The following is a 57,671-nucleotide window of genomic DNA, read 5'->3' as shown; positions in this document are numbered from 1 at the left end:
GGCTCGCTGTTGAGCATCGGCAGTGCCGTGTTGCCGTCATCAGCTTCCTTGACGTTGGTGAACCCCAGGTCACGCAACAGGTTCTTGATGATCCGCCGCATCGTCGAAAAGTCGTCAACGATGAGGATTTTCATGTCTTTGTTCAATTAGACCTCCAAGCAGTCTTAAACGCGCTCGGCGCCGAGCGCGCGCTCAATCAATTCGGCACTACAAAAAAAACGACTGCACTGAACCCGGGTTCAACGTGCCCGCCACTCCCCAAGGCGGCTGCGCAAACGCGCGGCGCACTGGCTGTGCAACTGGCTGACACGCGATTCGCTGACCCCCAGCACCTCACCGATTTCCTTGAGGTTCAGCTCTTCGTCGTAGTACAGCGCCAGGACCAGGCGTTCACGCTCCGGCAGGTTGGCGATCGCATCGGCCAGCGCAGCCTGGAAGCGCTCGTCTTCCAGGTCACGCGCCGGCTCCAGCTGGCCGCTGGCTCCGTCCTCGTGCAGCCCTTCATGTTCGCCGTCCTGCAATAGGTCGTCGAAACTGAACAGGCGGCTGCCCAAGGTGTCATTCAAAATCCCGTAGTAATCATCGAGACTCAATTGGAGTTCGGCAGCAACCTCGTGATCTTTAGCGTCGCGGCCAGTCTTTGCTTCGACACAGCGGATCGCGTCACTGACCATGCGCGTGTTGCGGTGCACCGAACGTGGCGCCCAATCGCCCTTGCGCACCTCGTCGAGCATGGCGCCGCGAATACGAATACCGGCGTAGGTTTCGAAACTGGCACCCTTGCTCGCATCGTATTTGTTGGCCACTTCCAGCAAGCCGATCATCCCGGCCTGGATCAGATCCTCGACCTGGACGTTGGCCGGCAGACGCGCCAACAGGTGGTAGGCGATACGCTTGACCAGTGGCGCGTAGCGTTCGATCAGCTCGTACTGCGCGTCCTTGGCGGCCTTGCTGTACATCTTGAAACCGCTCGCGTTCATAGCACCGGCCCTGCACTGGTGGGCTGCACCAGGCGCTCGACAAAGAATTCCAGGTGCCCACGCGGGTTGGCAGGCAGCGGCCAGCTGTCGACCTTCTGCGCGATGGCCTTGAACGCCAGCGCACACTTGGACCGAGGGAAGGCCTCATAGACCGCCCGCTGCTTCTGCACGGCCTTGCGCACGCATTCGTCGTAAGGCACGGCACCGACGTATTGTAGGGCGACGTCGAGGAAGCGGTCCGTGACCTTGGTCAACTTGGCGAAAAGGTTGCGGCCTTCCTGTGGGCTCTGGGCCATGTTGGCCAGCACACGGAACCGGTTCATCCCGTAATCGCGGTTAAGCAGCTTGATCAGCGCGTAGGCGTCGGTGATCGAGGTCGGCTCGTCGCACACCACCAGCAACACTTCCTGGGCGGCGCGGACGAAACTGACCACCGAGTCACCGATACCCGCAGCCGTGTCGATCACCAGCACATCGAGGTTGTCGCCGATGTCGCTGAAGGCCTGGATCAGGCCGGCGTGTTGCGCGGGCGCCAGGTGCACCATGCTCTGCGTGCCGGAGGCCGCCGGGACGATGCGCACACCACCCGGGCCTTGCAACAGCACATCGCGCAGCTCGCAGCGGCCTTCGATCACGTCGGCGAGGGTGCGCTTGGGCGTGAGCCCCAGCAGAACGTCGACATTGGCCAGGCCCAGGTCGGCGTCCAGCAACATCACCCGGCGGCCGAGCTCGGCCAGCGCCAGGGACAGGTTCACTGAAACGTTAGTCTTGCCGACGCCACCTTTGCCACCGGTCACGGCGATCACCTGTACGGGATGCATGCTACCCATGTCTGTTCTTTACCTTGTCTCGCTTGGACCCAGGCCACATGAGGGGCTGAACATTCAAGGCCACGGTCCGGCCGGGCAACCCCATGATGTAGGTACTTTGCACAGTATTCACCCTCAACCCGCGCGCTTGCCAGGGCTGTGGTACAGATCAGCGAACATGTCGGCCATGGCCTCGTCGCTGGGCTCTTCCTGCAATTGCACACTGACGGCGCGGCTTACCAACTGGTGCTTGCGCGGTAGCTGCAGGTCGTCGGGAATGCGCGGCCCATCGGTCAGATAGGCCACCGGCAATTCATGACTGATGGCCAGGCTCAGCACTTCGCCGAGGCAGGCCGTTTCGTCGAGCTTGGTCAGGATGCACCCGGCCAGGCCGCAGCGCTTGTAGCTGTGGTAGGCGGCGGTGAGCACCTGCTTCTGGCTGGTGGTCGCCAGCACCAGGTAATTCTTCGCGGCGATGCCGCGCCCGGCCAGAGTCTCGAGCTGCATGCGCAGCGCCGGATCACTGGCCTGCAGGCCGGCAGTGTCGATCAGCACCACACGCTTGCGCAGCAGCGGCTCCAGGGCCTGGGCCAGCGACTCGCCCGGATCGACGTAGGTGACCGGCACATTGAGGATGCGACCCAGCGTCTTGAGCTGTTCCTGGGCGCCAATGCGGAAGCTGTCCATGCTCACCAGCGCCAGGTTGTTCGCGCCGTACTTGAGCACGTAGCGCGCGGCGAGCTTGGCCAGCGTGGTGGTCTTGCCCATGCCGGCGGGGCCGACCATGGCGATCACCCCGCCCTCTTCGATCGGTTCGATCTCGGGCACATCGATCATCCGCGCCAAGTGCGCCAGGACCATGCGCCAGGCATGACGTGGTTCTTCGATGCCGGCGGTGAGGTCGAGCAGCTCGCGGGCCAGGCCACCGGAAAGGCCAAGGCGCTGCAGCCGGCGCCAGAGGTTGGCCTGCTGCGGCTTGCTGCCTTGCAGCTGGCTCCAGGCGAGCGAACCGAGCTGGACTTCAAGCAGCTCGCGCAAGCCGGTCAGCTCGAAACGCATGGCATCGAACAGGCGTGGATCAACCGGTGCCGACGCCGGCGCGGTAACCACCGCGGGTTCATCGACATGCTGCTCGATCAGCGGCTCCGAGGCGGTCAGCGGCTGCCCGGCGAACAATTGCCGGTTGCCGCCTTCGACGGCATCGCCACGCCCGGTCAGTTCGGCCTGGGCGGTAACGATGCGCGACTGGGTCTTGCGCAGCTCGTCTTCGAGCTCTGCGTTGGGCACGCGCGGGGCCAGGGCGGACAGCTTGTAGTCCAGCGCAGCCGTCAGCTCGACACCGCCAGCAATGCGCCGGTTGCCAATGATGGCGGCATCGGAGCCGAGCTCATCACGGACCAGCTTCATGGCCTGACGCATATCGGCGGCAAAAAAACGCTTAACTTGCATAACCCACTACCTCAGCCGTTGGGGCCCACGGTGGCAACGATGGTGACTTGCTTGTTGTCAGGTATTTCCTGATACGCCAAAACATGCAAATTCGGTACAGCCAGGCGACCGAAGCGCGACAGCATGGCGCGGATCGGGCCGGCTACCAGAAGGATGGCCGGCTGGCCCTGCATTTCCTGGCGCTGGGCTGCCTCGATCAACGAACGCTGAAGCTTTTCGGCCATGCTCGGCTCAAGAAGAACACCATCTTCCTGACCCTGCCCGGCCCTTTGCAGACTATTGAGCAAGATCTGTTCCAACCTTGGCTCAAGGGTAATCACAGGCAGCTCGGACTCAACGCCGACAATGCTTTGCACGATGGCGCGACACAATCCGACGCGCACCACCGCCACCAGCGCGGCGGTATCTTGACTCTTGGCCGCGTTGTTGGCGATGGCTTCGGCAATGCTGCGGATGTCACGCACCGGCACCTGCTCGGCGAGCAGCGCCTGCAGGACTTTGAGCAGGCCCGACAAGGAAATGACGCCCGGCACCACCTCCTCGGCCAGTTTCGGCGAGACCTTGGCCAGCACTTGCAGCAGCTGCTGCACTTCCTCGTGGCCGATCAGCTCGTGGCAGTGTTTCTGCAGGATCTGGTTGAGGTGGGTGGCGACCACGGTGCTGGCGTCCACCACCGTGTAGCCCAGCGATTGCGCCTGGGCGCGCTGACCGACATCGATCCACACTGCCTCCAGGCCAAATGCCGGATCTCGCGAGGCGATGCCGTTGAGGGCGCCGAACACCTGGCCCGGGTTGATCGCAAGCTCCCGGTCCGGGTAGATCTCGGCCTCAGCCAGGATCACACCCATCAGCGTCAGGCGGTAGGCGCTGGGCTGCAGGTCGAGGTTGTCGCGAATGTGCACGGTGGGCATGAGGAAGCCCAGATCCTGGGAAAGCTTCTTGCGCACGCCCTTGATCCGCGCCAGCAACTGGCCGCCCTGGTTGCGATCAACCAGCGGAATCAGGCGGTAGCCGACTTCCAGACCGATCATGTCGATGGGGGTGACGTCGTCCCAGCCCAGCTCCTTGGTTTCCATGGCGCGTTGCGGCGATGGCAGCAGGTCCTGCTGGCGCTGGGCCTCCTGCTGGGCCACGACCTTGGCCTTTTGCTGTTTTTTCCAGAGCAGGTAGGCGCCACCACAGGCCACTCCACCCAGGCCCAGGAAGGCCATGTGCGGCATGCCCGGCACCAACCCCATGACAATCATCAGCCCGCCAGAAACCGCCAGCGCCTTGGGCGAATCGAACATCTGACGATTGATCAGCTTGCCCATGTCCTCGGAGCCCGAGGCGCGGGTGACCATGATTGCAGCCGCAGTGGACAACAGCAGTGATGGCAATTGCGCCACCAAACCGTCACCGATGGTCAGCAAGGCATAGACCTTGCCGGCATCGCCGAAGCTCATGCCGTGCTGCAACATGCCGATAAGCATGCCACCGATGAGGTTGATGAAGAGGATGAGCAGGCCGGCAATGGCGTCACCGCGCACGAACTTGCTGGCACCGTCCATGGAACCGTAGAACTCGGCTTCCTGAGCAACTTCGCTACGCCGCGCCTTGGCCTGGGCCTGGTCGATGAGGCCGGCGTTGAGGTCGGCGTCGATGGCCATCTGCTTGCCGGGCATGGCGTCGAGGGTGAACCGTGCGCTCACTTCGGAGATACGCCCAGCACCCTTGGTCACCACCACGAAGTTGATGATCATGAGGATGGCGAACACCACGGCACCGACGACATAGTTGCCGCCGATCACCACTTCACCGAAGGCCTGGATCACCTTGCCCGCGGCGCCATGGCCTTCCTGACCGTGCAGCATGACCACGCGGGTGGACGCGACGTTCAGCGCCAGACGCAGCAGGGTCGCCACCAGCAGGATCGTCGGGAAGGCGGCGAAGTCCAGGGGACGCAGCGCATAGACGCAGACGAGGAGCACCACGATCGACAGGGCGATGTTGAAGGTGAAGAACACGTCGAGCAGGAACGGCGGTATCGGCAACATCATCATTGCCAACATCACCAGCAGCAGCAGCGGCACGCCGAGATTGCCCCGGCCGAGACCGGCCAGGTTGTTGCGGGCGTTGCTGATTAACTGAGTGCGATCCACCGCGATTCCTCTTCAAGCAAAACTTTGACGCCTGCGTGGCGCCTGGCGCTGCCTTTGCAAGAAGCCTTCCAACTTTTCTGGGGGTGGGGATTTTGAGGGGCTCGGGCTCGGGCTCGGGCTCGGGCTCGGGCTCGGGCTCGGGCTCGGGCTTAAGAGTGTGTGTTTTGATTCTTGTATGCGCATTCATCCGCCACGTCGACGCACAGTCACCTTTTCGCCTTTACGGCGACCTCCTTTTCTCTTGGGAAAAGGAGGCAAAACCGTTCGGCTCCGTTCATCCGGCCCCTACGCTTCGCTCCGGGGTCCCCTCGCTCCGTTCTTGCTCCCGTGGGTACCGCGCTGTACGGCCCATCCTGGGCCGCAGCGCTCGACGGCCATCCATGGCCGTCGCCCCACTACGCAAGAACTCCGCTCGGCCTCCTGAAGTCGCAATTGGTGGCGCCTGATCTATCGTGCGCTTAGAAGCAAGAGCAAGAGCAAGAGCAAGAGCAAGAGCAAGAGCAAGAGCTGAAAATGCGAATTTGGTTATTTGACAGCTAGTTATATATTGGCTGTTCCGACGTATCGCGGAGCAAGCCCGCTCCCACGTTGATTTCACGTCAAGCAGTATTCGTCTCTGTGGGAGCGGGCTTGCCCCGTGAAACAATCGAGAGATTAATTACGTTCCAACTAGCGACAGCTGCGCCAGCCCAGGCGCCGCTCGTACCTTCGCGACTTCAGGAGGCCGAACGCAGGTCTTGCGGAGGGAGGTGACGGGCATGGATGCCCGTCAAGCGCTGCGCCCCAGGATGGGGCGTTCAGCGCGGTCCTCCCGGGAGCAAGGCCGGAGCGAGGGAACCCCGGAGCGAAGCGTAGGGGCCGTATGAATGGAGCGAGCGGCTTTGCCTACTTTGGCCAAGACCAAAGTAGGCCGCCGTAAGGGCGGAAAGGTGAATAAGCGTCGCCATCGCAAATGAATGCGCACACAACCCCCAATACAACCGAAAACTCCGAACTACAAACTACAAACTACAAACTACAAACTCAGCTATCACGCTGCAAATCATCGGGAATCGGCAAATCCTTGTTCAAAGGCTCAGGCGCCTTGCCCTTGCCCGCCCGGTACTGCCGAACCTGGAACACAAACGCCAATACCTGCGCCACCGCCAGGTACAACCCCGCCGGGATCTCCTGCTCAAGCTCGGTGGAGTAGTAGATAGCCCGCGCCAGGGCCGCCGACTCGAGTATCTGCACATTGTGCTCGGCCCCGATCTCACGAATCTTCAGCGCGACAAAATCGGTGCCCTTGGCCACCAGCAACGGCGCCATACCCCCCTTCTCAGGGTCGTATTGCAACGCCACCGCATAGTGAGTCGGGTTGGTGATGATCACATCCGCCTCAGGCACTGCCGCCATCATCCGCCGCTGCGACGCCTCACGCTGCAACTGCCGGATACGCTGCTTGACCTCAGGCTTGCCCTCACTGTCCTTGTACTCGTCCTTCACTTCCTGCTTGGTCATCTTCATTTTCTTGTGCGTCTGCCAAAGCTGGAACGGCACATCCGCCGCCGCAATCAACAGCAGCCCCGCCGCCATCCACAACGCACTCCACCCCACCACCTGCACCGAGTGGATGATCGCCTGCTCGAGCGGCTCATTGGCAATCGCCAGCAACGCCTGACGGTCCGCCGACAGCACGACCAGGGCAACGATCAGGATCATGAAGAACTTGGCCATGGCCTTGACCAGTTCGGTCAACGCATTCAGTGAGAACATGCGCTTGATCCCCGACAACGGGTTCATGCGGCTGAACTTCGGCTGCAGCAAGCTGCCCGAGAACAAGAACCCTCCCAGCGCAATGGGCGCCACGAATGAAATCACGAACAGCAGCAGCAGTACCGGCTGCACAGCCCAGATGGCCATCTTGCCCGAGGCCAACAGGAATGCCGCCATGTTGCGCTCGTCGACCAGCACCTCCCGCGTAAGGCTGAAGTTCATGCGCATCAAGGCCATCAACGTCTCGGCCAGGTAGCCACCGAACGCCATCAGCGCACCCGCGCCTGCCAAGGTTACCGCGACGGTGTTCAGCTCCTTGGAACGGGCAATCTCCCCCTTTTCGCGCGAGTCTTTCTTGCGCTTGTCGGTGGGTTCCTCTGTCTTGTCCTGACCGCTCTCGCTCTCTGCCATGCTCAGCGCGCCCGTGCCAGCTCACGCAGCCACTGCAGCGCTTCGCTGGCCAGTGCCTGGTAATGGGAAAGAATATCGGCCAGGCCGATCCAGAAAATGATCAGGCCCAACACCAGTGTCAGCGGGAAGCCGATGGAGAAGATGTTCAACTGTGGGGCTGCGCGGGTCATGACCCCGAACGCAACGTTGACCACCAGCAGCGATGCAATTGCCGGCAAGATCAACAGCAACCCCGCCCCCAGCACCCAGCTAAGGCGCCCCGCCATCTCCCAGAAATGGTTGACCACAAGAGCGTTGCCCACCGGCAGCGTGGTAAAGCTCTCGGTGAGGATCTCGAACGCCACCAGGTGGCCATTCATCAGCAGGAACAACACGCTCACCAGCATCGTCATGAACTGGCTGACCACCGCCACGTTGACACCGTTGGTCGGGTCCATCATGGAGGCGAACGCCATACCCATCTGGATCGCAATGATCTGCCCCGCGATCACGAAGGCCTGAAACAGCAACTGCAGGGAGAACCCGAACAACGCCCCAACGATCACCTGTTCGCCGCACAACAGCACGCCGTGCAGGCTCAAGGGGTCTATCGGCGGCAACGGCGGAAGCGCCGGCACTATCACCACGGTAATGGCCAAGGCCGCATACAGCCGCACCCGGGCCGGCAGCATCTTGGTGCCAAAGATCGGCATGGTCATCAGCAGCGCCGTCACCCGAAACAACGGCAGGATGAAGGTAGCCACCCAGGTACCGATCTGAGTATCGGTCAGCTCCAGCATGGCCGCGTCAACCGATCAACTGCGGGATGCTGGTGTACAGGCCAATGAAGTACTCCATGAACTTCTGCACAAGCCAAGGGCCGGCGATGATCAGCGTGACCAGCATCACCAACAGGCGCGGCAGGAAGCTCAGGGTCTGTTCGTTGATCTGCGTGGCCGCCTGGAACATCGCCACCACCAGGCCGACCAGCAGGCTCGGCACCACCAGGATAGCCACCATCATGGAGGTCATCCACAAGGCTTCACGGAACAGGTCGACAGCGACTTCAGGTGTCATGCAAGGCTCTCCTTGATGGCGTCAGACACCGCCAAAACTACCCGCCAGGGTGCCCATGATCAGCGCCCATCCATCGACCAGCACGAACAGCATGATCTTGAACGGCAACGAAATGATCAGCGGCGACAGCATCATCATGCCCATGGCCATCAGCACACTGGCGACCACCATGTCGATGATCAGGAACGGGATGAAGATCATGAAGCCGATCTGGAACGCCGTCTTGAGCTCGGAGGTCACGAACGCCGGCACCAGGATCGTCAGCGGCACCTGATCCGGGCCTGCGATATCGGTGCGCTTGGACAGGCGCATGAACAGGTCCAGGTCGCTCTGCCGGGTTTGTGCCAGCATGAAGTCCTTCAACGGGCCCTGGGCCTTGTCGATGGCCTGCTGGGCCGTCATCTGCTCGGCCAGATAAGGTTGGATGGCATCCTTGTTCACCCGCTCGAACACCGGCGCCATGATGAACATGGTCAAGAACAGCGCCATGCCGGTGAGGATCTGGTTCGAGGGAGTCTGTTGCAGGCCCAGAGCCTGACGCAGGATCGAGAAGACGATGATGATGCGGGTAAAGCTGGTCATCAGGATGACGAACGCCGGGATGAAGCTCAGCGCCGTCATGATCAGCAGAATCTGCAGGCTGACCGAATACTCCTGCTGCCCGTCCGCGCCATTGGACAGGGTGATGGCCGGGATGGACAACGGGTCGGCAGCCAGGGCCAGCGGTGCAGCCAGCAGCAGCGCCAGCGTCAACAGTAAGCGCAGTGCGCCGGTCATCACTTCTTGTCCTTCTGATCCTTGCCCATCAGCTCAAGCAGCCGCTGGGCGAATTCCGGCGTGGCCTGGCGCGCATCGGCGGGCACGTCGACAGGCTCGGCCAGCACATGCAACGCCTCGATGCTGCCAGGGGTATGGCCAATGAGAATCTGCTCCTTGCCCACCTGGATCAGCAGCAGCCGGTCGCGCGGGCCAATGGCACGGGTGCCGACGATCTCGATGACCGGAGCGCCCCGCTGCACCGAACCCTGCATGCGCCGCAGCAACCAGCCCAGGAAAAAGATCAGGCCGACGACCACCAGCAGGCCGAATACGGTTTGCGCCAGCTGCGCGCCGAAGCCGCCAGGGGCAGGCGCCGCAGCCGGCACGGTTACCGGCTCGGCAGCGGCGATCACCACCTCACTAGCCAGCAACGTGCCAAGGGCCAGCATGGCCCGCACCATGCGCTTCACTCAGCGCAACTTCTTGATACGTTCGCTGGGGCTGATCACGTCGGTCAGGCGAATGCCGAACTTCTCGTTGACCACCACGACCTCGCCATGGGCGATCAGCGTGCCGTTGACCAGCACATCCAGCGGCTCGCCGGCGAGGCGATCAAGCTCGATCACCGAACCCTGGTTGAGTTGCAGCAGGTTGCGGATGTTGATTTCGGTGCTGCCCACTTCCATCGAGATGCTCACCGGAATATCCAGGATCACATCGAGGTTGGGACCTTCGAGGCTGACATTCTCGTTGGGCTTGGGGGAGCTTGCGAACTCTTCCATCGGCAGGCGGCCGGCGCCGGAGTCTGCAGCCAGCAGCGCATCGATGTCGGACTGGCCGGCATCGCCGGTCTCTTCCAGGGCCGCAGCCCACTCATCGGCCAGGGCCTGTTCCTCTGGAGAGTTGATCTCGTTTTCGTTAGCCATGATTTCCTCGACAGGCATTCAATACGTTTAAGCGACCGGCACGCCGTCAGCGGCGCTCGATCGGGTCGATGATCTGCAGCGACAGGGTGCCCTTGTGCGATCCCAGCCGCGCCTTGAACGACGGCACGCCATTGGCGCGCAATACCAGGTGCTCCGGCAGTTCGACCGGGATCACATCGCCTGGCTGCATGTGCAGGATGTCGCGCAGCTTGAGCTGACGGCGGGCAACAGTGGCCGACAGCGGCACATTGACGTCCAGCACATCCTCGCGCAGCGCCTTTACCCAGCGCTCATCCTGGTCGTCCAGGTCGGACTGGAAGCCGGCATCGAGCATTTCACGCACCGGCTCGATCATCGAGTACGGCATGGTCACGTGCAGGTCGCCGCCACCGCCATCGAGTTCGATGTGGAAGGTCGAAACCACCACGGCCTCGCTGGGGCCGACGATGTTGGCCATGGCCGGGTTGACCTCGGAGTTGATGTACTCGAAGTTGACCGGCATGATCGCCTGCCAGGCTTCCTTGAGGTCGACGAAGCACTGGTCCAGGACCATGCGCACCACGCGCAGCTCGGTCGGGGTGAATTCACGCCCCTCGATCTTGGCGTGGCGGCCGTCGCCACCGAAGAAGTTGTCCACCAGCTTGAACACCAGCTTGGCGTCGAGGATGAACAGCGCGGTGCCGCGCAACGGCTTGATCTTGACCAGGTTCAGGCTGGTCGGCACGTACAGCGAGTGCACGTACTCGCCGAACTTCATCACCTGCACGCCGCCCACCGCCACGTCGGCGGAGCGACGCAGCAGGTTGAACATGCTGATGCGGGTGTAGCGGGCGAAACGCTCGTTGATCATTTCCAGGGTCGGCATGCGCCCCCGGACGATACGGTCCTGACTGGTCAGGTCGTAGCTCTTGATGCTGCCGGGCTCGCCGGTGCTCTCGGTTTGTACCAGCCCATCGTCCACCCCATGCAGCAGGGCGTCGATCTCATCCTGGGACAGCAGGTCCTGCACGGCCATCTATGTGCTCCTACTGCAATACGAAATTGGTGAACAGCAGCTGGTCGACGACCGGCCTGCCGACTTCCTTCTGCGCCACTTCCTGGACCACCGCGGTGGCCTTCTGGCGCAGCATTTCCTGGCCGACCGGGCTCGCGGCGAGGGTGTCGAAACCCTGCCCGGAGAACATCATCACCAGGTTGTTGCGGATCACCGGCATGTGTACTTTCAGCGCCTCCAGATCAGCCTGGCTGCGGCCCTGCATGGTGATGCTCACCTGCATGTAGCGCTGACGGCCATTCTGGTTGAAGTTGACGACAAAGGCCGGTGCCAGGGGCTCGTAGATCGCCGCTGGCTTGATGTTGCTCTGGGCTGCTTCAGGCGCCGGAGCCGACTCGCTCTTGTGCATGAAGAACCAGGTCGCACCCACCGACAGGCCGACTGCGAGAAGCAGTGCCAGCACCAACAGCAGGATCAGCTTGAGTTTGCCTTTAGTGGCGGGGTCTTTCACTGCGTCGCTCTTCGCCATGCCAATAATCCGTCGTCCATCGGGGTTTCAAAGAAGGATGACGTGGCTGAGCAAGTGTTATGCCAGATTTGCCTTTGCAAGCTTCTGGGGTGGCAACCTCTTTACGAGATGCGGCATCTGCAAAATTACGCCTGGCGTCGCTGCGCATAGGCAACGCCAGGCATGCCCGAAAAATCAAGCGTAGTAATCGACCACACTGTCGCCTACCACCACCTGCTGCTCGACAGGGCGCGCGACTTCAGCGGGATCGGCATCGTCCCCCTCCGCTGCGTTGCCACGCCGCGCCGCCACCCCGGACAGGCCCGACCCACCCTGCTGCGCCTCGTGCTGTTGCTGCTGGCCACGGGACTGATCAGCCACGCTGACGTCGGGCTGGGCCAAGCCCTGCTGGGCGAACAGCTCTCGCAGGCGATGCACCTGGCTGTCGAGGGCGTCGCGCACACCGGCATGGCCGCTGACGAAGTGGATCTGGGTCGACTGGTCTGTCGCCACGTTGACGCGAATATCCAGGCGTCCCAACTCCCGCGGCTCAAGCTGGATGTCCGCAGACTTGAGGTTCTGGCTGGAGAGGTACATGACCCGGTTGACCAACCCCTCGGTCCAGCCGCCCTGGTTCATCGCCAACGGTTGCTGCAGCGGGCCAGGCGTGGCGGGCACGGCGTTGGCGGTCTTGGGCGTCACCGCCTGGGTGAGGCTGGCTAGGCGGTTGGCGAAATCGTCTACGCGGGTATCACTGCTGGCACCCTTGATATCCTTGAGGCCGTCATCGAGCAGGCCGGCAAAGGCCTTGTCACCGCGCTCACCCTGCCCCGGCTCCGACTCCCCTTTCTCGGCCAATGTCGCCAAGGTATTGACGGCTGCAGTAGCAGGGTTGGCAGTTTGCTGACCGTTGTTATCGACAACGGCATGGGCCGACGTCTTGCCCTTGGACTGCGCATCCTGTTCAAGCGCCAGGCGCAAGGCCGGCATATCGGCAAGTGCATCGGCCTCGGGGTCGAACGCCGTGGTTTGCTCAGCCTCTTGCGCTACCTGTACCGGCGCTGGCGCAGGCTGCAGCGGCGCTCGAACCGCCGCCTGCAACACCGGGGCCACCGCTTCCGCCTGGGCCTGGAGCAGTTGCGCCCCGGCCTGGGCATCGGTCACCTGGCCGGCAACCAGGCTGGCATCGAGCGGGGGTACTGCACTGCCATCGGCGGCCTCATCAGTGTCGTCGACGGGCTGCGAAGATGCAGTCGATGGCAAGCTCTTGCCGTCATCGGCAACGGCCGGCGCCTTATCCGCGGCCTGCTTGCCGCCCGCGGCTGGGTCTGGCTGCGCCTTGTTCTTCGCCGGCGGCACCTGGCTGGCGGGCTTTTCATCCCTTGCCGGGGCACTCTTGACCGGGGTGCTGTCACGCTCTTGTCGGGCCATCACCTGATCAAAGCCGGCGCCTTGCTTCGCGGCCTGCAGCGGCTTTTCCGCCGCACTGGCAGCTTGGCGTTGCGCCTGATTGGCGAGGCCGGCTTGCAACAATGGATTGGGTGCGACAGGCATTGAACAATCTCCGCTCCAGAACCTGGAAAAATACGTCTGGGGCTGGAAAAGCAAAACTCGCGCCAGGTTAAGCTATTGCGCGGAAACTCGTTGCCGTTCACTGCGATAGTAACGCTGGACGACCAGGTATTCCTGATCGATGCGATTGATCAGGTCTTCGATCCCATACAAGGGCTGCTGGCGCACACGCTCTTCAAGCTGCTGGCACAATGCGGCCAGGCCAACGGCCCCCATATTGCTGCTACTGCCCTTGAAGCTGTGCGCTGCCATGCCCAGCTCATCGGCATCCCTGGCCTTGTGCAACTGGTTCAGGCGTCGCTCGGAGTCTTCCAGAAAGGTCTCCAGCAACTGCAGGTAGCCATCTTCCATGACCTCCCGCAAGTCACTCAACACCTGTTGATTGATGTGCACGTCCACTTGCTCACTCCCTGATCAAGCCTCGCTAAGCCAGACCCCGCGGGCATCCCGCAGGCTCACCATTCAAAATCCACCTGGGCAAGGCGACCACCCTCCAACCAGCGGGCCTGACCTGCCAGGCGCTGTACCAGGCCCATGCCTCGGCCACTGAAAGCCTGCTGCTCAGGCGTCCTGGCAAGCTCACGCGCCACGTCGAAGCCTGCGCCACTGTCTCGCACCTCGATCATCAGACGCCCGCCAGCACCCCGCGGTTCAACCTGCAGTCCGATGCTCACGAACCCGCCCACCTCGTGCATCAAGCGCTCGGCACGCTGTCGATAATACTGCGCAAAGCCCTGGGCGTCGCGCTTGAGCCGGGAGTCCATCGCCAGCACACCGTGCTCCAGCGCATTGGAATACAACTCGCTCAGGACACTGTGCAGGCGCCCGCTGCTAGGCCTGAGCCCGTGAATTTCCTGCAACAGTTGCACCAGATAAGGCACCGGGTTGAAGCGGCGCAGGCTCTGCCCCCGCAGCTCGAACCGCAACGACCAGTCCAGAGGGCTGGAACGGCCACTGTCGGAGTACACCACTGGTTGCGGCGCCAGCTCCTCAGGGGCAGACATGCGGATATCGCACAAGCTGATGTCATCACGCGACTGCCCGCCGAAAACTGCCAAAGCCTGCATTACCTCATCGAACAACAGATCGGGGTTGCGGTTGTCAGCCAGCACATCGCGCAAGCGATCGACCCCGAACAATCGTTCTTGGGCATCCCCCGTGTCCACCACACCATCGGACAGCAGGAACAACCGCTCGCCGACCGCCAGTGGCAACACCTGGGTGGCATCGTCGAACTGCTCCGGCGCCAGCACCCCCAACGGCAGATGATGGGAACACAGCATGCCCAGCACCTCACCTTCGGCAGACAGACGATAGCCATCCGGCATCCCGCCATTCCAGACCTCGACCGTACCGCGCTGAAAACTCAGGCTGAGCAACAGCGCGCAGCAGAACATGTCTACCGGCAGAATACGCTTGAGCTTGGCGTTCATTTCCCGCAGCGTCTCGGCCAGGCCATAGCCCTTGGCGGTCATGCCATAGAACACCTCCGCCAGCGGCATGGCCCCCACTGCAGCCGGCAAACCGTGCCCGGTGAAATCCCCCAGCAGCACATGCATGTCGCCAGACGGGGTGAATGCTGCCAGCAGCAGATCGCCATTGAACAGTGCATAGGGCGATTGCAGATACCGGATATTCGCCGCCTTCAGGCAGCCGGAATGGGCGACCTTGTCGAACACCGCCTTGGCCACACGCTGCTCGTTGAGCAAGTGGTGATGGTGACGGGTGATCTGGTCACGCTGCTCGAGCACCGTGGCGTGCAACCGGCGCAAACGGTCCATGGCACGGATTTTCGCCGCAAGAATGACGGCGCTGTAGGGTTTGGCCATGAAGTCGTCGCCCCCGGCCTCGAGGCAGCGTACCAGACCCTCCTCTTCGTTGAGTGAGGTCAGGAAGATGATCGGCACAAGGGCCTCGCCGGCCAACGCCTTGATTCGCCGCGCAGCTTCAAAACCGTCCATCACCGGCATCAAGGCATCGAGCAACACCAGTTGCGGCCGTCGCTCGATGAACATCGCCACGGCCTGTTCACCGTTCTCGGCAGTGAACACCTCATGCCCCTGGCGCCGGACAATCTGCGCCAGCAAGAGGCGATCTGCGGCGCCGTCTTCGGCCACCAGCACGGTCAACGCTTGCTCGGCGGGCATAACGGTACTCAACTGATGTCGAACAGTTTTTCGAAATTGGAGATGGCGAGGATCTTGCGCACGTCCGGGCTGGCATGGACCACGCGGATATCCGACTCCTCACCGCCGACATGGTCGCGCAGCAACAGCAGCATGCCCAGCGCCGAGCTGTCGAGATAAGTGGCCTCCTTCAGGTCGACCACCACGGAGTCCGGGCGCGGGCATTGCCGCTCGTATGCCTCCCGGAATTCCTGATGCTTGCCGAAATCGAAACGACCCTTGACCTTGATCGTCAGCTTTTTTCCGTCCTGTGAAAAATCAGATTCGACTGCCATGCGAGCGATTCCTTCGATGATGGCGAATGCGACTTCTGAAGGTTTAGCAGGCACCACGGGCCGGTGCAAGGCGCTGACGCCGGGCGGGCAAGCCCTTTCCTACAGATGCCCCTGCCGCGGCAAGCGCTGGGACAACTCGTCGAGCAGGCGCTGCTCGCGCTTGTCTTCAGCCCTGCGTGCCTCGTCGAGGTAGCGCTGCACCAGCTTGCGCAACCCCTCCACCCGTGCGTACGTCTGCTGCCAGGCGTTGCGTGCGTTGTTGAGGTTGTTCTGGTGCCAGGCCATGCTCTGGCGCTGCTGGGTCATGGCCGTTTCCAACTGACCAAGGAAACGCTGGTAATTGACCAGCCAGTTGCCGTCGACCCCCTTGGAGCCACGGCTGATCCACTGCTGCTGGTAGGCCTCACGGAAACTTTCAAGCTCGGCCTGCTTGGCCTGCGCATCGGTCAACATTCGCTGAAAGTGCCCTACTCGCTGAGCGGCCTTGCGCTCGGCCTCCTCGGCCATGGTCACCACGGGAGCCAGGCGTGCGGCACGGCTGGGCTGGGCCATGGCCTATCAGTTCCCCGGCGGCGCAAAGATTGCGCCCAACTGCTCGCGGCCCTGGGCCATGCCAACGTTTTCATCCAGGCCCTGGCGCAGGAAGTCCACCAGCTTGGGCTGCAAGGCAATGGCCAGGTCGGTTTCCGGGTCACCGCCAGCCACATAGGCACCGACGCTGATCAGGTCGCGGCTTTGCGAAAGGCGCGACCACAACTGCTTGAATTTCTGCGCCTGGCGCAAGTGATCAGGGTCTACCACCTGAGGCATCACCCGGCTGATCGAGGCTTCGATATCAATGGCCGGGTAGTGCCCCTCTTCGGCCAGGCGCCGGGACAACACAAAGTGCCCGTCGAGCACGCCCCGCGCCGAGTCTGCGATCGGGTCCTGCTGATCGTCGCCCTCGGAGAGCACGGTATAGAACGCGGTGATCGAGCCACCGCCCGGCTCGCCATTACCGGCACGCTCCACCAGCTTGGGCAACTTGGCGAACACCGACGGCGGATACCCACGCGTGGCCGGCGGCTCGCCGATTGCCAGGGCGATCTCACGCTGGGCCTGGGCGAAACGGGTCAACGAGTCCATCAACAGCAGGACGTTCTTGCCCTTGTCACGGAAATATTCGGCGATTCGCGTGCAGTACATGGCTGCCCGCAGGCGCATCAGCGGGGCATCATCCGCAGGCGAGGCCACCACCACCGAACGTTTGAGCCCCTCTTCACCAAGAATGTGCTCGATGAACTCCTTAACCTCGCGGCCCCGCTCACCGATCAGCCCCACCACGATGATTTCGGCCTCGGTAAAACGCGTCATCATGCCCAGCAGCACCGACTTGCCCACACCAGTACCGGCGAACAGCCCCAGACGCTGGCCGCGACCCACGGTAAGCAGGCCATTGATGCTGCGAATGCCCACGTCCAATGGCTGGCTGATCGGGTCACGGTTCAGGGGGTTGATGACCGGGCCATCCATCGGCACCCAATCCTCGGCCTTCATGCCGCCCTTGCCATCCAGCGCACGGCCGGCGCCATCGAGCACCCGCCCGAGCATGCTCATGCCCATCGGCAAGCGGCCGCTGTCATCCAGCGGCACCACGCGGGCACCGGGCGCCAGCCCGACAATGCTGCCGACCGGCATCAGGAACACCTTGCCACCGGCAAAACCCATGACTTCGGCCTCGACCTGCACAGGGTGATAGCTGTCGTCGTTGATCACCAGGCAGCGGCTACCCACTGCTGCCCGCAGGCCTTCGGCCTCAAGCGTGAGGCCGACCATACGCAGCAGGCGGCCCTCGACGATTGGCTGCTCAGGCAGCCTCACCGCATCGGCGTAGCCTTCAAGGCGCTTGCCGAAACTGGTGCGTTCAAGGCGCATCGGCTTCACCTGCGGGCTCATCGAGTTCGACCTGAATATCCGGCGCCGCGGGGTGCAATGCCTGGTCATGGGATTGGTCGAACAGCTGCGCCACGGCCTTCTCGATACGGGTTTCCATGGTCGCGTCGATGCGGCTGTGGGCGGTTTCGATCCGGCAACCGCCAGGCAGCAGGGCTTCGTCCTCAAGTAGCTTCCAATCTTCCTCATGGCGCTCGCGCAGGGTCTTGGCCAGCTCGAAGTCCTGGGGATTGAGATGGATACGGATGTTGTCAGCGCCCATCGGCAGCAGCTTCAGTGCCTCACGAAGCACATGGGTGATCTGGCTGGAATCTGCGCGCAACTCGCGGCCGATGACCTGGCGGGTCATGTTCGCCACCAGCAGCACCAGCGCCTTTTCGATCTGCGTGTCCTGCTCGGCGATCGGCTCCAGCAGGTGGTTCATGACCTGTTCCAGGTTCGCAAGTTTGGCGGCCAGCGCCACTTCGGCCTCCTGACGAACCTTGAGCTGGGTACTGTGGAAGCCTTCCCGCTCGCCGGTGGCGAAACCTTCGTTGTAGGCCTCCTGGCGAATGGCCTCAAGCTCTTCGAGGGTAAGGGGCTGGACTTCCTCCAGCGGCACCTCTTCGACTTCTTCCTCGACGACGGTCGGCTCAGGCTCAGGCTGGGGTTCAGGCTCCGGATCGAAGCTAGGCAACGACCAGACATCCACGCCCTCAAGGTCGCGGGCACGGATCAGATCGCTGGGGTGTTCGGTGGTGGACATGCTCAAAAACCTCTTTAGCTGCAAGCATCAAGCTTCAAGCAGCAAGAAACGGCAGCCCTTGCTTGACCCGCTGTTTCTTGTCGCTTGCAGCTTGAAACCTGCCGCTTAAATCATTTCCTCGGCGCCCTTGCCGCCAAGCACGATCTCGCCGGCCTCGGCCATGCGGCGGGCGATGGTGAGGATTTCCTTCTGCGCCGTTTCCACGTCGCTGACCCGTACCGGCCCCTTGGCCTCCAGGTCGTCGCGCAGCAGCTCGGACGCACGCTTGGACATGTTCTTGAAGATCTTGTCCTTGACCCGCTCGTCGGCGCCCTTGAGCGACACCACCAGCACGTCCGACGACACTTCGCGCAGCAGCGCCTGGATGCCACGGTCGTCGACGTCGGCCAGGTTGTTGAAGACGAACATCAAGTCTTCGATCTGCTCCGACAGGTCGCTGTCGATCTCGCGGATCGAGTCCATCAGCGCGCCTTCCACCGAACTGTCGAGGAAGTTCATGATATCGGCGGCGCGCTTGATGCCACCCAGGGTGGTGCGCGCGGCATTGGAGTTGCCAGAGAACTGCTTCTCGAGGATCTGGTTGAGTTCCTTGAGCGCCGCTGGCTGTACGGTGTTGAGCGACGACACGCGCAGGACGATGTCCAGGCGCACCTTGTGGTCGAAGTTGCTCAGCACCTCGCCGGCCTGGTCGGGGTCGAGGTAGGCGACCACGATGGCCTGGATCTGCGGGTGCTCGTAGCGGATGACATCGGCCACGGCACGCGGCTCCATCCACTTGAGGCTGTCCAGGCCGCTGGTGTTGCCACCGAGCAGGATGCGGTCGATCAGGCCGTTGGCCTTGTCCTCGCCGAGGGCCTGGTTGAGCATCTTGCGGATGTAGCCGTCGGAACCGACGCCCAGGCTGGTCTGGTCGCCGACGATTTCGACGAACTCGCTCATTACCTGCTCGACCTGCTCGCGATGGACGTTGCCCATCTGCGCCATGGCCACACCCACCCGCTGCACTTCCTTGGGCCCCATGTGGCGCAGGACTTGCGCGGCATCGGTCTCGCCGAGCGAGAGCAGAAGGATGGCCGCCTTGTCGACGCGGCTCAGCTTGGCGGTAATGGCTCGATTGTCACTCATCGGCGTTGATCCACTCTTTCACGACCTGGGCCACGCGGCCCGGGTCTTCGGCCACCAGGCCCTTGATTGCGTTGAGCTGTGCCTCGTAACCCTCGCTCGGGCTCGGCAACAGAATGCTTGTCGGGCCACCCAGGCTGACGCGGTCGTTGGCCAGTTCGCCATCCAGACCGATCATGCCGCCCAGCTCCATGTCGCTGTCCGTGGCCGCCTGCTTGCCGCCACCTGTAATGTTGTTGAGCACTGGACGCAGCACGCCGAACACCAGCACCAGGATGAACAGCACACCCAGCACTTGCTTGACGATGTCCCAGAACCAGGGCTGCGAGTAGAACGGAATATCGACCAGCTCGTCGCCACGGTCGGCGGCGAACGGCACGTTGATCACGGTAACGCTGTCGCCACGGCTGGCATCGAAACCTACCGCATCCTGTACCAGGCGGGTGAAGCGCGCCAGGTCCTCGGCGCCCCACGGGGTACGGGTGGCTTCGCCAGTGGCGGGGTCCAGCTTGACCTGGTCGTCCACCACCACGGCTACCGACAGGCGGGTCAGGCGACCTTGCTGCTGGCGGGTGTGGCTGATGGAACGGTCCAGTTCGAAGTTCTTGGTACTTTGCTGGCGCTTGTCGCTCGGGTATGGTGCCAGCATCGGCTGGCCAGTCGCCGGGTCCATGATCTGTTGGCCATTGGCGTCCACCAGCGGCTGGCCCGGCTGAATCGCGCCGGCAGGTGTCGCGCCAGCGGTAGCGTTTTCAGGGGCAGAGGCACCGGCCGGCGGCTGGTTACTCAACGCCCCCGGCACACCCTGCGGCCCTTGGCTGCTGGCACGCTGCTCATTGACCGATTGCTCGCTGCGCAGCGCCGGTTGGTCGGGGTTGAACTGTTCGGAGGTGGACTCGACAGCACTGAAGTCGACGTCAGTAGACACCTCTGCCTTGTAGCGGTCGTTACCCAGCACTGGCTGCAGAATATTGTGCACACGCTGAGTGAGCATGCTTTCCATGCGACGGCTGTAGTCGAATTGCTTGCCCGCCATGCTCAGGGCCGTGTCTTGCAACTGGTCGGAGAGCAGGTTGCCCTTCTGGTCGACTACGGTCACCTGGGACTTGTCCAGCTCCGGCACACTGGTCGCCACCAGATTGACAATCGCCATCACCTGGCCGGCTTCCAGGGCGCGCCCCGGATACAGCTCGACCAGTACCGAAGCACTGGGCTTGCGCTCATCGCGCACGAACACCGAACTTTTCGGGATCGCCAGGTGCACACGGGCTGCCTTGACGTTGTTCAGGCTCGATACCGTACGCGCCAGCTCGCCTTCAAGGCTGCGACGGTAACGGGTAGCTTCCATGAACTGGCTGGTACCCAGCCCTTGCTCTTTATCGAGCAATTCGAAGCCGACATTGCCATCGCTCGGCGCCACGCCGGCCGCAGCGAGTTTCAGACGCGCACGGGAGAGATCGTCGGCCTTGACCAGCAGCGCGCCGGAGTTCGGCTCCACGCGATACGGGATGTCGGAGGTGGTCAGGGTATCGATCACCTGCTTGGTGTCCATGCCCGCCAGGCTGCCATAGAGCGGGCGGTAGTCCGGCTGCTGCGACCAGAGCACCACGGCGAAGCCGATGGCCACGCTTGCCGCCAGCCCGACCAGCAGGCCGACCTGACGCAGCATGGGCATCTGCGAAATGTTTTCCAGGAACGACATGCCGAACAGCGGCGGCTTGGCTGCTGGAGGGCCACTCTTGGCGGGGGCGTTATCGACGACTGCTTCGGCCATGACTCACTCTCGCCCTTATACCGGCATCTGCATGATGTCCTGGTACGCTTGCACCAGCTTGTTACGAACCTGGGTAAGTGCCTGGAACGACACGGAAGCCTTTTGCGAGGCGATCATCACGTCAGTCAGGTCAACACCACTCTTGCCAATTTCGAAAGCGCTGGACAATTGGCTGGATGCCTGCTGAACCTCATTCACCTTGCCAATGGCCTGGCCGAGCATATCGGCAAAGCTGCTCTGCCCAGGCGCGAGCTCAGGCGCGGCGCCAACCTTGGGCAGGGACATGGCATCGGCCTGCATGGCGCGCATGTCCAACATCAGACGATTGAATTCAACACCTTGGGTCATGGACTTCTCTCTCCGGCGGCCGCACTTTTTTTGACACTCATGCAGCGAATAGTGATGGAGCTAGCAAGAGAAGTGCCAGCCACTCAGAAAACATTCAAAAGGACGTATCAGCCGAACAGACTGGCCTCGACATCGAACCCGGCATCACGCATCTGCGCAAGCTTGTAACGCAGGGTTCTAGGGCTGATCCCCAGACGATCGGCCGCCTCCTTGCGACGACCGCGCTCGGCACGCAAGGTGTCGATGATCATCTGGTATTCGTGGCGACGCATGTCATCACCCAGCCCACCGGCCTCACCCCCAGAATCCGCAAATACCGGCTCAATAGTGGCCACTTTGGATGCCGACAATGGAATGGCGCCAGCCAGACAAAAATCCGCCGCCTCGATCACTCCGCCCTGCTGCAGGATCAACGCCCTCTGCAGCGCATTATCCAACTCGCGGACGTTGCCAGGCCAGGCGTAAGCCTGCAGGCACGCCCGCGCCTCAGCGGATAGCTTGACCTGAGCGTGGTGCATCTTGCTGACATGACGTGCCAGCAAACGCTCTGCGAGCGGCACGATGTCGGCCGGCCGATCACGCAATGCACGCCAAGCCATGGGGAATACCGATAGGCGGTAGTACAGGTCCTCCCGGAAGCGGCCGGCAGCAACCTCCTCCGCCAGATCGCGGTTGGTGGTAGCCAACACGCGAATATCCAGCACCACCGGCTTGCGCCCGCCTACCCGCTCCACCTCACGCTCCTGCAGCACACGCAGCAACTTGGCCTGCAGCCCCAGCGGCATTTCAGAGATCTCATCGAGCAGCAAGGTACCGCCGTCCGCCTGCTCGAACTTGCCAGCCTGCGCGGCGATGGCCCCGGTAAAGGCACCCTTCTCATGGCCGAAAAGCGTGGCTTCGAGCATGTTGTCAGGAATCGCCGCGCAGTTGATCGCCACGAACGCCTGCCCGGCTCGGCGCGACTGCTGATGTATGAATCGCGCCAGCACTTCCTTGCCCGTGCCCGACTCGCCGGAAATCAACACCGTCGAGTCGCTTTGCGCAACCCTTACAGCCAGCTCCAGCAGTTGCCGACTGGCAGGCTCACAGGCAACAGGCCCCGCTTCGTCACCCACGGCACCGCCACCGACAGCATGGCGTGCCACCAGGTCGAGCAAGGCCTTGGGTTCGAATGGTTTTACCAGATAGTCGACCGCTCCCTGGCGCATGGCTTCCACCGCACGCTCCACAGCCGCGTGAGCCGTCATCAGCAGCACCGGCAAGTGCGGGTGGTGACGGCGTAATTGTGCCAGCAGCTCGTGGCCATCCATGCCAGGCATGTTCACATCACTGACTACCAGCGCAAAGGATTCCTCTGCGACCGCCCGCAACGCTTCCTCAGCACTACCAACTGCACGGTGAGCGAGGCCGCCGATCTCCAGGGTGTCGGCCAGCGCCTGGCGCAGGACTCGGTCATCCTCGACCAGCAGCACCTTCATCGTCATTGCCCCGCCTCCTCCTGAACACCGATCAATGGCAGCTCCACGGTGGCGCATGTACCGCGCCCCACCCGGGAACGCAGGCGCAGCGTACCGCGGTGCGCCCGCACCACTGCCTGGACCACAGCCACCCCCAGCCCGGTACCCGTGGACTTGGTGGTCAAAAACGGCTCCCCCAAACGCGCCAACAACTGGCTATCGATACCACTGCCTGCATCGCTGACACACAGGTGCACAGCGTTTTCGCGGCGCAGCAGATGAATCTTCAAACGCGCCGACTCGCCACCGGCCTGCACGGCATTTTCGATCAGGTTGAGCAATGCACCCACCAGCGTATCGCGGTTGCACAGCAGTTCTCCCAGATGGGTATCACATTGCCAGCGCACCGCATGCCCCTGCACATGGGAGTGAGCGGCTTGCTGCAAGGCCTGGAACAACCCCTTGGGGCTGACTCGATCATTGAGTGGCAGCTCGCCACGGGCGAACACCAGCATGTCGCGAACCTGATGCTCCAGTTCGTGCAGGCGTTCCTTGAGATTGCCGGCAAAACGCAGGCGCGTGTCGCAGGCCAACGCCTGCTCCGGGTCCGCCAAGTGGCTGGCATAGAGCATCGCGGCCGACAAGGGCGTGCGAATCTGATGCGCGAGGGAGGCAACCATGCGCCCCAACGAAGACAGACGCTCGTGTCGCGCCAACTGGCCCTGAAGGCGACGCGTTTCGGTCAGGTCATTGAGCAGCACCAACTGCCCGGGCTCGGCATCCAGAGAGCGGGTGGCAATGGACAAACGACGCCCGTCACGCAAGGAAACCTCATGACCGTCGTCCTCGCGCGGCGCGAAACTGCGCGCAATCACCTGGCGCCACAGCAGCCCGGTCAAAGGTTCACCCAGCAGCTCGCGAGCCGCCGGATTCGCCTCGCGCACACAGCCCTCACCATCGATGACGATCACCCCGCCAGGCAGCAGATCGAGCAAGTTCTGCAGACGGTTGGCCAGGCGCTCTTTCTCGTCCAGCTCGGCCATGCGCTGGGCACTGACCACTGCCAACTCGCCCTTGAGCTCGCTGACCCGCGACTCAAGCATGCTGTAGGAGTGGCTCAACTGGCTGGAGACCTGATCGAACAGGGCGAACGCCTGCTCAAGACCCTGCCGGCTCTCCTGCTCAAGCGGGGTGTGCCCTCGCGAATCGGGGGCTGGGGAACGGTGGGCGGCCTGGGGCATCGTGCTCTCTCGCATGGCTGACCGTCATAAAAACGGTATGTTGCCTGCGGTGTAGCAATAGCCGTGCCGAAGATGGGGACAATGACACCAGGCAGCATTGCACGCTGATCGACGTCAACGCCCGGGGCCGCATCGCGACCCCGGGCGAGCAAACGTCACTCGTCGGCCTGGTCCTCGCCACCTTGCCGGCTCATGCCGTACTTGCGCATCTTCTCGACCAGCGTGGTCCGACGGATACGCAGACGCTCTGCAGCACGCGCAACGATGCCATTGGCATCATCCAGCGCCTGCTGGATCAGGCCTTGCTCCAGGCTGCCGAGGTAGTCCTTAAGGTCCAAACCTTCCGGCGGCAGCATGGCGTGGTTGGCGAAATTCGGCGCATGGCCGTTGATCGCCACGCGCTCTTCCAGGTCGGAGCGCAGGCTGTCCACCAGTTGCTCGTCTTCATCATCGACGTAGCGGAACTTCTTCGGCAGCTCCGCCACACCGATCACCCCGTACGGATGCATGATCGCCATGCGCTCCACCAGGTTGGCCAGCTCGCGAACGTTGCCCGGCCAGCCGTGGCGGCACAACGACATGATCGACGCGGAGTTGAAGCGGATCGAACCGCGCTTCTCGTGCTCCATGCGCGAGATCAGCTCGTTCATCAGCAGCGGGATATCTTCCACCCGCTCACGCAACGGCGCCATCTCGATAGGGAACACGTTCAGCCGGTAATACAAATCTTCGCGGAAGGTCCCGTCCTCGATCATGGTCTCGAGGTTCTTGTGCGTCGCAGCGATGATGCGCACATCGATGCTCTGGGTCTTGTTGCTGCCGACCCGCTCGAAGGTGCGCTCCTGCAGTACGCGCAGCAGCTTGACCTGCATCGGCAGCGGCATGTCGCCGATCTCGTCGAGGAACAACGTACCGCCGTTGGCCAGCTCGAAACGCCCGGCACGGCTGGTTATCGCGCCAGTAAAGGCGCCCTTCTCGTGACCGAACAATTCGCTTTCGAGCAACTCCGCCGGGATCGCCCCGCAGTTGACCGGGACGAAGGGTGCCTCGCGGCGCTTGGAGTGGTAGTGCAGGTTGCGCGCCACCACTTCCTTGCCGGTGCCGGACTCGCCAAGGATCAGCACACTGGCATCGGTGTCAGCGACCTGCTGCATCATCTGCCGCACATGCTGGATGGCACGACTGGTACCCACCAGGCTGCGGAACAGATTGGGCTCGCGCTGACGACCGCGCTCGCGGGCCTGGTCGTACATCTCGCGATAGACCTGGGCACGGTGCAGGGAGTCGAGCAACTGGCTGTAGCTCGGCGGCATCTCGAGGTTGGACAGCACACGACGGCGCAGGTCCTCGGGGAAGTCCGCAGAAGAAATTTCACCCAGAAGCAGAACCGGAAGGAACTCATCCCACCCGGCCACTGTCTTAAGGAGCCCCAGCACGCTGGCCGGGGCATTTACGGTACCGATGAGGACACACAGCACTTCACGGCTGGAAGACAAACCCTCGACCACCTGCTGCCAGTCGTCGCTGGAGCAGGACAGGTTTTCTTCGCCGAGAAAATTCAGGACCACCGCCAGATCGCGGCGGCGTTCGCTGTCGTCATCGATCAGGAGAATCTTGGTTTCACGCCACATGCAATAGCAACTTCCCTAGTCATATCGGCGCCCGAAGGCGTGCACGACATCATTCCGACTGAATGGTCAGTGTTCGGACGTCTGAATTTCGAAAACAGCCACTAGTAAAGTCAAAAAACGGCACACAGTCAAATTTATGGCGCGCTGATTTTTGTGTCACCTGTGGTCAGGTGAACAAATGGTATACCTTTGTCGCGTTTTCTGCCTGACGGATCTTCGCCATCTCGTCGACTACCGATTGACGCTCGCCACTTGCAACTTCAATTAGCTGCCGATAGACACCCTGCAGCTGCTCCAGGCTTGCGCGAACCTCATCCTCGTTAGACAAGGCCTCGGCCAGCACGTCTTCAACACACAGACGGCATTCAAGATCTAGTTCGCCCACCGCATCCCAATCACGGCTGGCCAAGGCGGCCAGCAGCAACTCGCGGGTCTGGTCGATACGATCGATTACCTCACTCATGACAACCTCCTGCTTCAGGGCGTCGGCAGCTGCTCGCCGATCGCATCCCAGCCTTCCTTGACCGTGATCAGCAGCCGCGCGACTTCGTCGATGATCTCGGGGTCGTTCTTGACGTTCGCCTCGACCAGGCGACGGCTCATGTAGGTGTACAGGTTGTCCAGGTCGGCCAAGCTGTCGGCATGGTTTTCCAGGTCGAGACCTTCGCGCAGGCCCCCGATGATATCGATGGCCTTGCCGATCAGGATGCCCTTTTGGGCGATATCCTTGCGGGCAATGGCGCCCTTGGCCTGGGCCAGGCGATCGAGACCACCCTGCATGAGCATTTGCACCAGACGGTGCGGACTGGCCTCGGAAGTCTGTGCCGCGCCATTGACTTTCTGGTATTGCCGAAGGGCCAACATCGGGTTCATGGATCTACCTCGTTGCAGCGAAAAGGTGCATATACCTCTTGTATCGCCGCCACGTCAAAAAACTTTAGCCAGAAAAGACAAAGCCCGGCACGCCTGTGTGGCGCCGCCGGGCTTTTGTCATGCTCGATCGATCAGGATTTCTTGGCCTGGGCATTCATGGCCTCGAAGATCGAGGTGATCTGCTCGCCCTGCTTCTTCATCTTGGCCAGGGCGGTGTCGAGCGCGGAGAATTTCTTGGTCAGCGATGCCGTCAGCAACTCGGTGCGACGATCCAGCGCCGCCTGCTGGTTTTCCAGATTCTTGGCCGCCTTGTCGAGGTTCGTCTTGCGGGAATCGAGCATGCCGCCGGTCGAGTTGTATGGATCGATGGCCTTGTTCATCCGTTCGAACAGACCATTGGTCCCCGTGAACAGCTCCTGGATCTCAGAACCCAGCTTCTTGTCGTTCAATGCAGAGGTGAACTTGGTGCTGTTGAACTCCAGGGTGCCATCTTTCTGGGTGTTGATACCCAACTGACTGAGCGTGGTCAGCTTGTCTCCTGCCCCCACTTCCGTCAGCACCTTGCGCACATCACCCAGCAACGACCGGGTAGTCGGGTCGTTGGTCAGCGGACCAAGGCTCTTGACGTTGCCATTGGCATCTTTCTCAGGTGTGACCAGCGCAGTAACAGCCTTCTGCAGGGTGTTATAGGCATCGACGAACGACTGCACGGATTTCTTCAGGCCTTCGTTGTCCAGCGCAACAGTCGCCTTCGTGGGATTACCGCCCGTGGAGACACCGGTGAGCTCGAGCGTCAGGCCACTGATGGCCTGGTCGACGGTATTCTTCGGGCTTTTCAGTGCCAGCCCGTCGATGGAGAACTCCGCGTCCTGGGCCAAACCACTGATGTAACCCGCACCACTTCCGCTGATGGGCTGAGTACCGTTGATGGCCAGCTCCGGAATACCACCGACAGAGATGTCGCTACCCTTGCCGGTCGTGGTAGAGCTGAACACCAGGCGCGAACCGCCCGCCTCGTTGATGATGTTGGCGGTAATGCCGTTGGAGCTCATTTCCTTGTTGATCTGGTCGCGCACGCTCTGCAGCGTGGCACCGCTGGCGACATTGACCTTGTAGTCCTTGCCGTTCTGACTGATGGTCAGCTCACCGGCGCCGATCGCCGTGCTGGCACCACCTGCGAACTGCTTGCTGGCAACCTTGGAGGCGGTAGCCAACTTGTCGACCTTGATATCGTAGGTCCCTGCGACCGCCGAGTTGCTCGACTTGATCTTGACCACTTTCTCGTCAGCGGAAGTGCCTGCGAAGGCATTGAACGAAGGCGCGTTCTTGTCGTTGAGCTTCTTCATGGCGTCCTGGAACGCCGTCAAGGCGCTGCGCAGGGAACCGATACCGGAGATCATCGCGGAGTTGTTGCTCGTCTGCCGAGCAATCTGGTTGGCCTTGGCCGAGGTGTCGGCATTCACCAACACGCTGACGATGTTCTTGATATCGAGCCCGTAGCCCGCACCCGTGTTGGTAGTAATCGGGCTTGCCATGCTGTCGCTCCTCTCTTCGATGGGCCAGCCCCGCTCCTGCAAGACTGACTTGAATCACATATTTGCGCTCGCCGCCAATCAGACCTTGGCGTCGAACAGAATACTTTTGACATCGCTCAGGCTATGGGCGATCCGCAGGGCCTCTTCCGAGGGCAACTGACGAATCAACTCACCAGTTTCACTGGCAATGACCTTGACCACGATCTTACCGGACTCTTCGTCTGTGACGAACTCCAGATTGCGTCGCGTTTCCTTCAGGAACTTCTCGATCTCCGAGACAGCGCCTTTGACATCATTTGCAGCCTGTACCTTGTCGGCGCTCTGCACCTTGCCCGGATCCTGCTGCTTCTCGCCGTCACCGGAAGTGCCTGGCGACCGCGCAACCGGTTTTTCAGCAACCTGCTCGGCCGTGCGCGCAGCCGGGTAAGACAGGTTCAGCTTGACGCTCATGTCCATGTCCAGCACCTCACAATGAAAAGGCGGGGAAGCGCCTGGAGAGCACTCCCCCGCCATCAGCTATCAGGCAGATTAGCCCAGCAGCTTCAGGACTGCCGATGGCAGCTGGTTGGCCTGGGCCAGAACCGAGGTCGAAGCCTGCTGCAGGGTCTGCTGCTTGGTCAGCTGGGCAGTTTCAGCAGCGAAGTCGGTGTCCTGTACACGGCCACGGGCGGCTTCGGCGTTCTCGTTGATGTTCTGCAGGTTGTTGATGGTGCTGGTCAGACGGTTCTGCGAAGCACCCAGATCGGCACGCGAGGTGTTGATCGCTTGCAGAGCGGCGTCGATGGCGCTTACAGCGGCGCTGAAGGTAGCTTGAGCGGAGGAGCTGTCGGCACCGGTGATGCTCTTGCCGGCCAGGGCAGTCAGGGCTGCGCCAGTACCGGTGGTTTTCATCGCAGCACTCAGGCTGATGGTGATCTGGTTGGCAGCGCCAACGTTCGAACCAACCTGGAAGACCATCTGGCCGCCGGTACCGTCCAGCAGGTTCTTGCCGTTCAGCTGGGTGGAGTCAGCGATACGGTCGATCTCTTGCAGCATCGACTGGAACTCTTTGTCCAGTGCGTCGCGGTCTTGCGAGCTGTTCGAGTCGTTACGCGATTGCAGTGCCAGTTCGCGCATACGCTGCAGAATGTTGGTCTGCTCTTGCATCGCGCCTTCAGCGGTCTGGGCGATGGAGATACCGTCGTTGGCGTTTTTGATGGCCATGGTCTGACCACGGATCTGCGAGGTCATGCGGGTAGCGATCTGCAGGCCGGCGGCGTCGTCTTTGGCGCTGTTGATTTTCAGGCCGGAGGACAGACGGGTCATCGAAGTGCTCAGTGCGTCGGAAGCACGGTTCAGGTTCTTCTGAACGCCCAGAGAGGTGGTGTTAGTGTTTACAGTCAAAGCCATGACGAATTCCTCGTTGGATTGGGTACTACGGCTTCCGGCCTTGGCAATTCGCCGGGTAGGTGGCCTAGAGAACCTTCGTAATGTTTATCGTCGCCAGGGCAGTTTGCTTTAGGGCGATTTCCCAATTTTTTTACTGGCATCCTGCCACTCCAATGAAATCAGGGGTTTGACACCAAATTACCAACAGCCAAAAAACAAAAAAGCGCTGACCGATAACGGACAGCGCCTCTTCTATATAGACACGCGGAGCTTAGCCATTGCGCTCGATGATTGCCGAGCCCCATGACAGACCGACGCCGAAACCACTGAGCGCGACACGCCTGCACTGCGAGCCGATCACATGCTTTTCCAATAGCAGCGGAATGCTCGAAGACACGGTATTGCCAGTCTCGACCATGTCCTTGACGAACTTCTCGCGCTGACGCCCCTCGTCGAAACGCTGCGAGACCGCATCGACGATCGCCGCGCTCCCCTGATGCAGGCAGTAAAGGTCAATATCCTCGGCCTTCAAGTGACTGGTCTCGAGCAACTGCTGCAGGTGCGCCGGCACCTTGACCAGGGCAAAATTATAGACCTGACGACCATTCATGAAGAACGTGCCTTCGGTGGTGCGCAAGTGCTCGGCACCCGCCCCATCACTGCCAAACAGCGACTTGCCCAGCTGCCAGGCAGCGCCCTCTCCCATCCAGGTGGCCGTTGCAGCATCGCCGAACAGCATGGTGGTGTTGCGGTCCTCAGGGTCGACAATCTTCGAATAGGGATCTGCGGTGATCAACAAGCCATTCTTCAGCCCCGCGGCATCCATGAAGCCCTTCATGGCATACAGGCCATAGACATAGCCGGAGCAGCCCAGCGAGATATCGAAGGCAGCGATGGCGGTAGACAAGCCCAGCTTGTTCTGGACGATCGCCGCGGTATGCGGCAGGCCTTCGGCATCGCCGTTCTGGGTAACGACGATCACCACATCGATGGACGCCGGATCTAGCGCCGGGTTGCCAGCAAACAGTGCCCGAGCGGCCTCGACGCACAGGTCGGAGGTTTCCTGATCGAAACCCTTGCGCGGCAGGAAGGTCGAACCGATCTTGCCGAAGATGAAATCCTGATCCTTGCCGAATTTCGCACCCTGGGCGTAATTGTCGACACCCTCTACAGGTACGTAACTGGCGATGCTTTTGATGCCAATCATTGTGGCTTCCCGATGGAAATGGCGAAAATTCGCGGGCTTCGCGACCAAGATCATGCACCCTGCCTACCGCATCGACGAGGCTGCCCGCTGACTCAATAGATTAAAGATGCACGTTTCGACTGCCAAGTCACGCAATGATGCATTTCTCCCACCTATACAGCCACATGCAAGGCATGCCAGCGGCACATATCTTGCGTTAGCTAATCCAGATCCAGAATGCCGGGCCGAGCCGAAGCGAATTGAACCTGTGCGGATTCGGCCTCTGCAAGCAAGACCACCCAACGATAAAGGACAGCGCAATGAAGGTCTGCCACACCCATCGGGAAAATCTGTACACGCTGCTGGGCGCACTTTTCCAAATAATGGAAAAGCGTCCGATCGTCGCCGAGCTTGGGGTTCTGCGCGGAGAAAACGCACTTAAAATCCACTCGGCGCTGTCGCCGGAAAAGATGGTGCTCATCGACAGCTGGAGCAAGGCGGCCAACGATGCGTACAGCCCTTTCGATCAACTGCCGCCCTGGGTCGCTCCCGTCGATACCTACGCCTATTACTACGGAGGCTCCCTTCACGACCAGCAGACCTGGGACAAACTGTACGAAGAATGCCGGGAACGCTTCACTCACCTGCCGGAAGTGACAATTATCCGTTCCGAGACCATCGGCGCCATCGAAAAAATCCGACAGGAAACCGACATCAGCAAGTTCGACCTGGTGTACATCGATGCCAACCACCAGTACGAATATATCCTGCGCGACCTGATGTACTACCAGGACCTGGTCGCCGAAGACGGCTTCATCATGCTCAATGACTGCTGCCACAGCCCGAATGGCACCAAACAGAACCTGGGCGTGCTCGAAGCACTGGGTAGCTTCATCAAACGCTCTGATTTCATCCCGGTCGCCATGACCAATACCGACTGGTCGGATGTAATCCTGGTCAGGAAGAACTCCATGCTCGTTCAGCTGATGGACATGGCCCTGACCAACTCGGACGTCCCCTACGTCGAAATCCCCTACCAGTTGATCACCGCAGCGCGTGTAGTCTACGGAAGCCAGCAGCACAATATCAGTTTCTGCTGATACTGCCCCACATGGGTCACTTCAGCCCATGCGGGCCCATACAAACAACAAGGGCGCCACTCCTGGCGCCCTTGTTGTGAATTCACCGACTCGATCAACCCGCGAGCACGGCGCGTCGCCAGGCGTCCAGCCTCTGCCCCTCGAGCAACCAATCACTGCGCACCATCGCCTGCTGGGCGCTGCCAAGGGCCGCAGATGCATCACGATCATCAAGATGCAGACGTATCGCCCGAATCCAGTCACAGGCCTGATTGCTCACCCTCGACAATGGCAAGGTATCGCCACCTGCGAAGCCAGCCACCCGACTACAGATTACCGACTGACCGCACGCCGCATGCTGGAGCACACGCACGTCACCGGAAAATGCGTTCACCTCAGACTCGCCCATCGGCACAAGGGCGATGTCCAGGTCCAAGGCAGCCAGGGTGACGCCAAGGGATTGCGCATCCACAGCATGATGATGCTCTTTGAGATAGGGCAACAAGCTGGCAGGACAATCCCCCAGCACAACCCAGTCGACCTCGCCCGCCAGCACCGGCACTACTTCGGCGAGCAGGTACGCATCACGACACCCGATCCATCCCACGCGGGGCTTCTCTCCTGCGCGCCGCCCCCCTTGCAAGCGCCCCCACGAAGCTGGCAGCACATTTTCGAGCACCCGGACATCGTCATGCCAACCCTGCAGCCTCTCGGCTGCGGCGGCCGTTGCAACCAGCACCCTGTCAGCCTGCATCACCGCAGGCCGGATACGCCGCTCCAGATCTTCGCCATGAAGCAGGTGTGCACCGCCCAGATCCTGCGGATAACGATCCAGATCGTAGACCTTGAACGCCTGCGAGAAAGCTCGCAGCCTACGCAAGGTCAATAGCCCAGCCTCATCCAGCGCCCCCTGCAGGACAACACTTGAGGGATTGAAGCGCTCTATTTCCACAGCTGACAATGTCCCGGCGACCACAGCCCCCTCCAGACGACCTGCCTCACGCAAGGACCCCATGGGTTCCAGCAGCCGCGAGGGTACTGCCTGCTCCTGATCGACCACAAAGGCCAGCACGCTTGGCACCACCCCCTGCAACGGTCGCCAACTCATTTCATAGCCCTGAACGGCGAACTCCTCGCCGGTACTCAGCGAAAAGTTGACGTTGTACGCCGCATCATGCGCCAACTGCGGCAACCAGCGCGCATATAGCGCTTCCTCCTGCTCGGCACTGGCCGGCGCAGGCGGCGGAGCATCCAGCAATACCCTGGCGTGAGGCGTCCAGACATTCAGATAACCCGCCTGAGCCAACCGCAGGCACAGGTCCACAGCCGCCCAGCGGGAATACAACGGATCGGTATCGAAGCCACCAAGCTCGACAAACAGCGAGCGGCGCACCATGAGACACTCACCACCGACAGCCGAACAATCCTGCTCCAGCCCAAGGCGCCCCATGTAACCCGGATCCTGCACCGACCGCCCCTCGAAGGCACGCCCAACCCCGCCCCCCAGCCCCAGCACCAGGGCTGCCTGATGGATAGCACCATCGCGGGACAACAGCTTGCAACCAACCGCCCCCACCTCCGGACGCTGGGCATGATTGAGCAACGTGGGCAGCCAATCATCATCAAGCACCACGCTATCAGCATCCAGCCATAGCAGATAATCGCCACGAGCCTGCTCGGCTGCCGCATTGCACATGGCCGCGCGTGCATGGCCGGGCTCGAAGCGAAGGACCTTGAAGCGCCCCTCCCCCATTTGCCCGACCATCGCCAACCAGTCCAGTAGCACCTCATCGTCGCTGCCCGGCTCAACCAGCAATACTTCGTACCCGACATGAGCCGTCTGCGCCAGCAAGCCCTCCAGACAACGCTGGAAGTTCACCAACTGCCCTTCAAGGAAAATGATGATGCTGACCGAGGCCGACTGTTGATGCGCGTACTCGATTCGATAGCGACCAGGAGCAGTGGTCAATGGCAACGCCCGAGCGCCGAGATATCCTCGCCCCTGCAGGTGCGCCTCGATGACCGCGCAAACGTCTTCACACGGCTGTAGCAGCAACGCATTGCCAATCAGCAACGGCTCACTTACATGACCAACGCATCCCAACCCGTGCTCACTGATCAAACGCAACTGATAATCCAGCTCGAGCGCACGACCGGCAGCCTCGCTGAAACCACCTAGCTGACGCCAGGCATCGCATCGGTACAGCCAATGTCGCGACAGGCTCTCCGGGAAAGCCAGCAACATATCCAGATTCAGATCAGGGCGTAGGGCGGTCTCGACTACGCCCTGCGCCTGGCACAAGGCTTCGTCAGCGTAGACAGCCAGGCAGTCCGACGAGGCCCGAACCAGCTCGAGCGCCGTCACCAGCAAACCACTGGCGGTAAACTCGGTGCCTGCATCGACCAGCATGAACCATTCATCGGAGCTCCCATTCAGGCAGGCATCAATGGCCGTGGCCGACCCCGCCCGGGAACCCTCCCTATCCAACACACAGGTCCGCACCTCCCGATACAGGCCGCGAGCCAGGCTATCCAAGGTAACCGCCAGCGCTGCATCGTCTCCATGGTCCTTTACCAGCACGACAAAGCGCACAGCAGTAGCACTGGCCAGATGCTCATCAATCACCTGCATCTGCCGCGGCCGGGGATAACGCTGACGCAACCAGCCACGCCCTCCTAGCCGATCACCCACGGCTTCACGACGGGCGGCCGCCTGCGTCTTGGCGATGAACACTTCAAGCTGATTCCAGAACGGCGCCGTTCGCTCGACATAACGCTGCAAAGCTCCATCCAGGCCGCCACGGGCATGTGCCAACGCATCTTCGCGATCCAGCATGGCGAAGCCGGCACTGCCGACAAAGCTGGCATCGAGGAAGGCCTGGTCGATGCCATGCCCAGGTATGAAAATGACCGGACACCCGCAAAGCACCGCGATTACGCAGGTCATCGACCATTCATGGGTATACATCACCTCCGCCCGGCGAAGCAGCTGCGCCAGCTCCGACAACGTCAGAGCGTTCGCCATGCTCAGTAGGCGGATATCCTCTGGCAGTATCGAATAGTCAATGGCATCGAGCGGATGGCGATTCTGATACAGATACCGGCCTTCACGCCGATCAACGGGCTCTCCGGCACAGAACAGGTCCACATCGATGGTAGGCAGGCACAACAGGTCACCTTCCGGACGACCGTGGTCTTGCGCGATCAGCTTGCCTGAGTAAAAACACAGGTCACTGGGAGCCGCCTCCATTCCTCGCCCACTGATGAAACCTTCGAAGTTCAACAGAAAGCGTGCCACGACCGAACAATGGAAGGGGTTGCCCACCGTGACCTCGGGGTAGACTGCGATTGGCACCCGACCAGCAAGCCTGTGACGCTCGCTGGCCTCATCATCGAGCAACGGCGTCTTAAGCTCGGGGTTCACCACTTTGCCGCCCAGGATGTAGGCCTCTCGCCCGTTGAGGTTGAGCAGGTGACAGAGGTAATGAAGCGAGGCAATCCCCGATGAGGTTTCCCGGTAGTCCGGCGCCATGATGTAGTACGGGTGCTCCGGCCGGGCATACATCAACCGAAGACGCTTCATGGCCTGCTCAAGGCCCGCGCCCACCTGCACGGAATTCGACATGGGGTAAAAACTCCAGAAATCAGCTGAATAGTCGCCGAGCCAAGGCCGTTACGCCTTCTGCGTACCTGCGAAGAATTGGAAGATCGCCTCGCACACCTCGGTGACCTGCTCGATGGTCATGTCAGAATAAAGCGGCAGGCGCAGCAAGCTTGCAGAAACTTCCTGAGTGACAGGCAACTGACCGACACTGCGCGCGTAACGCAGGCCTGCCGGGGAATCATGCAAGGGCACGTAGTGGAACACAGCATAGATACCCCGCTCGCGAAGAAACGCGATCAACTCTCCACGCGCCTCGTTGCTACGCATCAATATGTAGAAGATATGTGCGTTGGCCGGCTTGCCACCCGGCGCGCAAGGCAAGGTCAAGCAACCGTCCGCTTCGAGAGGCTCTAGTTGGTGGTAATAGGACTCGTACAAAGCGCGACGATGTACATTGATGCTCTCTCCCTGCTCTAGTTGGGCATAGAGGAAAGCAGCCGTCAGCTCGCTGGGAAGAAAAGACGACCCCACATCCACCCAGGTGTACTTGCTCACCTCGCCTCGGGAAAAGGCTTTGCGATTGGTACCTTTCTGCCAGATGATTTCAGCCCGCTCAATCAACTTGGGATCGTTGATGAGTAGCGCCCCTCCCTCACCGCTGATCACATTCTTCGTTTCATGAAAACTCAGGCATCCCAGATGCCCAAAGGTCCCCAGTGCGCGATCCTTTTCCCGGGCGAGGATCGCCTGGGCGGCATCTTCAATGAGAATCAGACCGTGCTTGTCGCACAGATGCAGCAAGGCAGCCATATCGCAAGGCTGCCCCGCATAATGCACCGCGACAATCGCCTTGGTCTTCTCGGTGATGGCGGCTTCGATAAGGCGCTCGTCCAGGTTGAGGGTATCCTCGCGCACATCCACGAAAACCGGCACCGCGCCGCGAAGAACGAAAGCGTTGGCAGTGGACACGAAAGTGAACGACGGCATGATGACTTCATCTCCCGGCCCAATATCCGCCAGGATCGCCGCCATCTCGAGGGCCGCCGTGCACGAATGCGTCAGCAGCGCCCTGGGACACCCCAGATTGACCTCGAGCCATTCCTGGCATAAGCGCGTGAACTGTCCATCGCCGGCGATACCACCATTCATCACCGCCTGGGCGATATAGAACAGCTCTTTGCCAACCACAAATGGCTTATTGAAAGGAATGATCTGGTTGTTCACGTTCATGTCTCCGGTATTCACGCTTCAGGCGAAGTCCGACAGGGAAAGGTAGCCACCCAGCAGGGCATCCAGGAAGTCGACCTGAACTGTTCGCTCGAGCTCATGCTTGTCGAAGAAGGCGCGCGCCCGCTGGTAGTAATACTGCTCCAGCGCCTGATCGGCGTCGGTATGCCCCGCATCCAAACCGTGCTGCGAGAGTGCCGAGCACTTGACTGCCGCGTACTTGCGACAGCATGCCTCCACCGACTGGTCGAGCCATGCGCTACGCTGCGGCCGGGTGAATTCGAAGTAGCTGCCGGCCTGCGAGGAAATCGACTTGTCCAGCAGCAAGGCCGCCAGGTTGTCGGCCAACCATGGCGCAAAATGGTAACCATCACGACGAGTGCCGGAGGCAATGAAGGTGTTGTCGTTAAGCTGGCCGATGACCGGGTAGCCATCGAGACTCAGCGGACGATAGCCAAAGTTGTAACGAATGAAACCACTGGTACGGTGCAGATGGTTGACCTGGTTGATCGCACCGTTTATCAGCGCGGCCACCGACTCTGCGCGAGGGAAGTGCTCGTCGGCGGTGGTCACCAGATTGGTGGCACCGACGACGAACTGATCACCCTGGTAGGGCGCGTGGTAGATTCCGCAAGCACCGCCACGATTTGGCGTGCGCAGGACATAGCGCCCCTGAATTCCTGGGTTCTTCAACACCACCGTGGCGCCGACGCCATTGATCACCCGAATGCAGCCTTCCTCCTCCCAGAGGCGCGTGGCCATGCTGCCGTTGGCCAACACAATCCGCTCGGCGCTAAGCACGCGCCCGTCTTCGAGGGTTACGCCACGGGTACGACCGCTGACCTTGTCGAGCGACTTCACCACGCCATCGACAAAGCGCACACCACGCCTTTGCAGCGCGGCCTGCAGCGCATGGATCACACCATCCGGATTGAGCACGCCCTCGCGCGGCAGGAACAAAGCCTGGCGCGTACGATAGCTCTCACCCGGCACATAGGCGGGTTCCAGCTGCGGATCGACGCGTTCATAAGGCTCGTCGAACTCGTCAAGATAACCGGCGATGGCATCGAATGCGGCATCCTCGAAACGGTTGGATGCGTTGTTGTTTATCAGCACGGTGCCCAGACGGTAGTGTTCAGCAGGAATATCGAATTCTTTTACGAAATCCCCCCACAGACGAGCAGATGCCTGGCTTAACTCGAACTTCAGACGATCACGCGGCTGATCGAGTGCGCCAGGCTCGAGCTCGGCGAAAGAGTTGAGCATTGCCGCAGCCGCCATGGAGGCGCTGTAAGGGCGTGCTGCCGGGCCCACAACCTGAATGCACTCGCCCGGAACACTACGCGACAAACCTGCGGCGATAGCCAGGGCGACCATGCCATTACCAACAATCAGAAACATGGTGACCCCCTTACAGAAGCTTGACGATGCACAGCGACGGATAGGTTTCCGATCGCTTGATCTCGTGACGCACTTTCCCCAGTACTTCGGCTACATAGGCATAGCCTTCACCCGGCAGGAAATCGCGCTGCAACTGGAAGAACACCAGCAGCGAGCCCGGCAGGCAACGCGGCAGGATCTGCTCGAGGGCAAAGCGCGTCGGCCCTTCAAGGTTCATATCGAAGAAGGCCAGCGCCACCAGCAAGTTCCGCTGTTCTTCGATGAACTGCGGCAAGGTATCCTTGATATCACCCTCTACGACCTGATGACCGCCTGGTACCTGCGGCAGCGCGTTAATGCCTTCATGCAGGCTCAGCAAGTGCCGCAGATAGTCGGCGTATCCATTGCCGGTGGCATAGCACCCATCCTGAAAATTGACATTGGCGACCTTGCCATCGCCGGCATGGGATTGGTAACCCGCAAAAGTGTCGAACGCGGCAATACGTCGCTGCTTGTTGAAGGGCTCGAAGATGGCGCGCAGGTTTTCGCAGAGTACGGCGTTCTGCCCACGCCAGGTGCCGAAGTCGAGCACCGAGCCAGGCAGGCGAACGATTTCCCTGTACAGATCGGAAATTGCCAGCATTCGCGCCAAGGACGCAGAACGAATGAACAAACCAAGATTTCGCTCTTTCTCAGCATCATCAAGAGGTGCGTTCGCGAACGCCTGCCAAAGCTGCTCGCGCGCGTCGAGCTGGCTATCGCTGGATTGGGTGACAGAAGTGGAACCGCTTTTGAGCATGATGTTCTCCAGGCAAAGAGGGATAGGGACGGCGCGTCAGGAAGACTTGCGCACAAGCAAGGTGAACTCGTACAAGCCGTAGTCATGCAAGAGTGCCACCTCTCTGGAGTAGGTTCTTTTGCACAGATCAAAGTAGAAACAAGGATCCCCGTAATACAGGTAATCACGCATGAAGGGCGGGTCCGAGTACGAGGTAAGACAATTGAAGGCAAAGCCTTTGCGGCTGCAGGCATCCATCGCCCGCAATACGTCGGCGATGTACCTCTCCCACGTGTCGCGAGCGGTGTTCTGACAAACGTTGAAGATGCCACTGGCCACCGCATAATCCGCCTGTCGCGACGCACTTTCGGCCACTTCGAAGCGCACTGCGTCATCAGCCGGATGCTGCTGCCTGGCTGCGGCAATCATCTGCTCGGACAGGTCATAACCGTGATAGTCCACAGGCAGCCCCTGCTCACGCATCCAGGTCAGCAACGCGCCGTAACCGCACCCGACATCGATAAGACTGAAGCCCGCACGTTGCTCTTCGACGGGCACCAGTTTAAGCAACTGGGCAAAACGCTGTTGCTGGGAAGCGCTGCCATTCCAGTCGACCCCCTCTGGAGTTGCGCCGTGCGTACGAATACGCGACGAATAGTAATCCGCCACACCCTGCAAGATATCTTTGCTCATGGATGACGCTCCAGAAAGTTCGATGCTTCACTACCGGTATTGAACAGCAGGTCGAGGACACTGACCGCATGCTCAAACCCACCGAACAACTGCGGATACTCCGGATAGCCGGCATAGCTCATGTACGAGACTTCAAGGCCGCCAGCGGCGAACGCAGCCTCGTCCAGATAGCTGCTGGCTGCCGGTCCCGATAGGTATTCGGTCGCCCCAAGGGCCTGACAAAGATGTATCAACCGTTGGTTTTTACCTTCACTGCTACGCCCGAGTTCCTCGGAGCGATACAGCGGTGTATCGATACCGAGCAGAGCACACAGGCCGGTGATGAAAAGCTGGTTGATGGAGGAAAGACGAGCGACCTCGGAGGCTTGCTCGTAAAGCGTGCGAACGGGGAGCTCCATCTGATCGAAGCAGGCGGCTCGCCGATAGTTCATCTCGATTGTCTTCCAGTGCTTGGCCGCCCAATCCGCCTCGCTGACCTCGACTTCGTTGATCAGTTGCTCGTATCGACCGCGGTTTTTTACCGGAATACTAAGCCAGAGCTCACCTTGGGCGGTCTTGATCTTATTGCGATTACGCCAGTCGCGACGCGTGTACTGCACATCGTCATATAAAACGAACGCATCGACACTGCGAATCAGGTCGAAATACCCCTTCCACGGGATGTAGTTCGATTGCACCACCGCCACTTTCTTTTGCATCCCGAACCTCATAGGCACAGCACAGGCACTACATTCTGCCTGTCAATAAATCGCCACCAGGCAAGAAAAAGCCGGGCTTGTAACCCGGCTTTTGCAAATCCCGCGCCAGCTCGCGCCCGGCTAACAACACGTAGCCCCTTGTTCCCTTGATGGCGCTCAGGGAGACAGTCGTAGAGTGGATTTCGACAGGGGCCGCAGCCCTCCCGGCCGTACCCGAGAACTATCAAAGAGGTTTTGGACGGATAGCAAATCCCCCAATTCCCGTTATCTAGAATTTGCACAATGGGCACGGACTCAAGACGCACCCCCACACAACGACAAATGGCCGCCTCGGAGAACTGGATACCCCGTAGGCGGCCATGCATGAAGAGTCGCTTGTCAGAAGCAGTCCAGCCATGCGTCCGGCACATACAGGGCTAGACACAATAGCGTTGAGTTATCCCAACTGAGCGATCCAGTTACTGGAAGGTGACGCTTCACCCGCGCCAAGGGAATCCAGTTGACCATCCCCCTGGAAAGCCTCAGGCCAATGCGCCGACAATTGCGAAGACGCCTCATCACCCAGGACCGGCAGGTCCGTGGCAAGTAACTGCGCGCGAGGCGTCCAGACCACCATCAACCCAGCCTGGGCGACCGCCAGGCTCAAGCCGACACCGACGTCCCCTGCGAGCGGCAGGCCACCGCAGTGCACGAAGGCTTCACGCCCCACCATCAGGCAACCATCCGATACTGCCGAACAACTGCGCACCGACAGCGGCCAGCGGGCCTTGGCGACACCTTCGAGCGACAGTTGCCGCCAGGGTGCATGCACTCTGGGGCCGGCCAACAGCTGATAGCCTGCGTGCAGCAACGTACCGTCAGTCGACCAAAGGCTGGCGCCGACAACCCCTACTTCAGGCCTCTGCGCCTCGTTCAACAGCGATTCGATCCAGGCCGGGGTAATGACCTGGCAATGCGGCGACAGCAACACCAGGTAATCGCCACGAGCCTCGCCGGCCGCCAATCCGAGCAGTTGCTGATGCGTTGCACCGACTTCGCCGGTAACGACCCGCAATCGGCCACCCAATGCCTGGAACGCTTCGACCTTGGTCGCAGAAGGTTGCCCGGGAAGCGCCAGTACCACTTCGTAGCGCGGGTAGCGGGTTCGCTGGAAAATGCCGGCCAACCACGCAGGCCCGACCTCGCCCGCCAGCAAGATGCTGACCAGCGGTGTGGCGCTATGGCGGAACTCGATTGCCAGCCCTCCAGCCCCTTGCTCACTGATCTGAGGGCGATAGCCCAGTTGAGTGAGGTGGCGATTGAGGATCTTGCGCGCCTCCTCTGTGGATGCCGAGGAAGGTTGCTGGCTGACCACCAGGTACTCATCCATGTGCGCCAGGCTGCCTACACCGTGATGCTCGACCAGGCGCAACAGCAAATCATACTCCAGGGTCTGAGGGTCGGTACCGTTGTAACCGTCCAGGTCGAGCACTACCTGGCGACGCAGCAGCCAGTGCCGCGCCATGAGCCCTGGTTGACTGCGCAACAGATCCAGATCGCTGCCAGGCCGGCGCACAGCGAACAGGCGCCCATCACTGTCACGCTGGACTTCGTCGGCGGCAATGGCCTGGCAAGCCGGGGATTGGGCAAGCTCTACCGCCAGACGCATCAGTCCACCAGCAAGAAGCACATCACCGGCCTCAAGCAACAGCAGCCACTCGCTGGGCAACTGGCGCACCAACTGGTTCAGATGCGAGACCCAGTTGCCCTCTGCGACCTGGATGAAGTGCAAGGTGTCCCGCGCGGTGGTAATCGCCGGCGGTTTGCCGGCCTTGAGCACCACCAGCTTGAAATTGCGCACGCCGCTGGCCAACAGGCTGTCGAAGGTTGCCTGCAAGGCCAGGTCATCGTTGTTCAGGTCAAGCACGACGAAGGCAATCTGCGGCGCCGGGTACTCGGCCAGATGGGACTGCACTCGCTTGTGCGCAGCCTCATCCGGGGTGGCCGCATCGATCGCCGCGAGCACCTGCCCCGATGGCGTGTCGAGCAGGGAATGGCGTGTCTCGCTGTGCGGTACCCCGAGCAGCCGTGCCATCCAGTCGCCCATCTCGCGGGCATGGTGCGTGTTGTCCTCACCGGTCAGCACCTGATTGAGGGAGCGGCACACCTGGACATTGAACAGGCCCAGACCCAGCGCCTTCCAGTAACGCTCCTCAAGACTCTCACGGGTGTCATTGGGGTGCATCACCAGCAGGTCGCGCTGACGGACCCAGGCCCCCTCGAGGGCATGCCGATGACGCTTGCCGGTCGGCCAGGCATGACAGAGGAACTCCACCTCGGTCAACTGATCGAACAACGGGCGATTGTAATAAGGCAGTTCCACATGCTGCTCGGGCTCGAACGAACGCACCGGGTCATCGATCACGCTGGTCCAGCGTGAGGTGAAGAGCAGCGGCTGCTCACCCTGGCACCAGGTGTTGCGTACGAAGCGATTGAGCGCCTCGAAGCCGTCATCAGCGGACAGGACGCCCGCGTCATGCCCACCGCCCCACTGACGCAAAGCCCGCACAGTCTGGACCATACGCTCCTCGTGCACGGCAGAGGACAGTTTCTCAGGCTGCGATTCGCAGATCACATCGGTCTGCTCCAGATGGGCGACTGCCCCGCGCAGCAGGATTGCGCAGGACAATGCCACCCGCCAGCCTGCAGCATCGAGCCCTTCCGGCAGCGACACCAGTGCGGCCCGTAGCGCCTGCGTACGAATTACCGCACGCCAGGCTTGCTGTTCGGCGTCCGCGTAATGTCGCAAGCGATCCAGCACACTCTCCCCGGGATGTGCAGCGAAAGCTTCCCCCACCTTGTGGTAGGTCAGCTGGCTATTACCGGGCGCATAGGCCAGGGCGTGGCCTTGCACGGCCATTACCCCCGGCTGGGCGCGCAGGTAGCGCACCGCATTGTCCAACGCGGCACCCAGGACGAAATCGGCATCCAGCGCCAGGCAAACGAACGGCGTCGCCACCTGCGCCAGCAATTCTCCCAGGGTGGCGGCATCGACCAGCGCTGCCGGCGTCAGGCCCTGGCAAGGCACGCCCGCCCGGTGATAGTAGTGCGCCGCACGAGCTTGGTGATCCGCCTGCTCATGCCCGAGCAGGACGACGGTCACTTCATCACGCGATCCGAGTGTAGTTTCGTTCATAGGGCACCTGTTCAAGGGGTTCGGCACCTGGCTTGGCCAGGCGCCAGGATTCAGTCAGCCAGCCAGGCGTTGGCCCAGTGCTGCAGATGGTGTTCGTTCAGTACGTAGTCACGCAGGACCGCCTCGCGCAACGCATCTCCCTGGCGGTAGCTGGCCATCGGATCGGCAAGGTGCATACGGATTGCATCCAGCCACTGCTCGGTAGTGTTCTCGCGGACCCTGGTGCAGGGAAGGTAACCTGCGTATGCCTTGGTATCGGTGCAGATGACCGGGAAGCCGCACGCGCCATATTCCAACAGGCGCAGGTTGCTCTTGCAGTCGTTGAACAGGTTCTGCTCCAACGGCGCCACCGCCAGGTCCAGGTTGAGACTGGCCAGCTTGCGCGGATAGTCCGCGAAAGAGATCCCCGGGTGAAACTCCTTGACGTAGGGCAGCAGTGTCTCTGGACACATGCCGAAGAACACCCAGTCGACTTCGCCGGCCAAGGTCTTGATTACATCCAGCATCAATTCCAGATCACCGCGGTGACTGGTACCCCCTGCCCACCCCACACGCGGACGCACGCTGGTCTGGCGCTGGCTGGTCAGCCCGCTCCACAGCGATGCGGCGAGCATGTTGGGGACTACACGGATATCGTGGTGCATGCTGGACAACGCGTCGGCCAATGGCTCGGTGGAGACCACAACCCGGTCGCACAGGGAAATCGCCTTGCTGACCAGCTCGCGCATGTTGCTCGGCATGTTGCGCGCATGGTCGTTCTTCTTTGGCGGCTCGATGATGTAGTCGTCCAGCTCGTAGATGCGCCGCGCACTGGAAAAGCGCTTGTACTGCTCGATATCCCGGACATTCGCGGGCAGGTAGCGGCACTGCAGGATCACCACATCGGGTTTTTCCCGCTCGAGGTCGATCAGCCCCGGCGCGCTGTAGTCGATACGCCCCTGTATCCAGCCCGACCGCTCCAGCTCATCGAACGGCTGGACCACTCGATAGTGTCCGACCGCCGAGGTGCTGCTGGGCAGCGCCAGGACAGACGGCATGGCCCGCGCGATGAACGGATCCCATCCGCCTCGCAATCCGGGGTCGAAGTTGAAGTTCGGCAGCTTGAGGCTGAGGTTGCGGTTGTAGGCCGGGTCATTCGCCACCCAGGCCAGCCAGCGCGCATACAAGGCATCACGGTCGTCCTGCCAGCTTCGCGGCGAGCTTTCCTCGGCCGCCTGGGTGCCCAGCTTGGCCACCCGCGCGAACGGCGTCCACACCGACAGATAACCCGCGACCCGCGCCCGCAGGCACAGGTCGGCGTCGTGCAGCGATGCCTGCAGCGCGGCCGTGTCCAGTCCCCCCAGCTCGGCGAACAACTCGCGCCGCACCAACAGACAGTCCAGGCTCAGCGCGCTCCAGTTCTGTACCAGGCTAAGCCGGTTCATGTAGCCGCCTTCGTTCACCGGGCAGCCCAGGAACGGACTGGCCGCCGTGGCCTGCATTCCCAGGACCAGGCCGGCCGAGACCACGGCCCCGCTGTTGTCGAACAACTTGGGCCCGACCAGCCCGACTTCGGGACGCTGGCCAAGCTGCAGGAGCTCGGACAACCACTGCGGCTCGAACAGCACGCAGCCAGCGTCCAACAGCAGCAGATAGTCGCCCCGGGCGTGCACACTGCCTTCGTTGAAGCTCTGCGCTCGGCCATGGGCGGCACTCTCGAGCACCCGCAATTGCTCGCTTCCCAGATTCCGCAAACCGTCGAGCCAGGTACGAACATCGCCCGGCGTCCCGGCACCGGCAACCAGCACCACCTCGAAATCGGGATGTGTGGTACTCGCCAGCACAGACTCGACGCACCGCACCAGCACCGCCAGGTCGCCAACGGCAGGAATGATGATCGAAACGCTCGCGACCTGGGGATGCAGGTAGGTGACTCGGGTCATCAGACTGCCAGCAATACCCTGTACCTGAGCGTCCACTCCCAGACGCCGCAGGTGCGCCTCCAACACACGCGGCGCCTGGACGTGGCCAGCAGTGTCGCCCAGCCATTCAGCATAGCCGTGTCGGCACTGCACCAGCACTTCAGGGATATGCTCTACCACCTGCAGGCCATGGGCCTCGATCATTCGCCACAGCAGGTCGTGAGGCGCCAGGCCTTCGAAGCTGGCGTCAAAGCCCCCAAGCTCACGCACCGCCGCATTGTTGAATGCCAACAGGCGCCCGACGTAGGGCAGGCTGCGCATCAGGTCAAGGTTGAAATCCGGCTTGAAGATCGGTGCCGACGCGGCGAGGCTGTCGTTGGCGCCCTCATCGATGTACAGGCACAGGCTGTCAGCACGCAGCGCCATGCGCTCGGCCATGATCACCAGCGCATGGGTATGCAGGCAGTCGCCAGCACGCAGCAGGAACAGCCAGTCGAGCGACGGACCGTCAGCCAGCCATTGATTGAGCGTGACGAAATCCGCGTTGCCACGCACCAGGTACCGAGCACGGTCCTGCACCGGCCGCTCGAAACCCTCAGGTGTCACCACCAGGACTTGCCGGGCTGGGTAGGATTGCTGCCAGAGACTGTCCAGCGTTGCACGCAGCACCTTTTCGTCGCCCGCCTCACAGAACACCACCACCGCGATACCGGGTTGTCTAGGCCATTGCTCCACACGCTTGGGCAAGAGCCGCTCCTGCCCGGCGGACAGCCGGCAATGCTCGAGCCATTCAGCGTACAGCTCGGCAAAACTCAAGCTGTGGGTACCGATCTGCTGGTTGAAGTTGGCCATCTGCGCCCCGAACAAGCGCCGCAGATCGAGTTCATCCCACTTCTGCTGGGGGTTTTCCAGATAGTCCGCCAACGGCATGTAGCGCACCCAACCGTGGGCAGGCGCTGGCTCGGCATTGCGTTCGGCAAGCATCTGCAGCAGCCATTGGGTTTCGCTCTTGTAAGCCTCGACCATGGTGCCTTGATGGCTAAGTCGCCCCGGATGCACCCGCTCCATGCTCAGCACCTGCTCCAGGCTGGCCAGCTGTCCGCGCCGCAGAACGCAAGCGTAGAGCGCCAGGTCCAGGCGAGCGGAAAAACCCTGCCCATCCTGCACCAGGGTAGGCAGGTACGTCGCGACCTGATCACGACGCAGCAAAGCGTGGCTCAAGCCACCGAACAGGTTGGGTGCATCATCGGCGACGCTTTCCAGCAGGTCGGTACCATGCAGCACCGCACTGTGCATGGAAATAACGAAGTTCAGCGCGCGTGAAGGCAACAGCACGTCATCGGCGGCGCACAACAGGCGCTGGCAAATGACCATGCTGATCTGCTGCGACTCGCCGAGCACACTGGCCTGCTGGCTGATACAGCCGGCAAACAGCGTGTCGTCGTCACAGAGGAACTTGATCAGCTCGCCCGAGGCGTGCGTCAGACAAGCCAGCAGGTTGCGGGCGAAACCAAGGCGCACCGGGTTGCGCACATAGCGCAAGGGAGCTGGCGAAGTGACACGCAGCTCATCACAGACCGCCTCGATCTCGCCCCCGGGGCTGTCGTCACACACGACAATCTCCAGATTCGGGTAATCCTGGGCGATTGCGCTGGCCAGTGTGGCGCGGAAGAACTCAGGGTTGAACGCAGGGATGGCGATGGTGACAAGGGGTTGTGCGCTCACAGGTACTCACTCAAAACAGAAATTCGCTACAGGGCGACACCCTGCCCCGCTCGGCACCCGAAGGCCTCTGGCACCGTCGCACAGTGGCCTCACCCCGGAAAAGGTGAGGCAGGACTGCGCGTAGTTGACCCACTGAGCGCAGGAGCATGGCTCAGATGTAGTTGACCAGCGACAGGCTGGAAATCTTTGCGAATGATTGCATCGAGGCTGTCAGTTGGTTCTTCTGCATCTCCAGGCGCATCATCACTTCGCCGATATCACTGTCGCGGATCGAACCCTGGGTCTTGGTATTCTCGATACCCAGGGCCTCGTTGGTTTCAGCCTGTACATCGAGGGCCTGACCGCGACCGCCAATTGCAGAGATGGAAGACGACACCTGGTTGGTGGCACTGGCAATGTTGCCGATCGCCGAGTCCAACGAAGCAAGGAAGGCCTGGCGAGCAGCCGGGTCATGGTCCTGCGGGGTGTTCAGCGCGCCGCGCAACTGGCCGATGGTGTTGAGGATGTTCTGGTTCTGATGAGTATCGACCTTGACGCCGAACGAATCCCCGGCGCTTGGCGGGCCGGACAATTCGAAGCTCACACCGGCTGCGGTGGCCGTATTCCCGCTGAGAGTTCCCGAGGAAATCGGGCGGCTGTCGGCGGTCATTGGCGCGGCGTACAGTTCGAAGTCGGTGGCGCTGGTGAACTTGAGTACAGCACCACCACCCGGGAACGCGGCCTTGTAGGCGGTCGGATCGGTGATCTTGGCGTCGGTGACCTGCTCGGACGACGTATTGCCTGGGCTGCGGGTACCGGAGATCGAGTCGGCCTTGGAGCTCAGGCTGAACGTATGGCCGGCGATGGCGGCGTCCGGGTTGCCTTCGTCACCCGGCTTGAAATCGATCTTCAGGCGCAGGTCTACACCGCGGAAATTGATGCTGATGTTATCGCCTTTGGGGTCGAACTTGCCGCCCTGGCTGGCTTCCAGGGTCACATCGTTGCCCCCGGCATCGAGGATCTTGTATTCGGTGCTGCTGGTGAACTCGATGCTGTAGGGCTCGCCGCTACGGAAACGGTCGTTGTAGGTGGCACTGCCGGAAACCTGGCCATTGGACAAGCTGACACGCCCGTCATCAGGTAGCGGGGCTGTCTGCTTGGTCTCGCTGCGGCTGGTATTGAGCGCCTGCTCGAACGCGCTGTAGCCCGTCTCGTTGGCGGCAAGGCTGAGCATGTCGCCCACCTGCAGCATGAGTTGGCTCTGGTCGCCCTGATAGCTGTAGGTGCCGTCGGAATTGCGCACGTAAGGCGGAGTGTCGCCCTTGGAGCCCGAGAACAGGTACTTGCCGTTCTCGTCCCGGCTGTTCATCAGCGAGAACAGTTGGTCTTCCAGGGAGGCAAGCTCAGAGGCGTTGGCCTTGCGGTCGGCATCGGTGAAGCTGGCATTGCCGGAGCCCATGGCCAGCTCGTTGACCCGCTGCAGCACCGCGCCAATGGCATTGAGCGTGCTTTCGCTGGAGCCCAGCGCGTTGCGCACGTTGGTGATGTTGCCCTTGAACTGGTCGAGCATGTTCTGCTGCTGTTCGAGCTGCAACAGACGCGCGTAGCCAACCGGATCATCGGCGGCGGTGCGCACGCGAATGAAGTCACTGGCTTCTTGCTGGGTCTTGTTTACATTGCCAAAAGTACGCTCGTAGTTGGCGCTGCTGCTGGCGTAGAACTGCGGAGTGGAGATGCGCATGGCCTACGGCTCCTTAAAGGCTGTTGATCAAGGTTGCGAAGGTTTCCTGGGCCGCCTTGATGATCTGCGACGACGCGGTGTAGTACTGCTGGAACTTGACCAGGTTGCCGACCTCTTCATCCACCGACACCCCCGAACTGGAGTTGCGGCTGGTCAGCGCGGAACCATGCAGCGCGTTGGTGGCGTCGCTGTCCATCGATGCCTGGTTGGTCTTGCCGCCGACATTGGATACCAGCTTGGCGTAGGCATCGGTGAAGCTGATGCCCTTGCTGCCATCGCCGGTATTGACCGTGGGTTTGGTCTGCAGGTCGATCACCGACTGTGCATTGCGGTTGTCTGCAGAACCGGCCTTGGTCAGCGATACGGTGTAGTTGTCACCATTCTTGGGCGCACCGGAGATGCTCATCTCGAACGAGAAGTTCATTTGAGCGCCACTGGCGTCCTTGATCGGGTTGCCGCTGCCATCGACCATTGGCACAGACAGCTGCAGCTTGTTTTCCTGGCCAGGGATGACCGTACCGCTGCCAAGCGGGTTACCTTTGGAGTCGTACATGGTGTACGCCTGAGGCGATACGGAATCGTCGCCAAACACCAGCTTGACCGGGGTCGAATACTTCAGCCCCGCCTGCATGTCCGAGCGTTGCTTGGCGTCGTAGATATCCAGCTTGGACGTCAACGTGGGCTGGGAGGTCTGCCCGGTCCCCTTGTTGCCCGAACCGCTGGTGGCGTTCAGCGGGCTGGCCATGGCCAGACGGCTCGGGTCGGTCAGCACGGTTTCCATGCTGGCCGCCGCGTTGCGGGTCGGGGTGATCTTGAAGCTGTCGCCGGCAACCGGGGTGCCACCATTGAGGTTGAGCGTGAAACCGTCGATCACAGGAGGTGGGTCGGCCGTGATGTCGAAGGTACCCATCTCGGAATTATCGGGCAGACGCCGCACGGAATACTCGGTGGCGCTGGTGAAGACGACTTGATAGTCGTTGGTAGTGAGCTTGCCGCTGTCCTTGATGTGCACATCGAGGTTGCCGGAACCGGCACTGTTGCCCAGCTTGGGGATGCTGCGCCCGGCAACGGCCGTTGCACTGTTGATGTCGCCAAAGAGGGTCGCACCGAACTGGCCATTCTTGTCGATACCCTGGGCCAGCTGGCTGTTGATCGCATCGGCGACCACCAACGCCACACGGCCCAGTTCGTTGAGCGCAGGGTCGAGGGTGTCCCTGCGGTAACGCAGCAAGCCACCGATTTCGCCACCGGTAGTGCTGTCGGTGACGTCCATCTTGGTCGAACCGCGATTGAGCACCAGATTCATGCGCGTCGGGTCGGTCGAGGCGGGTTCCACACCCAGCGTCTGGGTGGAGTTGCCCAGCACCAGGGACTGGCCGTTCTTCAGGTAGATGTCGTAGTTGCCCTCGCGCTCCACCACGTCCACGCCGACAAGCTTGTTCAGCTCGCGCACCGCGCCATCACGCTGGTCAAGCAAGTCATTGGGCTGGCCATTGACAGCACCGAGCTTGGCGATCTGCTGGTTGAGGTCGGCGATGGTCTTGGTGATGTTGTTCACCTGTTCGGCCATCGACCCCAGACTGCCATTGATGTTGGCGTTCTGCTGGGTGAACTGCGCCGACAACGTATTGAAACGCTTGGCAAGTGATTGTGCGCTGGTCAGCAGCAACTGGCGCGAGGCATCTTCGGTGGGCTTGGCCGAAGCATCCTGCATGGCGCTGAAGAAGCTCTTGAGTGCGGCAGTGATACCGGTATCGGCGCCGGACAGGGCAGTGTTGAGCGGGCCGATCTGATTAAGATACGTGTTGGCGTCACTGGAGAGCGACGTGGTGGTACGCAACTGGTTCTCGATGAAGGCGTTGTACACCCGTCGCACATCGGCCAGGGTGGTACCGGTGCCCATGAATACCTGGCCAACCTGCTGGGCACCCTTGGTCTTTTGCACCATTTGTTGGCGAGAGTAACTTTCAACATCGGCGTTGGCGATGTTGTTACCCAGGACGTACATCCCGGACTGGGCGGCACCCAGCCCCGACATACCGATATTGATCAAACTCGCCATGGTTCCCTGCCCTTAAAGTTGTGTACTGGTACCGAGCATTGCGTAGCTCTGCTGCGACTTCATCTGCTTCGCGATCTGCGAGATCTTGCTGGCGTAATTGGGGTCGGTGGCGTAACCGGCCTTTTGCAGCTCTCGCACAAACTGTTCTGGTTTATCGGCGGCGCTCACGGCATCTTGATAGCGTGAATTGCTCTGCAGCAAAGTTACCAAGTCGTGGAAACTTTCCTGATAGCTGTCGTAGGAACGGAACGCAGCCGTCTCCTTGACGAACGCACCATTGCGGAACTCGCTGGTGATCGCACGCGCCTCACCACCCTGCCAACTGCCAGTTGCCTTGATGCCAAACAGGTTGTGGCTGCTGCTGCCATCGGCATTGCGCATGACCGATTTGCCCCAGCCGGTTTCCAGCGCTGCCTGCGCCACCAGGTACCGCGGGTCGATGCCAATGCGCTTGGCCGCCTGTTCGGCCATCGGCAGCATGGTCTCGACGAAGGCGTCGCTGTCGGCGAAAGCCTTTTTCGGTGCCAGCGGGGGCTGAGCCACAGCGCGCCCGAGAATCTGCAGGTTGCCGCTCGGGACCGCGAACGCCCTGGCCGGCTCCCAGTCGCCGGTTGCAACGCCACCGACCGGGATATCGCCCCGGCGCGGCAACGCCGCCGTGTTGGTCGCCGTGCCTGGGTTGCCGGCAGACGGGACGATACCGGCCAGCAGCCGATCGGTGAGCTTGCCCGGCAGCGCCAGGCGCCGCGAATTGAGCGCCGCCACGTCATTGCGCACACCCGCGCCTGCCTCGGCATGCACTGGCGCGGCGACTTTCGACGCCCACAACGCCGGGGCATGCCCTTCGATACGCGGGAACGGGCTGGTGTTCACGGAGGCGGCCTTGTTCTTGGACAACTGGCGCACCAGCACGTCCTGCAGGCCAATACCACCACCCTCGCGGGACATGCTCACAGCCAGCTGCTGGTCGTACATGTCTCGGTACTGCTTGACCGTGTCGCTGTTCATCGGGCTGTCTTCATCGGCCATGACATCGGTGGCCTTGCGCGATGCCTTGAGCAGCTCGCTGATGAACATCGACTCGAATTCCTGGGCTACCTTGCGAACATTGCCCTCGCTATCCCGATCACCATGCTTGAGCGCGCTCAGGCGATTGAGGTCGGTGTAGGCGCCGCTGTCGATCTGGCTGGACACCTGAGTTTTAGGATTCATCAGACGCCCCCTTAGATCACGATCAGGTCGGCTTGCAATGCGCCGGCCTGCTTCAGGGCTTCGAGGATCGCCATCAGGTCGCCTGGCGCCGCACCCACCTGGTTCACTGCACGGACGATTTCATCCAGCGTGGTACCGGGGCCGAACTTGAACATCGGCTTGGCTTCCTGCTGGGCATTGACCCGCGAACGCGGCACGACCGCAGTCTGGCCATTGGAGAATGGCCCTGGCTGGCTGACGATAGGGTCTTCGGTGATGGTCACGGTCAGGCTGCCGTGGGTGACGGCCGCAGGCGAGACCTTGACGTTCTGGCCGATGACGATGGTTCCGGTACGCGAATTGATGATGACCTTGGCCACCGCCTGTCCCGGATCGATTTCGAGGTTCTCCAGGATCGACAGGTAATCGACGCGCTGGCTCGGGTCCATGGGCGCGGTCACCCGCACCGAACCGCCATCAAGGGCCTGGGCCACGCCAGGGCCGAGCAGTTCATTGACCTTGTCGACGATCCGCTTGGCCGTGGTGAAGTCTGGGCGGTTGAGGTTGAGGGTAAGGCTGTTGCCCTGGTTGAAACCGCTGGGTACGGCACGCTCGACCGACGCACCACCCGGGATGCGGCCAGCCGACGGAACATTGACGGTGATCTTCGAACCGTCACGACCCTCGGCATCGAAACCGCCTACAACCAGGTTGCCCTGGGCGATGGCGTAGACATTGCCATCAATCCCTTTGAGCGGGGTCATCAACAGGCTACCGCCACGCAGGCTCTTGGAGTTACCGATCGACGACACGGTAATGTCGACCACCTGGCCAGGCTTGGCGAAGGCCGGCAGGTCGGCATGCACCGATACCGCCGCCACGTTTTTCAGCTGCACGTTGCCAGACCCAGGCGGCACCTTGATGCCGAACTGCGACAGCATGTTGTTGAAGGTCTGCAGGGTGAACGGTGTTTGCGTCGTCTGGTCACCGGTGCCATTCAAGCCGACCACCAGGCCGTAGCCGATCAACTGGTTGGCACGCACGCCGGAAATGCTGGCGATGTCTTTCAGGCGCTCGGCGTGAGCACCGAACGCGCAGGACAGAAGGAGTGTCGCGGCAATCAACCGCCTAGCGTTGAACATGGTCATCCGTACTCAAAAGGGCCAGAGCGGGCTGATGAAGAAACGGTCCAGCCAACCGGGCTGGCTGGCATCGGCGAAGGAGCCGGTGCCCGAATAGGTGATGCGCGCGTCGGCCACACGGGTGGACGGCACGGTATTGTCGGTGGCGATGTCATCGGCACGTACCAGGCCGGCAATGCGCACCAGCTCTTCGCCGGTGTTCAGGGTCATCCATTTTTCACCACGCACGGCAATGATGCCGTTGGGCAGCACTTCGGCCACGGTAACGGTGATCGAACCGGTGAGCGTGTTGCCCTGAGTGGCCTTGCTGTCGCCCTTGGTGCTGCGATCGCCGCTGTAGCCTGCGTCAAGGCTGAGGTCCCCGCTGCCCAGCGGGTTGTTGGTGTTGGGCACGGTACCGAACAGCGAGGTGAGGCCGATATTGGCCTTGCTGTTCTTCTGGATCTGGGAACCTGCGTTCTTGCTCGCCGAGGTACGCTCGTTGAGGGTGATGGTGATGATGTCACCCACCCGGAACGCCTTGCGGTCGGTATACAAGCCTTGTTCGAAACCGGCCTGGTAGATCGAGCCGTTATTGGCCGCTGCCGGCAGCGGGGTGCGCGGCAGAACCGGCGCGTAGTACGGGTCGTTGGGCTTGGGCGTCGGTGCGACGCAACCAGCCAGCAACACCGCCCCCCCCAGGGCGAAAACGGACAACAGACGATACATGACACTTACCTCTAGCAGGCGCTGTAGCAGCGTGCGGTTTATCGGCGGCCCGAAGTGGCTGGGCCGCCAGGACTTACAGTTGCTGAGTGACGAACGACAGCATCTTGTCTGCGGCGGAGATGACCTTGGAGTTCATCTCGTACGCGCGCTGGGTGGTGATCATGTTCACCATCTCCTCGACCGTGCTGACGTTGGAGTTTTCCAGGGTCTGCTGCAACGTGAGACCGAAGCCGTTCAGCCCCGGGGTACCGACCTGTGGCGCACCGCTGGCGGCGGTTTCGAGGAACAGGTTGTTGCCCATGGCCTGCAGGCCGGCCGGGTTGATGAAGTCGGCGGTCTGGATGTTGCCGATGATCTGCGCAGCCGGGTTGCCCTGGGTGGTGATCGACACGGTGCCGTCCTGGCCCACGGTGAAGGTCTGGGCATCCGGCGGCACGACAATGGCAGGCTCCAGCGCGAAACCGTTGGCGGTGACCACCTGGCCGTCGGAGTTCAGGTGGAAGGTGCCGTCACGGGTGTACGACACGGTGCCATCAGGCTGGAGCACCTGGAAGAAGCCGCGGCCATTGATCGCCATGTCCAGCGGGTTCTCGGTGTTCTGCAACCCGCCAGTCTGGAAGTTTTTCTGGGTGCCGACCACGCGCACGCCGGTACCGACCTGCAGGCCCGAAGGCAGCTCGCTGTCCTGGGTGGACTGCGCGCCAGGCTGGCGCTTGATCTGGTACAGCAGGTCCTGGAACTCGGCACGATCACGCTTGAAGCCGGTGGTCGAAACGTTGGCCAGGTTGTTGGAGATGACCGTCAGGTTGGTGTCCTGGGCGGACAGGCCGGTTTTAGCGACCCAAAGAGCCGGAAGCATTTAGTGTTCTCCTCGTGCGCCTGTTTTACGGCACTCGTTCAAATGTGATTAGCCGATTTGCAAAACACGCGCCATGGCTTCGTCGCCTTCCTTGGCCGCGCTCATCATTTTGACGTGCAGTTCGAATTGACGGGACAGCGCCAGCATCGAAGTCATCTCGCCGACGGCATTGACGTTGCTGCCCTCGAGGAAACCCGACACCACACGCACATTCACATCGGCGTCCGCGGGTTGGCCGCTGACGGTGTGGATCAGACCGTCCAGCCCCTTGGTCATGCCCTTGGTGTCCGGATTGACCAGCTTGATGCGATCCACTTCGGCCATTACCCGTGGGTCTTCGCCCATGGCGCGGATGCTGATGGTGCCGTCGTCACCGATCTCGACCTTCTGCTCTGGCGGAATGGCGATAGGGCCGCCGTTGCCGATGACCGCCATGCCATTGCCGGCCCGCAGCACGCCAAGCGCGTCAATGTTCAGGCTGCCGGTACGCACATACGCTTCGCTGCCGTCGGGCGCCTGCACGGCAATGAAACCATCACCGGTGACCGCCACATCCAGTTCACGACCGGTTTCAACCAACGGGCCGGCACTGAAATCGGTGGCCGGGCGTTCGCTCATGGCGAAAGCACGCGCCGGAAAGCTGTCACCAAACACCGGCATCGAGCGCGCCTGCTCCAAGTCGCGCTGGAAACCGTTGGTGGAAACGTTCGCCAGGTTGTTGGCATGGGCCTTCTGCGCCAGTGCGTTCTGGCTGGCACCGGTCATGGCCACGTAAAGCATCTTGTCCACAGTCATCCTCCGCTGCACGGGCGATCGATTGCCGGTCGCCGTGGCTGTGGCAAGCGTCGAGCAAGTTTCGCGCCAACTACCACAGAAACGGCAAAGACCCCGGTTTACGGGGCCTTTGCTGAAACGCCCGGCGCGCGCGAGACAAAATCTCGGCGGCGGGCGGCCGGCAGCGGCAAGGGCTGGCCGCCCTCGACGCTACCTGGCGACACTTGGCTGTCAGGTGATGGTGAAGGTATCTCCGTTGTTGGTCTGGAACGACTCGATGGTGTTCGAGCCGGCGTACCAATTACTGAGCATCACACCAGAATCCAGGTTGCCGGCATTCCAGTCCGCCTTGGAGAAGATATAGGCATTGACGCCATCGTTCTGTACCACGACATCCTGGAATGTCTGGATGTTCTTCAGCACGACCACATCGATACCAGCGGTACCGGTGTCCTGAATCACCACGCCAGCCTTGGAATAGATGGTGTAGATATCACTGCCCTCACCCCCAAAGGCATAACCGGCGCTCATCATGTCAAGGCGGTCGGCACCGGCACCACCATACAGCTCATAGGCGTAGCCATTGCCAACGAGGCGATCATTGCCGTCATCACCGTACGCCTTGCCATTGGCGGTCTGGATCGTGTCGTTGCCAGCGTCCCCATGATAGATGGAGCCTGTATCGTTCAACGCACCCGTGATGGTGTCGTCGCCGTCACCACCATTGATCGTGTCCGCCTGGGCAACCTGGGTATTGGCCGGGCGCGCCAAGGCGCCGAAATCGGTGGAATAGATACCATCCCCGTAGAGAATGTCATTGCCCGCGCCGCCATTGATGACGTCATCACCTTCCGCGCCGTAGAGCGTGTTCGCCCCGGCATCGCCATTGAGCACATCAGCGAACGCGGAGCCCGCCACCCCCTCGATACCGCTTAGTACATCACCCTCGGCATGCCCACCCCCCACAACCCCCGTGGCAAGATCTACCGACACACTAGCATTACTCGAGATGTACCAGGCCGAATCCCGCCCGGCCCCGCCATTGATCACATCCGCCCCAGCGCCGCCGATGAAGTTCTCGCTCGCGGCAGTCCCGATGAACGTGTCATTGAAGGCCGTGCCCTCGAAGCTCTCGATACTGGTGAACAGGTCATTGCCGGTTGCGTTCAGATCGAGCGTGATGCCAGCCCCCTCACCCGCGAACGTCAACAGATCGACGCCGCCAGCGCCATTGAAGTCATTGGCCTGGTCGTTGGCCACGAAGACATCACCCAAGGATGATCCGACGAACTTCTCGATGCCCTCGAAGGTATCGCCTTCGGCGATGCCACCGTGCTGGCCGGTCTTGAGATTCAGGAGGATGCCTGAACTGCTGTCGCCATACGAAACGGTGTCGATACCCGCCCCACCGACGAATCGGTCGGCACCAGCGCCACCAAACAAGGTGTCATTGCCAGCACCACCGACAATCACATTGTTACTGGCATTGCCATAGCCGGTGAAGTTGCCGGTACCGATGAAGGTCAGGTTCTCCACCTCGTTGGTCAGCGTGTAGTTGGCAAGGGTCGTGCGCACCTCGTCGATGCCGCCACCAGCCTGCTCGACCACGCCAGCGGTGCTGTACAGGTAGTAGACGTCGTCACCGGCGCCACCGGCAAAGCTCTTGCTCGAGCCTGTCGCCTGCATGATGAAGGTGTCGTTCTGGCTGCTGCCGATGACACTGTACATGCCCGTGAACTTGTCACCCTCGGCGTCACCACCCTGCCCGCTGCCGCCATTACCCTCTATCGTGATCTTCACCGCCTGCTCGGACAGCGAATAGTCCAACGTGTCGTTCAGACCGCCCTCGAAGGTGTGCGCACGGGCATCGCTGATGAAGGTGTCGGCGTAGTTCGAACCTTGGAACACCTCGATGCTGTCGA

At 61.4% G+C, this 57,671-nt stretch carries 49 protein-coding genes (1 of these 49 running past the window's edge); 1 reads left to right on the top strand and 48 read right to left on the bottom strand.

Annotated elements, in window-relative coordinates; all coding sequences use genetic code 11:
- From BMY03_RS24130 to BMY03_RS23975, 32 genes are all read right to left on the bottom strand, one after another.
- Positions 1–134 carry the beginning of a chemotaxis response regulator CheY gene (locus BMY03_RS24130; protein WP_177182950.1) on the bottom strand. It extends 241 nt beyond the left edge of the window, so only the first 134 of its 375 coding nucleotides appear in the window; it begins with the start codon at positions 132–134; its stop codon lies off the left edge, out of view.
- Between the two features lie 105 nt (positions 135–239).
- Entirely contained in the window at positions 240–980 is a 741-nt protein-coding gene (fliA, locus tag BMY03_RS24125) for an RNA polymerase sigma factor FliA (protein WP_038706555.1), read from the bottom strand.
- The gene (gene fleN / locus BMY03_RS24120) at positions 977–1,810 is read right to left on the bottom strand and encodes a flagellar synthesis regulator FleN (protein WP_023630864.1); all 834 of its coding nucleotides are present in this window, start codon (positions 1,808–1,810) and stop codon (positions 977–979) included. The genes fliA and fleN overlap by 4 nt, the downstream gene beginning before the upstream one ends.
- A 114-nt stretch (positions 1,811–1,924) precedes the next feature.
- Positions 1,925–3,238 carry a flagellar biosynthesis GTPase FlhF gene (gene flhF / locus BMY03_RS24115; protein ID WP_046854690.1) on the bottom strand — a complete coding sequence of 438 codons (1,314 nt, stop codon included), beginning with the start codon at positions 3,236–3,238 and terminating at the stop codon, positions 1,925–1,927.
- An 11-nt stretch (positions 3,239–3,249) separates the two neighbouring features.
- Positions 3,250–5,379, bottom strand: coding sequence for a flagellar biosynthesis protein FlhA (flhA, locus tag BMY03_RS24110; RefSeq protein WP_094012456.1), 2,130 nt, complete (start codon positions 5,377–5,379; stop codon positions 3,250–3,252).
- A 1,023-nt stretch (positions 5,380–6,402) separates the two neighbouring features.
- Entirely contained in the window at positions 6,403–7,545 is a 1,143-nt protein-coding gene (gene flhB, locus BMY03_RS24105) for a flagellar biosynthesis protein FlhB (protein WP_094012455.1), read from the bottom strand.
- Positions 7,546–7,547: 2 nt separating this feature from the next.
- Entirely contained in the window at positions 7,548–8,324 is a 777-nt protein-coding gene (gene fliR / locus BMY03_RS24100; protein WP_094012454.1) for a flagellar biosynthetic protein FliR, read from the bottom strand.
- 7 nt (positions 8,325–8,331) lie between these two features.
- Positions 8,332–8,601, bottom strand: coding sequence for a flagellar biosynthesis protein FliQ (gene fliQ, locus BMY03_RS24095; protein WP_046854686.1), 270 nt, complete (start codon positions 8,599–8,601; stop codon positions 8,332–8,334).
- A gap of 21 nt (positions 8,602–8,622) precedes the next feature.
- Entirely contained in the window at positions 8,623–9,378 is a 756-nt protein-coding gene (fliP, locus tag BMY03_RS24090) for a flagellar type III secretion system pore protein FliP (RefSeq protein ID WP_046854685.1), read from the bottom strand.
- A complete protein-coding gene (gene fliO, locus BMY03_RS24085) occupies positions 9,378–9,830 on the bottom strand; it encodes a flagellar biosynthetic protein FliO (protein ID WP_094012453.1) in 453 nt (150 codons plus the stop codon). The genes fliP and fliO overlap by 1 nt, the downstream gene beginning before the upstream one ends.
- Positions 9,831–10,286 (bottom strand): flagellar motor switch protein FliN, encoded by a 456-nt coding sequence (gene fliN / locus BMY03_RS24080; RefSeq protein WP_046854683.1) that lies wholly within the window; start codon positions 10,284–10,286, stop codon positions 9,831–9,833. It abuts the gene before it with no gap.
- A 46-nt stretch (positions 10,287–10,332) separates the two neighbouring features.
- Positions 10,333–11,301: a flagellar motor switch protein FliM gene (gene fliM / locus BMY03_RS24075; RefSeq protein WP_046854682.1), complete on the bottom strand. Its 969-nt coding sequence runs from the start codon at positions 11,299–11,301 to the stop codon at positions 10,333–10,335.
- A 10-nt stretch (positions 11,302–11,311) separates the two neighbouring features.
- Entirely contained in the window at positions 11,312–11,809 is a 498-nt protein-coding gene (gene fliL / locus BMY03_RS24070; protein ID WP_046854681.1) for a flagellar basal body-associated protein FliL, read from the bottom strand.
- A 174-nt stretch (positions 11,810–11,983) separates the two neighbouring features.
- Positions 11,984–13,342, bottom strand: coding sequence for a flagellar hook-length control protein FliK (locus BMY03_RS24065; protein WP_094012452.1), 1,359 nt, complete (start codon positions 13,340–13,342; stop codon positions 11,984–11,986).
- Between the two features lie 72 nt (positions 13,343–13,414).
- Positions 13,415–13,711 (bottom strand): Hpt domain-containing protein, encoded by a 297-nt coding sequence (locus tag BMY03_RS24060; RefSeq protein WP_046857713.1) that lies wholly within the window; start codon positions 13,709–13,711, stop codon positions 13,415–13,417.
- Positions 13,712–13,815: 104 nt separating this feature from the next.
- On the bottom strand, positions 13,816–15,507 hold the full coding sequence (locus BMY03_RS24055; RefSeq protein WP_094012451.1) for a fused response regulator/phosphatase: 1,692 nt from the start codon (positions 15,505–15,507) through the stop codon (positions 13,816–13,818).
- Positions 15,508–15,515: 8 nt separating this feature from the next.
- Entirely contained in the window at positions 15,516–15,821 is a 306-nt protein-coding gene (locus tag BMY03_RS24050; protein ID WP_094012450.1) for an STAS domain-containing protein, read from the bottom strand.
- A gap of 99 nt (positions 15,822–15,920) precedes the next feature.
- Entirely contained in the window at positions 15,921–16,373 is a 453-nt protein-coding gene (gene fliJ / locus BMY03_RS24045) for a flagellar export protein FliJ (protein ID WP_046854677.1), read from the bottom strand.
- 6 nt (positions 16,374–16,379) lie between these two features.
- The gene (gene fliI / locus BMY03_RS24040; RefSeq protein WP_046857712.1) at positions 16,380–17,735 is read right to left on the bottom strand and encodes a flagellar protein export ATPase FliI; all 1,356 of its coding nucleotides are present in this window, start codon (positions 17,733–17,735) and stop codon (positions 16,380–16,382) included.
- Positions 17,725–18,498, bottom strand: coding sequence for a flagellar assembly protein FliH (fliH, locus tag BMY03_RS24035; RefSeq protein WP_094012449.1), 774 nt, complete (start codon positions 18,496–18,498; stop codon positions 17,725–17,727). Before fliH ends, fliI begins: the two co-directional genes overlap by 11 nt.
- Positions 18,499–18,603: 105 nt before the next feature.
- A complete protein-coding gene (fliG, locus tag BMY03_RS24030) occupies positions 18,604–19,623 on the bottom strand; it encodes a flagellar motor switch protein FliG (RefSeq protein ID WP_023631000.1) in 1,020 nt (339 codons plus the stop codon).
- Positions 19,616–21,394, bottom strand: a complete 1,779-nt coding sequence (gene fliF / locus BMY03_RS24025; protein WP_094012448.1) for a flagellar basal-body MS-ring/collar protein FliF — start codon at positions 21,392–21,394, stop codon at positions 19,616–19,618. The genes fliG and fliF overlap by 8 nt, the downstream gene beginning before the upstream one ends.
- Before the next feature lie 15 nt (positions 21,395–21,409).
- Entirely contained in the window at positions 21,410–21,742 is a 333-nt protein-coding gene (fliE, locus tag BMY03_RS24020; RefSeq protein WP_046854674.1) for a flagellar hook-basal body complex protein FliE, read from the bottom strand.
- A 107-nt stretch (positions 21,743–21,849) separates the two neighbouring features.
- Positions 21,850–23,226: a sigma-54-dependent transcriptional regulator gene (locus tag BMY03_RS24015; protein WP_094012447.1), complete on the bottom strand. Its 1,377-nt coding sequence runs from the start codon at positions 23,224–23,226 to the stop codon at positions 21,850–21,852.
- On the bottom strand, positions 23,223–24,440 hold the full coding sequence (locus tag BMY03_RS24010) for a sensor histidine kinase (RefSeq protein ID WP_094012446.1): 1,218 nt from the start codon (positions 24,438–24,440) through the stop codon (positions 23,223–23,225). Before BMY03_RS24010 ends, BMY03_RS24015 begins: the two co-directional genes overlap by 4 nt.
- Before the next feature lie 155 nt (positions 24,441–24,595).
- A complete protein-coding gene (fleQ, locus tag BMY03_RS24005; RefSeq protein WP_046854671.1) occupies positions 24,596–26,071 on the bottom strand; it encodes a transcriptional regulator FleQ in 1,476 nt (491 codons plus the stop codon).
- Between the two features lie 166 nt (positions 26,072–26,237).
- A complete protein-coding gene (gene fliT / locus BMY03_RS24000) occupies positions 26,238–26,534 on the bottom strand; it encodes a flagellar protein FliT (protein WP_094012445.1) in 297 nt (98 codons plus the stop codon).
- Between the two features lie 14 nt (positions 26,535–26,548).
- Complete coding sequence (fliS, locus tag BMY03_RS23995) at positions 26,549–26,944, bottom strand: flagellar export chaperone FliS (protein WP_094012444.1); 396 nt, start codon at positions 26,942–26,944, stop codon at positions 26,549–26,551.
- 131 nt (positions 26,945–27,075) lie between these two features.
- On the bottom strand, positions 27,076–28,479 hold the full coding sequence (gene fliD / locus BMY03_RS23990; RefSeq protein WP_094012443.1) for a flagellar filament capping protein FliD: 1,404 nt from the start codon (positions 28,477–28,479) through the stop codon (positions 27,076–27,078).
- A gap of 78 nt (positions 28,480–28,557) precedes the next feature.
- The gene (locus BMY03_RS23985) at positions 28,558–28,935 is read right to left on the bottom strand and encodes a flagellar protein FlaG (RefSeq protein ID WP_094012442.1); all 378 of its coding nucleotides are present in this window, start codon (positions 28,933–28,935) and stop codon (positions 28,558–28,560) included.
- A gap of 72 nt (positions 28,936–29,007) precedes the next feature.
- Entirely contained in the window at positions 29,008–29,868 is an 861-nt protein-coding gene (locus tag BMY03_RS23980; RefSeq protein ID WP_094012441.1) for a flagellin domain-containing protein, read from the bottom strand.
- Between the two features lie 250 nt (positions 29,869–30,118).
- On the bottom strand, positions 30,119–31,054 hold the full coding sequence (locus BMY03_RS23975) for a ketoacyl-ACP synthase III (RefSeq protein ID WP_094012440.1): 936 nt from the start codon (positions 31,052–31,054) through the stop codon (positions 30,119–30,121).
- 299 nt (positions 31,055–31,353) lie between these two features.
- Between BMY03_RS23975 and BMY03_RS23970 the strand changes: the two genes are divergently transcribed.
- Positions 31,354–32,133: a class I SAM-dependent methyltransferase gene (locus tag BMY03_RS23970; RefSeq protein WP_094012439.1), complete on the top strand. Its 780-nt coding sequence runs from the start codon at positions 31,354–31,356 to the stop codon at positions 32,131–32,133.
- Positions 32,134–32,227: 94 nt separating this feature from the next.
- Here the strand turns inward: BMY03_RS23970 and BMY03_RS23965 are convergent, their stop codons facing one another.
- From BMY03_RS23965 to BMY03_RS23890, 16 genes are all read right to left on the bottom strand, one after another.
- Positions 32,228–35,695 (bottom strand): glycosyltransferase, encoded by a 3,468-nt coding sequence (locus BMY03_RS23965; protein WP_177182949.1) that lies wholly within the window; start codon positions 35,693–35,695, stop codon positions 32,228–32,230.
- Between the two features lie 90 nt (positions 35,696–35,785).
- Entirely contained in the window at positions 35,786–36,940 is a 1,155-nt protein-coding gene (gene rffA / locus BMY03_RS23960) for a dTDP-4-amino-4,6-dideoxygalactose transaminase (protein WP_094012471.1), read from the bottom strand.
- A 24-nt stretch (positions 36,941–36,964) separates the two neighbouring features.
- Positions 36,965–38,344 (bottom strand): NAD(P)/FAD-dependent oxidoreductase, encoded by a 1,380-nt coding sequence (locus BMY03_RS23955; RefSeq protein WP_094012437.1) that lies wholly within the window; start codon positions 38,342–38,344, stop codon positions 36,965–36,967.
- A gap of 10 nt (positions 38,345–38,354) precedes the next feature.
- Positions 38,355–39,122: a hypothetical protein gene (locus BMY03_RS23950; protein WP_094012436.1), complete on the bottom strand. Its 768-nt coding sequence runs from the start codon at positions 39,120–39,122 to the stop codon at positions 38,355–38,357.
- A gap of 36 nt (positions 39,123–39,158) precedes the next feature.
- Positions 39,159–39,794: a class I SAM-dependent methyltransferase gene (locus BMY03_RS23945; RefSeq protein ID WP_094012435.1), complete on the bottom strand. Its 636-nt coding sequence runs from the start codon at positions 39,792–39,794 to the stop codon at positions 39,159–39,161.
- Entirely contained in the window at positions 39,791–40,492 is a 702-nt protein-coding gene (locus BMY03_RS23940; protein ID WP_094012434.1) for a WbqC family protein, read from the bottom strand. The genes BMY03_RS23945 and BMY03_RS23940 overlap by 4 nt, the downstream gene beginning before the upstream one ends.
- A gap of 436 nt (positions 40,493–40,928) precedes the next feature.
- Positions 40,929–43,667, bottom strand: a complete 2,739-nt coding sequence (locus tag BMY03_RS23935) for a glycosyltransferase family 2 protein (RefSeq protein WP_094012433.1) — start codon at positions 43,665–43,667, stop codon at positions 40,929–40,931.
- 50 nt (positions 43,668–43,717) lie between these two features.
- On the bottom strand, positions 43,718–47,293 hold the full coding sequence (locus tag BMY03_RS23930) for a glycosyltransferase (protein WP_094012432.1): 3,576 nt from the start codon (positions 47,291–47,293) through the stop codon (positions 43,718–43,720).
- 151 nt (positions 47,294–47,444) lie between these two features.
- The gene (locus BMY03_RS23925; RefSeq protein ID WP_094012431.1) at positions 47,445–49,013 is read right to left on the bottom strand and encodes a flagellar hook-associated protein 3; all 1,569 of its coding nucleotides are present in this window, start codon (positions 49,011–49,013) and stop codon (positions 47,445–47,447) included.
- A 13-nt stretch (positions 49,014–49,026) separates the two neighbouring features.
- Positions 49,027–51,075, bottom strand: a complete 2,049-nt coding sequence (gene flgK, locus BMY03_RS23920; protein WP_094012430.1) for a flagellar hook-associated protein FlgK — start codon at positions 51,073–51,075, stop codon at positions 49,027–49,029.
- Between the two features lie 12 nt (positions 51,076–51,087).
- The gene (flgJ, locus tag BMY03_RS23915) at positions 51,088–52,287 is read right to left on the bottom strand and encodes a flagellar assembly peptidoglycan hydrolase FlgJ (protein WP_094012429.1); all 1,200 of its coding nucleotides are present in this window, start codon (positions 52,285–52,287) and stop codon (positions 51,088–51,090) included.
- An 11-nt stretch (positions 52,288–52,298) separates the two neighbouring features.
- On the bottom strand, positions 52,299–53,408 hold the full coding sequence (locus BMY03_RS23910; protein ID WP_046857711.1) for a flagellar basal body P-ring protein FlgI: 1,110 nt from the start codon (positions 53,406–53,408) through the stop codon (positions 52,299–52,301).
- 12 nt (positions 53,409–53,420) lie between these two features.
- Positions 53,421–54,116 (bottom strand): flagellar basal body L-ring protein FlgH, encoded by a 696-nt coding sequence (flgH, locus tag BMY03_RS23905; protein WP_046854650.1) that lies wholly within the window; start codon positions 54,114–54,116, stop codon positions 53,421–53,423.
- Between the two features lie 73 nt (positions 54,117–54,189).
- Positions 54,190–54,975 (bottom strand): flagellar basal-body rod protein FlgG, encoded by a 786-nt coding sequence (flgG, locus tag BMY03_RS23900; RefSeq protein WP_046854649.1) that lies wholly within the window; start codon positions 54,973–54,975, stop codon positions 54,190–54,192.
- 48 nt (positions 54,976–55,023) lie between these two features.
- Positions 55,024–55,764, bottom strand: a complete 741-nt coding sequence (gene flgF / locus BMY03_RS23895) for a flagellar basal-body rod protein FlgF (protein ID WP_094012428.1) — start codon at positions 55,762–55,764, stop codon at positions 55,024–55,026.
- Positions 55,765–55,980: 216 nt separating this feature from the next.
- On the bottom strand, positions 55,981–57,671 hold a 1,691-nt coding region (locus BMY03_RS23890; RefSeq protein ID WP_143067576.1), incomplete at its 5' end, for a calcium-binding protein.

The sequence above is a fragment of the Pseudomonas soli genome, from assembly GCF_900110655.1.
Classification (GTDB): Bacteria; Pseudomonadota; Gammaproteobacteria; order Pseudomonadales; family Pseudomonadaceae; genus Aquipseudomonas; species Aquipseudomonas soli.
Note: the sequence above shows the minus strand (reverse complement) of the source record. Positions and strands in the feature narration are given on the sequence as shown.

Bases quoted from the DNA above. Each gene is read 5' to 3' on its own strand.
- fliT (WP_094012445.1), bottom strand. From the start codon at position 26,534: ATGAGTGAGGTAATCGATCGTATCGACCAGACCCGCGAGTTGCTGCTG.
- BMY03_RS23980 (WP_094012441.1), bottom strand. From the start codon at position 29,868: ATGGCTTTGACTGTAAACACTAACACCACCTCTCTGGGCGTTCAGAAG.
- BMY03_RS23940 (WP_094012434.1), bottom strand. From the start codon at position 40,492: ATGCAAAAGAAAGTGGCGGTGGTGCAATCGAACTACATCCCGTGGAAG.
- fliQ (WP_046854686.1), bottom strand. From the start codon at position 8,601: ATGACACCTGAAGTCGCTGTCGACCTGTTCCGTGAAGCCTTGTGGATG.
- BMY03_RS23935 (WP_094012433.1), bottom strand. From the start codon at position 43,667: ATGAACGAAACTACACTCGGATCGCGTGATGAAGTGACCGTCGTCCTG.
- fliI (WP_046857712.1), bottom strand. From the start codon at position 17,735: ATGCGCCTTGAACGCACCAGTTTCGGCAAGCGCCTTGAAGGCTACGCC.
- BMY03_RS23925 (WP_094012431.1), bottom strand. From the start codon at position 49,013: ATGCGCATCTCCACTCCGCAGTTCTACGCCAGCAGCAGCGCCAACTAC.
- flhF (WP_046854690.1), bottom strand. From the start codon at position 3,238: ATGCAAGTTAAGCGTTTTTTTGCCGCCGATATGCGTCAGGCCATGAAG.
- fliF (WP_094012448.1), bottom strand. From the start codon at position 21,394: ATGGCCGAAGCAGTCGTCGATAACGCCCCCGCCAAGAGTGGCCCTCCA.
- BMY03_RS24015 (WP_094012447.1), bottom strand. From the start codon at position 23,226: ATGACGATGAAGGTGCTGCTGGTCGAGGATGACCGAGTCCTGCGCCAG.
- BMY03_RS23950 (WP_094012436.1), bottom strand. From the start codon at position 39,122: ATGCTCAAAAGCGGTTCCACTTCTGTCACCCAATCCAGCGATAGCCAG.
- BMY03_RS23985 (WP_094012442.1), bottom strand. From the start codon at position 28,935: ATGGACATGAGCGTCAAGCTGAACCTGTCTTACCCGGCTGCGCGCACG.
- fliR (WP_094012454.1), bottom strand. From the start codon at position 8,324: ATGCTGGAGCTGACCGATACTCAGATCGGTACCTGGGTGGCTACCTTC.
- fliL (WP_046854681.1), bottom strand. From the start codon at position 11,809: ATGGCGAAGAGCGACGCAGTGAAAGACCCCGCCACTAAAGGCAAACTC.
- BMY03_RS23955 (WP_094012437.1), bottom strand. From the start codon at position 38,344: ATGTTTCTGATTGTTGGTAATGGCATGGTCGCCCTGGCTATCGCCGCA.
- BMY03_RS23945 (WP_094012435.1), bottom strand. From the start codon at position 39,794: ATGAGCAAAGATATCTTGCAGGGTGTGGCGGATTACTATTCGTCGCGT.
- fleQ (WP_046854671.1), bottom strand. From the start codon at position 26,071: ATGTGGCGTGAAACCAAGATTCTCCTGATCGATGACGACAGCGAACGC.
- fliJ (WP_046854677.1), bottom strand. From the start codon at position 16,373: ATGGCCCAGCCCAGCCGTGCCGCACGCCTGGCTCCCGTGGTGACCATG.
- fliP (WP_046854685.1), bottom strand. From the start codon at position 9,378: ATGACCGGCGCACTGCGCTTACTGTTGACGCTGGCGCTGCTGCTGGCT.
- BMY03_RS23970 (WP_094012439.1), top strand. From the start codon at position 31,354: ATGAAGGTCTGCCACACCCATCGGGAAAATCTGTACACGCTGCTGGGC.
- BMY03_RS23975 (WP_094012440.1), bottom strand. From the start codon at position 31,054: ATGATTGGCATCAAAAGCATCGCCAGTTACGTACCTGTAGAGGGTGTC.
- flhB (WP_094012455.1), bottom strand. From the start codon at position 7,545: ATGGCAGAGAGCGAGAGCGGTCAGGACAAGACAGAGGAACCCACCGAC.
- BMY03_RS23910 (WP_046857711.1), bottom strand. From the start codon at position 53,408: ATGTTCAACGCTAGGCGGTTGATTGCCGCGACACTCCTTCTGTCCTGC.
- flgG (WP_046854649.1), bottom strand. From the start codon at position 54,975: ATGCTTCCGGCTCTTTGGGTCGCTAAAACCGGCCTGTCCGCCCAGGAC.
- fliM (WP_046854682.1), bottom strand. From the start codon at position 11,301: ATGGCCGTGCAGGACCTGCTGTCCCAGGATGAGATCGACGCCCTGCTG.
- fliN (WP_046854683.1), bottom strand. From the start codon at position 10,286: ATGGCTAACGAAAACGAGATCAACTCTCCAGAGGAACAGGCCCTGGCC.
- BMY03_RS24060 (WP_046857713.1), bottom strand. From the start codon at position 13,711: ATGGAAGATGGCTACCTGCAGTTGCTGGAGACCTTTCTGGAAGACTCC.
- BMY03_RS24055 (WP_094012451.1), bottom strand. From the start codon at position 15,507: ATGCCCGCCGAGCAAGCGTTGACCGTGCTGGTGGCCGAAGACGGCGCC.
- fliD (WP_094012443.1), bottom strand. From the start codon at position 28,479: ATGGCAAGCCCGATTACTACCAACACGGGTGCGGGCTACGGGCTCGAT.
- fliA (WP_038706555.1), bottom strand. From the start codon at position 980: ATGAACGCGAGCGGTTTCAAGATGTACAGCAAGGCCGCCAAGGACGCG.
- fliE (WP_046854674.1), bottom strand. From the start codon at position 21,742: ATGACCCAAGGTGTTGAATTCAATCGTCTGATGTTGGACATGCGCGCC.
- BMY03_RS24065 (WP_094012452.1), bottom strand. From the start codon at position 13,342: ATGCCTGTCGCACCCAATCCATTGTTGCAAGCCGGCCTCGCCAATCAG.
- flgK (WP_094012430.1), bottom strand. From the start codon at position 51,075: ATGGCGAGTTTGATCAATATCGGTATGTCGGGGCTGGGTGCCGCCCAG.
- flgH (WP_046854650.1), bottom strand. From the start codon at position 54,116: ATGTATCGTCTGTTGTCCGTTTTCGCCCTGGGGGGGGCGGTGTTGCTG.
- fliG (WP_023631000.1), bottom strand. From the start codon at position 19,623: ATGAGTGACAATCGAGCCATTACCGCCAAGCTGAGCCGCGTCGACAAG.
- fleN (WP_023630864.1), bottom strand. From the start codon at position 1,810: ATGGGTAGCATGCATCCCGTACAGGTGATCGCCGTGACCGGTGGCAAA.
- BMY03_RS24050 (WP_094012450.1), bottom strand. From the start codon at position 15,821: ATGGCAGTCGAATCTGATTTTTCACAGGACGGAAAAAAGCTGACGATC.
- fliS (WP_094012444.1), bottom strand. From the start codon at position 26,944: ATGAACCCGATGTTGGCCCTTCGGCAATACCAGAAAGTCAATGGCGCG.
- flgJ (WP_094012429.1), bottom strand. From the start codon at position 52,287: ATGAATCCTAAAACTCAGGTGTCCAGCCAGATCGACAGCGGCGCCTAC.
- BMY03_RS23965 (WP_177182949.1), bottom strand. From the start codon at position 35,695: ATGAAGCGTCTTCGGTTGATGTATGCCCGGCCGGAGCACCCGTACTAC.
- BMY03_RS24010 (WP_094012446.1), bottom strand. From the start codon at position 24,440: ATGCCCCAGGCCGCCCACCGTTCCCCAGCCCCCGATTCGCGAGGGCAC.
- fliH (WP_094012449.1), bottom strand. From the start codon at position 18,498: ATGTCCACCACCGAACACCCCAGCGATCTGATCCGTGCCCGCGACCTT.